At 53.0% G+C, this 57457-nt stretch carries 58 protein-coding genes and 1 riboswitch (2 of these 59 running past the window's edge); of the genes, 37 read left to right on the top strand and 21 right to left on the bottom strand.

The annotated features are described in order from the left end of the window. From lnt to DMB82_RS14500, 5 genes are all read left to right on the top strand, one after another. A protein-coding gene (gene lnt, locus DMB82_RS14480; RefSeq protein ID WP_102116689.1) for an apolipoprotein N-acyltransferase crosses the window boundary here: on the top strand, positions 1-1381 show its 3' portion. It extends 149 nt beyond the left edge of the window; the window shows 1381 of its 1530 coding nt (coding positions 150-1530); the start codon falls outside the window, past its left edge; it ends in the stop codon at positions 1379-1381. A gap of 451 nt (positions 1382-1832) precedes the next feature. Further along, the gene (locus DMB82_RS14485; RefSeq protein WP_102116690.1) at positions 1833-2729 is read left to right on the top strand and encodes an amino acid ABC transporter substrate-binding protein; all 897 of its coding nucleotides are present in this window, start codon (positions 1833-1835) and stop codon (positions 2727-2729) included. A gap of 219 nt (positions 2730-2948) precedes the next feature. Next, positions 2949-3689, top strand: a complete 741-nt coding sequence (locus DMB82_RS14490) for an amino acid ABC transporter permease (protein ID WP_102116691.1) — start codon at positions 2949-2951, stop codon at positions 3687-3689. A 3-nt stretch (positions 3690-3692) separates the two neighbouring features. Beyond that, a complete protein-coding gene (gene gltK, locus DMB82_RS14495; RefSeq protein ID WP_116163021.1) occupies positions 3693-4367 on the top strand; it encodes a glutamate/aspartate ABC transporter permease GltK in 675 nt (224 codons plus the stop codon). Beyond that, a complete protein-coding gene (locus DMB82_RS14500) occupies positions 4367-5092 on the top strand; it encodes an amino acid ABC transporter ATP-binding protein (protein WP_102116692.1) in 726 nt (241 codons plus the stop codon). Before gltK ends, DMB82_RS14500 begins: the two co-directional genes overlap by 1 nt. Before the next feature lie 49 nt (positions 5093-5141). On the opposite strand, the gene DMB82_RS14505 is transcribed toward DMB82_RS14500, so the two are convergent. Next, the gene (locus DMB82_RS14505; RefSeq protein ID WP_010298779.1) at positions 5142-5624 is read right to left on the bottom strand and encodes a zinc ribbon-containing protein; all 483 of its coding nucleotides are present in this window, start codon (positions 5622-5624) and stop codon (positions 5142-5144) included. 312 nt (positions 5625-5936) lie between these two features. On the opposite strand from DMB82_RS14505, the gene leuS reads away from it, so the two are divergent. The 13 genes from leuS to lipA all read left to right on the top strand — a co-directional run bounded on the left by leuS (position 5937) and on the right by lipA (position 19773). Beyond that, complete coding sequence (gene leuS, locus DMB82_RS14510) at positions 5937-8519, top strand: leucine--tRNA ligase (RefSeq protein ID WP_116155873.1); 2583 nt, start codon at positions 5937-5939, stop codon at positions 8517-8519. A 14-nt stretch (positions 8520-8533) separates the two neighbouring features. Further along, on the top strand, positions 8534-9088 hold the full coding sequence (gene lptE, locus DMB82_RS14515; protein WP_102116694.1) for an LPS assembly lipoprotein LptE: 555 nt from the start codon (positions 8534-8536) through the stop codon (positions 9086-9088). Next, entirely contained in the window at positions 9085-10110 is a 1026-nt protein-coding gene (holA, locus tag DMB82_RS14520; protein WP_116155872.1) for a DNA polymerase III subunit delta, read from the top strand. The genes lptE and holA overlap by 4 nt, the downstream gene beginning before the upstream one ends. A 23-nt stretch (positions 10111-10133) precedes the next feature. Next, the gene (gene nadD / locus DMB82_RS14525) at positions 10134-10766 is read left to right on the top strand and encodes a nicotinate-nucleotide adenylyltransferase (RefSeq protein ID WP_208644321.1); all 633 of its coding nucleotides are present in this window, start codon (positions 10134-10136) and stop codon (positions 10764-10766) included. 194 nt (positions 10767-10960) lie between these two features. After that, positions 10961-11278 (top strand): ribosome silencing factor, encoded by a 318-nt coding sequence (gene rsfS / locus DMB82_RS14530; RefSeq protein WP_010284049.1) that lies wholly within the window; start codon positions 10961-10963, stop codon positions 11276-11278. A gap of 1 nt (position 11279) precedes the next feature. Beyond that, entirely contained in the window at positions 11280-11750 is a 471-nt protein-coding gene (gene rlmH, locus DMB82_RS14535; RefSeq protein ID WP_116163025.1) for a 23S rRNA (pseudouridine(1915)-N(3))-methyltransferase RlmH, read from the top strand. 33 nt (positions 11751-11783) lie between these two features. Next, positions 11784-13688: a peptidoglycan DD-transpeptidase MrdA gene (gene mrdA, locus DMB82_RS14540; protein WP_102116697.1), complete on the top strand. Its 1905-nt coding sequence runs from the start codon at positions 11784-11786 to the stop codon at positions 13686-13688. Positions 13689-13697: 9 nt separating this feature from the next. Continuing rightward, entirely contained in the window at positions 13698-14810 is a 1113-nt protein-coding gene (gene mrdB, locus DMB82_RS14545) for a peptidoglycan glycosyltransferase MrdB (RefSeq protein WP_102116698.1), read from the top strand. 13 nt (positions 14811-14823) lie between these two features. After that, complete coding sequence (gene rlpA, locus DMB82_RS14550) at positions 14824-15945, top strand: endolytic peptidoglycan transglycosylase RlpA (RefSeq protein ID WP_116163026.1); 1122 nt, start codon at positions 14824-14826, stop codon at positions 15943-15945. 166 nt (positions 15946-16111) lie between these two features. After that, positions 16112-17323, top strand: coding sequence for a D-alanyl-D-alanine carboxypeptidase DacA (gene dacA, locus DMB82_RS14555; RefSeq protein ID WP_010284040.1), 1212 nt, complete (start codon positions 16112-16114; stop codon positions 17321-17323). Positions 17324-17472: 149 nt separating this feature from the next. Then, complete coding sequence (ybeD, locus tag DMB82_RS14560) at positions 17473-17736, top strand: DUF493 family protein YbeD (protein WP_102116700.1); 264 nt, start codon at positions 17473-17475, stop codon at positions 17734-17736. Between the two features lie 160 nt (positions 17737-17896). Further along, on the top strand, positions 17897-18580 hold the full coding sequence (lipB, locus tag DMB82_RS14565; RefSeq protein WP_189338693.1) for a lipoyl(octanoyl) transferase LipB: 684 nt from the start codon (positions 17897-17899) through the stop codon (positions 18578-18580). A 227-nt stretch (positions 18581-18807) separates the two neighbouring features. Continuing rightward, positions 18808-19773 (top strand): lipoyl synthase, encoded by a 966-nt coding sequence (gene lipA, locus DMB82_RS14570; RefSeq protein ID WP_010298756.1) that lies wholly within the window; start codon positions 18808-18810, stop codon positions 19771-19773. Between the two features lie 82 nt (positions 19774-19855). On the opposite strand, the gene tatA is transcribed toward lipA, so the two are convergent. Further along, positions 19856-20053, bottom strand: a complete 198-nt coding sequence (gene tatA / locus DMB82_RS14575) for a Sec-independent protein translocase subunit TatA (RefSeq protein WP_116155869.1) — start codon at positions 20051-20053, stop codon at positions 19856-19858. Between the two features lie 246 nt (positions 20054-20299). Beyond that, a riboswitch (Fluoride riboswitch) is annotated at positions 20300-20403 on the top strand. 84 nt (positions 20404-20487) lie between these two features. On the opposite strand from tatA, the gene crcB reads away from it, so the two are divergent. Then, entirely contained in the window at positions 20488-20871 is a 384-nt protein-coding gene (crcB, locus tag DMB82_RS14580; protein ID WP_102116702.1) for a fluoride efflux transporter CrcB, read from the top strand. A gap of 81 nt (positions 20872-20952) precedes the next feature. Here crcB and cspE read toward each other — a convergent pair whose 3' ends face one another. Beyond that, on the bottom strand, positions 20953-21162 hold the full coding sequence (cspE, locus tag DMB82_RS14585; RefSeq protein WP_005976270.1) for a transcription antiterminator/RNA stability regulator CspE: 210 nt from the start codon (positions 21160-21162) through the stop codon (positions 20953-20955). Between the two features lie 217 nt (positions 21163-21379). Between cspE and DMB82_RS14590 the strand changes: the two genes are divergently transcribed. Next, a complete protein-coding gene (locus DMB82_RS14590; protein WP_116155868.1) occupies positions 21380-21643 on the top strand; it encodes a hypothetical protein in 264 nt (87 codons plus the stop codon). A 170-nt stretch (positions 21644-21813) separates the two neighbouring features. On the opposite strand, the gene ypfM is transcribed toward DMB82_RS14590, so the two are convergent. Further along, entirely contained in the window at positions 21814-21873 is a 60-nt protein-coding gene (gene ypfM, locus DMB82_RS20805) for a protein YpfM (protein WP_145962348.1), read from the bottom strand. 233 nt (positions 21874-22106) lie between these two features. Here ypfM and DMB82_RS14595 point away from each other — a divergent pair, with 233 nt between their 5' ends. Genes DMB82_RS14595 through DMB82_RS14610 form a run of 4 tightly spaced genes read left to right on the top strand, consistent with a single transcriptional unit; the run spans position 22107 to position 24481 of the window. Further along, positions 22107-22484 (top strand): ArsC family reductase, encoded by a 378-nt coding sequence (locus DMB82_RS14595; RefSeq protein ID WP_116155867.1) that lies wholly within the window; start codon positions 22107-22109, stop codon positions 22482-22484. 1 nt (position 22485) lies between these two features. Next, positions 22486-23613 (top strand): succinyl-diaminopimelate desuccinylase, encoded by a 1128-nt coding sequence (gene dapE, locus DMB82_RS14600; protein WP_116163028.1) that lies wholly within the window; start codon positions 22486-22488, stop codon positions 23611-23613. Beyond that, positions 23610-24284, top strand: coding sequence for a M15 family metallopeptidase (locus DMB82_RS14605; RefSeq protein WP_102116706.1), 675 nt, complete (start codon positions 23610-23612; stop codon positions 24282-24284). The genes dapE and DMB82_RS14605 overlap by 4 nt, the downstream gene beginning before the upstream one ends. Positions 24285-24286: 2 nt before the next feature. Continuing rightward, positions 24287-24481: a YpfN family protein gene (locus DMB82_RS14610; RefSeq protein ID WP_010309028.1), complete on the top strand. Its 195-nt coding sequence runs from the start codon at positions 24287-24289 to the stop codon at positions 24479-24481. 92 nt (positions 24482-24573) lie between these two features. On the opposite strand, the gene DMB82_RS14615 is transcribed toward DMB82_RS14610, so the two are convergent. The 8 genes from DMB82_RS14615 to dapA all read right to left on the bottom strand — a co-directional run bounded on the left by DMB82_RS14615 (position 24574) and on the right by dapA (position 33176). Beyond that, positions 24574-26244, bottom strand: a complete 1671-nt coding sequence (locus DMB82_RS14615; protein ID WP_102116707.1) for a methyl-accepting chemotaxis protein — start codon at positions 26242-26244, stop codon at positions 24574-24576. 349 nt (positions 26245-26593) lie between these two features. Next, complete coding sequence (gene ypfH / locus DMB82_RS14620; protein WP_102116708.1) at positions 26594-27211, bottom strand: esterase; 618 nt, start codon at positions 27209-27211, stop codon at positions 26594-26596. A gap of 164 nt (positions 27212-27375) precedes the next feature. Then, positions 27376-27603, bottom strand: coding sequence for a DUF1272 domain-containing protein (locus DMB82_RS14625; RefSeq protein WP_102116709.1), 228 nt, complete (start codon positions 27601-27603; stop codon positions 27376-27378). Between the two features lie 47 nt (positions 27604-27650). Then, positions 27651-29693, bottom strand: coding sequence for a tRNA(Met) cytidine acetyltransferase TmcA (locus tag DMB82_RS14630; protein WP_116155864.1), 2043 nt, complete (start codon positions 29691-29693; stop codon positions 27651-27653). A 17-nt stretch (positions 29694-29710) separates the two neighbouring features. Then, positions 29711-30163: a DUF441 domain-containing protein gene (locus DMB82_RS14635; protein WP_102116711.1), complete on the bottom strand. Its 453-nt coding sequence runs from the start codon at positions 30161-30163 to the stop codon at positions 29711-29713. 219 nt (positions 30164-30382) lie between these two features. Next, complete coding sequence (gene purC / locus DMB82_RS14640; protein WP_116163030.1) at positions 30383-31096, bottom strand: phosphoribosylaminoimidazolesuccinocarboxamide synthase; 714 nt, start codon at positions 31094-31096, stop codon at positions 30383-30385. Between the two features lie 147 nt (positions 31097-31243). Continuing rightward, complete coding sequence (bamC, locus tag DMB82_RS14645; protein ID WP_116163032.1) at positions 31244-32281, bottom strand: outer membrane protein assembly factor BamC; 1038 nt, start codon at positions 32279-32281, stop codon at positions 31244-31246. 16 nt (positions 32282-32297) lie between these two features. Beyond that, a complete protein-coding gene (gene dapA, locus DMB82_RS14650) occupies positions 32298-33176 on the bottom strand; it encodes a 4-hydroxy-tetrahydrodipicolinate synthase (RefSeq protein ID WP_010286511.1) in 879 nt (292 codons plus the stop codon). A gap of 370 nt (positions 33177-33546) precedes the next feature. Between dapA and DMB82_RS14655 the strand changes: the two genes are divergently transcribed. The 6 genes from DMB82_RS14655 to arsC all read left to right on the top strand — a co-directional run bounded on the left by DMB82_RS14655 (position 33547) and on the right by arsC (position 38599). Then, on the top strand, positions 33547-34098 hold the full coding sequence (locus tag DMB82_RS14655; RefSeq protein WP_010286503.1) for a glycine cleavage system transcriptional repressor: 552 nt from the start codon (positions 33547-33549) through the stop codon (positions 34096-34098). Positions 34099-34176: 78 nt separating this feature from the next. Continuing rightward, on the top strand, positions 34177-34644 hold the full coding sequence (bcp, locus tag DMB82_RS14660; RefSeq protein WP_116155863.1) for a thioredoxin-dependent thiol peroxidase: 468 nt from the start codon (positions 34177-34179) through the stop codon (positions 34642-34644). A 191-nt stretch (positions 34645-34835) separates the two neighbouring features. Next, entirely contained in the window at positions 34836-35933 is a 1098-nt protein-coding gene (locus tag DMB82_RS14665; protein WP_420892630.1) for an AAA family ATPase, read from the top strand. 2 nt (positions 35934-35935) lie between these two features. Next, complete coding sequence (locus DMB82_RS14670) at positions 35936-36598, top strand: DUF4276 family protein (RefSeq protein WP_116163036.1); 663 nt, start codon at positions 35936-35938, stop codon at positions 36596-36598. A 151-nt stretch (positions 36599-36749) separates the two neighbouring features. Next, a complete protein-coding gene (gene bepA / locus DMB82_RS14675; RefSeq protein ID WP_116163038.1) occupies positions 36750-38213 on the top strand; it encodes a beta-barrel assembly-enhancing protease in 1464 nt (487 codons plus the stop codon). A gap of 14 nt (positions 38214-38227) precedes the next feature. Next, positions 38228-38599: an arsenate reductase (glutaredoxin) gene (gene arsC, locus DMB82_RS14680; RefSeq protein ID WP_116163040.1), complete on the top strand. Its 372-nt coding sequence runs from the start codon at positions 38228-38230 to the stop codon at positions 38597-38599. A gap of 43 nt (positions 38600-38642) precedes the next feature. Here the strand turns inward: arsC and hda are convergent, their stop codons facing one another. The 3 genes from hda to upp form a co-directional block, all read right to left on the bottom strand. Further along, positions 38643-39350, bottom strand: a complete 708-nt coding sequence (hda, locus tag DMB82_RS14685) for a DnaA inactivator Hda (protein WP_005976214.1) — start codon at positions 39348-39350, stop codon at positions 38643-38645. A 98-nt stretch (positions 39351-39448) separates the two neighbouring features. Beyond that, positions 39449-40738, bottom strand: coding sequence for a uracil permease (gene uraA / locus DMB82_RS14690; RefSeq protein ID WP_010286494.1), 1290 nt, complete (start codon positions 40736-40738; stop codon positions 39449-39451). A 204-nt stretch (positions 40739-40942) separates the two neighbouring features. Further along, on the bottom strand, positions 40943-41569 hold the full coding sequence (upp, locus tag DMB82_RS14695; RefSeq protein WP_010307474.1) for a uracil phosphoribosyltransferase: 627 nt from the start codon (positions 41567-41569) through the stop codon (positions 40943-40945). 337 nt (positions 41570-41906) lie between these two features. Between upp and purM the strand changes: the two genes are divergently transcribed. Both purM and purN read left to right on the top strand, forming a co-directional pair. Then, positions 41907-42944, top strand: coding sequence for a phosphoribosylformylglycinamidine cyclo-ligase (purM, locus tag DMB82_RS14700; protein ID WP_010286490.1), 1038 nt, complete (start codon positions 41907-41909; stop codon positions 42942-42944). Continuing rightward, positions 42944-43582, top strand: a complete 639-nt coding sequence (gene purN, locus DMB82_RS14705; protein ID WP_010307471.1) for a phosphoribosylglycinamide formyltransferase — start codon at positions 42944-42946, stop codon at positions 43580-43582. Before purM ends, purN begins: the two co-directional genes overlap by 1 nt. A 727-nt stretch (positions 43583-44309) precedes the next feature. Here purN and ybbP read toward each other — a convergent pair. Together ybbP and ybbA are read right to left on the bottom strand one after the other, a co-directional pair. Then, entirely contained in the window at positions 44310-46739 is a 2430-nt protein-coding gene (gene ybbP / locus DMB82_RS14710; protein ID WP_116163042.1) for a putative ABC transporter permease subunit YbbP, read from the bottom strand. Next, positions 46736-47467 carry a putative ABC transporter ATP-binding protein YbbA gene (ybbA, locus tag DMB82_RS14715; RefSeq protein ID WP_010307452.1) on the bottom strand — a complete coding sequence of 244 codons (732 nt, stop codon included), beginning with the start codon at positions 47465-47467 and terminating at the stop codon, positions 46736-46738. The genes ybbP and ybbA overlap by 4 nt, the downstream gene beginning before the upstream one ends. Between ybbA and tesA the strand changes: the two genes are divergently transcribed. The 3 genes from tesA to DMB82_RS14730 all read left to right on the top strand — a co-directional run bounded on the left by tesA (position 47393) and on the right by DMB82_RS14730 (position 49843). After that, on the top strand, positions 47393-48073 hold the full coding sequence (gene tesA, locus DMB82_RS14720) for a multifunctional acyl-CoA thioesterase I/protease I/lysophospholipase L1 (RefSeq protein WP_202618502.1): 681 nt from the start codon (positions 47393-47395) through the stop codon (positions 48071-48073). The two genes, ybbA and tesA, sit on opposite strands and share 75 nt — an antisense overlap. Positions 48074-48101: 28 nt before the next feature. Further along, positions 48102-48872 carry an SDR family oxidoreductase gene (locus DMB82_RS14725; protein ID WP_116163044.1) on the top strand — a complete coding sequence of 257 codons (771 nt, stop codon included), beginning with the start codon at positions 48102-48104 and terminating at the stop codon, positions 48870-48872. Positions 48873-48982: 110 nt separating this feature from the next. Next, positions 48983-49843, top strand: coding sequence for a co-chaperone YbbN (locus tag DMB82_RS14730; RefSeq protein WP_116163046.1), 861 nt, complete (start codon positions 48983-48985; stop codon positions 49841-49843). Between the two features lie 432 nt (positions 49844-50275). On the opposite strand, the gene DMB82_RS14735 is transcribed toward DMB82_RS14730, so the two are convergent. Beyond that, complete coding sequence (locus tag DMB82_RS14735) at positions 50276-51469, bottom strand: nicotinamide mononucleotide deamidase-related protein YfaY (RefSeq protein ID WP_116163047.1); 1194 nt, start codon at positions 51467-51469, stop codon at positions 50276-50278. A 221-nt stretch (positions 51470-51690) separates the two neighbouring features. On the opposite strand from DMB82_RS14735, the gene tyrP reads away from it, so the two are divergent. Both tyrP and DMB82_RS14745 read left to right on the top strand, forming a co-directional pair. Continuing rightward, the gene (gene tyrP / locus DMB82_RS14740; RefSeq protein WP_116155854.1) at positions 51691-52899 is read left to right on the top strand and encodes a tyrosine transporter TyrP; all 1209 of its coding nucleotides are present in this window, start codon (positions 51691-51693) and stop codon (positions 52897-52899) included. A gap of 331 nt (positions 52900-53230) precedes the next feature. Further along, complete coding sequence (locus DMB82_RS14745; protein ID WP_102119603.1) at positions 53231-54199, top strand: IS110 family RNA-guided transposase; 969 nt, start codon at positions 53231-53233, stop codon at positions 54197-54199. Positions 54200-54413: 214 nt separating this feature from the next. Here DMB82_RS14745 and DMB82_RS14750 read toward each other — a convergent pair whose 3' ends face one another. The 3 genes from DMB82_RS14750 to menC form a co-directional block, all read right to left on the bottom strand. Beyond that, entirely contained in the window at positions 54414-54953 is a 540-nt protein-coding gene (locus DMB82_RS14750; RefSeq protein WP_116163780.1) for a YfaZ family outer membrane protein, read from the bottom strand. Positions 54954-55176: 223 nt separating this feature from the next. Then, positions 55177-56616, bottom strand: a complete 1440-nt coding sequence (gene menE, locus DMB82_RS14755) for an o-succinylbenzoate--CoA ligase (RefSeq protein WP_116163782.1) — start codon at positions 56614-56616, stop codon at positions 55177-55179. Further along, positions 56604-57457, bottom strand: partial view of an o-succinylbenzoate synthase gene (gene menC / locus DMB82_RS14760; protein ID WP_116163784.1) — the 3' portion only. 118 nt of this gene lie beyond the right edge of the window; only the last 854 of its 972 coding nucleotides appear in the window; its start codon lies beyond the right edge, outside the window; it ends in the stop codon at positions 56604-56606. The genes menE and menC overlap by 13 nt, the downstream gene beginning before the upstream one ends.

Consider the following 57457-nt stretch of genomic DNA (forward strand, 5'->3'; position numbering starts at 1 on the left):
CCGTACGAGTCGTCAGTCAGCCTCGATAGGGTTTTGCTGGGGATTGGGTCTGTTCGGTAGTGGCGTTAACTGGGTTTACGTCAGCATCGCCCAGTTTGGCGGAATGCCGGGCGCTGTCAATGTTGCGCTGGTCGTTCTGCTTGCAGCCTATTTGTCACTCTACCCTCTGCTGTTTTCTGCCCTGCTCTCACGCCTGTGGCCAAAGACGACACTGTGGCGTCTGGCGCTTGCTGCCCCTGTGCTCTGGCAGCTAACTGAATTTTTGCGCGGCTGGGTGCTCACCGGTTTTCCGTGGCTGCAATTCGGCTACAGCCAAATTGACGGCCCACTGAAAGGTATCGCGCCCATTCTGGGTATCGACACCATTACCTTCCTGTTGATGAGCCTCAGCGGGCTACTCGTTTATGCCATCAGTCAACGAAAAATCGTACCGGCGGCCATTGCTATCGGCGTTTTCGTTTTATCATGGCCGCTGCGCAACGTGCAGTGGTACACCCTGCAAACTGAACGCGCCGTCAATGTCGCGCTGGTACAGGGCAACATCCCGCAGGCTATGAAGTGGGAACAAGACGAGCTGCTGAACACGCTGAAGATTTATCTGGATAACAGCCTGCCCTATATGGACAAAGCGCCCATCGTTATCTGGCCGGAAACCGCGATTCCCGATATTGAAAGCCGTCAGGCTGCCTATTTGAAGCAGATTGATGATATTCTGCGTAGCCGTAATAGCAGCCTGATTACGGGTATCGTCGATATCCGCCGTGAGGGTAATAAAACCGATTTTTATAACTCAGTGATCGTTTTGGGCGACAAAGATCCGTATCACTACCCCACAACGAACCGTTACAACAAAAACCATCTGGTACCTTTTGGCGAGTTTGTCCCGCTGGAAACGTTGTTACGTCCGCTAGCGCCGTTCTTCGATCTCCCCATGTCATCGTTCAGCCGCGGAGACTACGTTCAGCCTCAACTTTCTGTGCACGGCTTCAAGCTCAATGCCGCTATTTGTTATGAAATCATCTTAGGCCAGCAGTTGCGTGATAACTTCCGGCCAGACACCGATATGCTGCTGACCATCTCGAACGATGCCTGGTTTGGTCATTCAATCGGCCCGTGGCAACACTTCCAGATGGCTCGCATGCGCGCACTGGAATTAGGCCGTCCTCTGGTGCGTAGCACCAATAACGGCGTCACAGCGGTGATTACGCCTGATGGCAATGTCAGCGCTAGCCTGCCGCAGTTTACGCGCGCGGTGCTGAGCACGCAGGTCGTGCCAGCAACGGGGATAACGCCTTATGCGCGCTTCGGTTCCTGTCCGCTCTGGAGCATTACGCTACTGGGCGGTGCCGCTGCCGCTTTCTTCGGTTTGCGTCGCCGATAATCGTCCCCTCCTCACATCCCTAAAGGCATGCTTTTGCATGTCTTTTTTATTTATGGCACGGTATTTGCCTATTATTACCCTGTAAAGGGTTGTTTCTGTATTTTTTTGGATACTACGTCGGCGTAAAGCGCTCTATTGGGGCAAGTAACGCACCAAATCGGTGCCACCCTGTGACATTGCTACCATTTGGTGCGGCGGATATCGCAAAAAACAAACATTCCTATTTCAATCTATTTACAATCAGCTACTTTTTAACTGTATAGACAGTAACTTCGCGCTTTAACGGTGCAGCGTTATCACTGAGAAGTAGCAAAGTATTATGAGTGATGCAGCGATCCGCTGTTTACCTTGAAGACAATGTTAACTTGAAGATAACGGGCACATTAACCATACGGTTATTAATGACAGCGCTATCACTATTGCACTGTAACGACAGCAAAGGAGTTAGAACATGCAAATGCGTAAACTGGCATTATCACTGCTTCTGCTTGGCACCGCCGCCAGCGTAGCTCAGGCTGAAGATCTAGCCGGTACATTGAAAAAGGTCAAAGATAATGGCGTGATCGTCATTGGACACCGCGAATCGTCCGTGCCTTTCTCTTACTATGACAACACGCAAAAAGTGGTCGGCTACTCTCAAGCCTACTCTGACAAAATTGTCGAAGCGGTTAAGAAAAAACTGGATGCGCCTAACCTGCAGGTCAAGCTACTCCCTATCACCTCTCAGAATCGTATCCCGCTGTTGCAGAACGGTACCTTTGATTTTGAATGTGGTTCAACGACTAACAACCTGGAACGTCAGAAACAAGCCGCGTTCTCTAACACCATTTTCGTGGTCGGTACACGTCTGTTAACCAAAAAAGATTCCGGCGTAAAAGACTTCCCAGATCTAGCGGGTAAAACCGTCGTCGTGACTTCCGGTACGACCTCTGAAGTTCTGCTGAACAAGCTGAATGAAGAAAAACAGCTGAAGATGCGCATCATCAGTGCGAAAGACCACGGCGACTCCTTCCGTACGCTGGAAAGCGGTCGTGCGGTTGCCTTTATGATGGATGATGCGTTGCTGGCGGGTGAACGTGCGAAAGCGAAAAGCGCCGATCAGTGGGATATCGTCGGCAAAGCGCAGTCTGAAGAAGCCTACGGCTGTATGCTGCGTAAAGATGACCCACAATTCAAGAAACTGGTTGATGACACCATCGCTGAAGTTCAGACCTCCGGTGAAGCTGAAAAGTGGTTCGATCGCTGGTTCAAACAACCGATCCCACCAAAAGATCTTAACCTGAACTTTGCACTGTCAGACGAAATGAAAGCGCTGTTCAAAGCGCCAAATGACAAAGCACTAAACTAATTAATAATGAGAATAAGGGCAGAGCTATCTGCCCTCTGATTGCTGATTCGTGGCAGGACAGACAGGCATGTGATGGTCGTTCCCCATCACATGTTGCCCCGAGAAATTTCGATAAACAGGAAAATAAACAATACACCTGTAGTTTGAAACAGAACGGGAATATGGCCGCTCATCAATCTTCAGGGTAGCTTCGCTACCCTTTTTTTACCGGAGTTCGTTATGTCAATAGATTGGAACTGGGGCATATTTTTACAAGACGCCCCCTTCGGCAACACAACCTACCTCGGGTGGATTTTGTCCGGCCTGCAAGTCACCGTTACATTATCTATCTGTGCCTGGATTATCGCCTTTCTTATTGGTTCTTTATTTGGAATCCTGCGTACCGTCCCAAATCGTTTTCTTGCGGGTATTGGCACCTGCTACGTCGAACTATTTCGCAACGTTCCACTGATTGTCCAGTTTTTTACCTGGTATCTGGTGGTTCCCGAGTTGCTTCCCGTCAACATCGGAATGTGGTTCAAAGCCGAGTTAGACCCGAATATTCAATTCTTCCTGTCATCGATGATTTGTCTAGGGCTCTTCACCGCAGCGCGCGTTTGTGAGCAGGTGCGTGCGGGGATTCAGTCTTTACCACGCGGACAAAAAGCAGCAGGGCTGGCGATGGGCCTGACACTGCCGCAAACCTATCGCTATGTATTACTGCCGAATGCGTACCGCGTGATCGTTCCGCCGTTGACGTCAGAGATGCTGAATCTGGTAAAAAACTCAGCTATCGCTTCCACGATTGGTCTGGTGGATATGGCGGCACAAGCAGGGAAACTGCTGGACTACTCCGCCCACGCGTATGAATCCTTTACCGCTATCACGCTGGCGTACGTTGGCATCAATGCCATCATTATGTTGATTATGCAGGTCGTTGAGCGAAAAACCCGTTTGCCGGGCAATATGGGGAGCAAATAAATCATGCATGAATTTGACTGGAGCTCAATTGGGCCAAGCATGCCGTACCTGATTCAGGGGATGGTCGTCACACTCAAAATTACGCTGACAGCTGTGGTATTCGGGATTGTCTGGGGCACGATTCTGGCGGTGATGCGCCTGTCGCCGATAAAGGCCGTTAGTTGGTTTGCCAAACTGTATGTGAACCTGTTCCGCTCCGTTCCACTTGTCATGGTGCTGCTGTGGTTCTATCTGGTGGTTCCTAGCTTATTACAAAATGTGCTTGGGCTATCGCCGAAAACCGATATTCGACTGATTTCAGCTATGGTAGCCTTCTCGCTGTTCGAGGCAGCCTATTATTCGGAAATCATTCGTGCGGGTATTCTCAGCGTGTCACGCGGTCAATCCTCCGCAGCGTTAGCATTAGGCATGACGCACTGGCAATCCATGAAGCTGGTTATTCTGCCGCAGGCATTCCGCGCCATGGTGCCGCTGCTGCTGACGCAGGGGATTGTTCTGTTCCAGGACACCTCACTGGTTTACGTGCTCAGCCTCGCTGATTTCTTCCGTACCGCCTCAACCATCGGCGAGCGTGACGGAACACAAGTTGAAATGATCCTGTTTGCTGGGTTCATTTATTTTCTCTTCAGCATTACTGCCTCAATGCTGGTCAGTTACCTGAAAAAAAGGACGGTTTGATGATTTCCCTGAAAAATGTTTCTAAATGGTACGGCCAATTTCAGGTGCTAGCCGACTGCTCCACAGAAGTAAAAAAAGGTGAAGTTGTGGTCGTCTGCGGGCCTTCAGGCTCTGGCAAATCAACCCTGATCAAAACCGTAAACGGTCTGGAACCGATTCAAAAAGGTGAAATTACCGTCAATGGCATTGCCGTTAACGATAAAAAAACCAATCTGGCTCAGTTGCGTTCCAAAGTCGGGATGGTGTTCCAGCACTTCGAACTGTTCCCACACCTGTCGATTATCGAGAACCTGACGTTGGCGCAGGTGAAAGTGCTGAAACGTAAGCGTGAAGACGCCAAAGCCAAAGCACAGAAGCTTCTGGAGCGCGTTGGGCTATCAGCACACGCCAACAAATTCCCAGGGCAACTTTCCGGCGGTCAGCAACAGCGTGTCGCTATCGCCCGCGCGCTGTGTATGGATCCTATCGCGATGTTATTTGACGAACCGACATCCGCGCTTGATCCAGAGATGATCAACGAAGTGTTGGACGTTATGGTTGAATTGGCGCAGGAAGGCATGACCATGATGGTCGTCACCCATGAAATGGGCTTTGCCCGTAAAGTGGCGCACCGCGTGATATTTATGGATGAGGGCAAAATCGTTGAAGACACCCGCAAGGATGATTTCTTCAATAACCCACAGTCCGAACGCGCTAAAGACTTCCTGGCGAAAATCCTGCATTAATACTCAGATAAAGCGTGCCGCAAGGCACGCTTATTTTACCCCCAACAGCCTACGGCTGAAACGGCTGACGGTGGAACAGGTCATGCGAGCATTTCGGACAGAGTGGCAAAACCTCCGGCGTGTAGAACGCAATATGATGATGGCAGTTCTCACACACCAGATTACCGAGCCCCACAACTTCACCGCTGTGGTACACCCCGTGATGATTCACATCTTTGAAGATCTCACGCCATTCCAGCTGCGTTTTATCCGTAATATCCGCCAACTCCTGCCACAGGCTTTCCTTGATGACTCGCATAAACACGCTGTCGGTAAACTCATCCTGACTTTCGTTATAGCTGCGAGCAAATTCTTCCAGATCGCGCTGAACGGCTTGAATCACCTGCTCTATTTCTTTTTGCGTCAGCTCCGAGCTTTCCTGCAAGGTTTTGCGGGCGCTCAGCACCAGACTGTCGAGATCGCGTTCACCATTGTTCAGCCGAGCCGTCACTGAAGCCATTAACTCGCGATAATAGCGGGCTAGTTTATTCATGCTTCCTCCTGAATGAAGCGGGTTGAAGGGTGATAAAGAACGCCTATTCGCTGTCTGGCACATCTGGCCAAAACCGATACGTTACCTATCTCTCTCTATTTTAGATTATTTTTTCGGTACGCCTGATAAATTGTCGCCAATTTGCGCAACGCCTCGCAGTCTATCGCTCACAGATCAGAAATATTCCTCAGTCGGGCGCTGGGTGTTGTTGCCCGCGCCGCTTACAGCTATGCTATGCGGATCTTTTGTTATGAATCAGAAGAGGCTACTCACGACGTAGCTATTCTTCACTAAACAGGACCCCTGGCAGCCATGCAAGAGCAATACCGCCCAGAAGAGATAGAAGCGGACGTCCAGCTTCACTGGCAAGAGAAGCAGACCTTTAAAGTCACCGAACAGCCCGGCAAGGAAAAATACTATTGCCTTTCCATGCTGCCTTACCCTTCTGGCCGACTACATATGGGCCACGTCCGTAACTACACCATCGGCGACGTGATCTCCCGCTATCAGCGCATGCTGGGAAAAAACGTTCTGCAACCGATCGGTTGGGATGCTTTTGGTCTGCCGGCAGAAGGTGCTGCGGTTAAAAACAACACCGCACCAGCCCCTTGGACCTACGCCAACATCGACTACATGAAAAACCAGCTCAAACTGCTGGGCTTTGGCTATGATTGGGATCGCGAAGTCGCGACCTGTAAACCAGACTACTACCGCTGGGAACAGTGGTTCTTCACCAAGCTGTACGAGAAAGGTCTGGTTTATAAAAAAACCTCCGCCGTTAACTGGTGTCCAAACGACCAGACCGTACTGGCGAACGAACAGGTTATCGATGGCTGCTGCTGGCGTTGCGATACCAAAGTAGAACGCAAAGAAATTCCACAGTGGTTTATCAAAATCACCGCTTACGCAGATCAACTGCTGAACGATCTGGATACGCTGGAAAGCTGGCCTGAGCAGGTCAAAACCATGCAGCGTAACTGGATCGGCCGTTCTGAAGGTGTGGAAATTACCTTTGATGTGGCGGACAGCGCAGATAAACTGACCGTTTACACCACGCGCCCAGACACGTTCATGGGCGTGACCTACGTTGCTGTTGCCGCCGGTCACCCTCTTGCAGCACAAGCTGCTGCAACCAACCCAGCGCTGGCCGATTTCATTGCAGAATGCCGTAATACCAAAGTTGCCGAAGCCGATATGGCAACGATGGAGAAAAAAGGCATGGCCACTGGCCTGTATGCGATTCACCCGCTGAACGGTGAGAAAGTCGCTATCTGGATCGCCAACTTCGTCCTGATGGAATACGGTACAGGCGCAGTCATGGCCGTTCCGGGCCACGACCAGCGCGACTGGGAATTTGCCACCAAATACGATCTGTCCATCAAGCCGGTTATTCTGAATGCCGACGGCAGCGAGCCCGATCTGTCCGCTCAGGCGATGACGGAAAAAGGCAACCTGTTCAACTCTGGTGAGTTTGACGGTCTCGATTTCGAAGCCGGGTTCAACGCCATTGCCGATAAGCTGGTAGAAAAAGGCATCGGCGAGCGTAAAGTCAACTATCGCCTGCGCGACTGGGGTGTCTCCCGTCAGCGCTACTGGGGCGCACCAATCCCAATGGTGACGCTGGAAGACGGCACTGTTATCCCGACACCAGAAGATCAGTTGCCGGTGATCCTGCCGGAAGATGTCGTGATGGATGGCATCACCAGCCCGCTGAAATCTAACCCGGAATGGGCGAAGACGACCGTTAACGGCCAGCCAGCGCTGCGTGAAACCGACACGTTCGACACCTTTATGGAATCGTCTTGGTACTACGCGCGCTACACCTGCCCGCAGTACGATCAGGGAATGCTGGATCCGGCTGCCGCCAACTACTGGCTGCCCGTTGACCAATACGTTGGCGGTATCGAACACGCCATCATGCACCTGATGTATTTCCGCTTCTTCCACAAACTGATGCGCGACGCCGGTCTGGTGACCTCCGATGAACCCGCCAAACGTCTGCTGTGTCAGGGCATGGTGCTAGCCGATGCCTTCTATTATCTCGGTAATAACGGCGAGCGCATCTGGGTGTCTCCGACCGACGTGGCCGTTGAGCGTGATGAGAAAGGACGCATCGTCAAAGCCGTCGATAACGAAGGCCGTGACGTGGTTTACGCGGGCATGAGCAAAATGTCGAAGTCTAAAAACAACGGCATCGACCCGCAGGTCATGGTAGAGAAATACGGTGCAGATACCGTTCGTCTGTTCATGATGTTTGCTTCTCCTGCAGAAATGACGCTGGAATGGCAGGAATCCGGCGTAGAAGGCGCAAACCGCTTCCTGAAACGCGTCTGGAGACAAGCCTTCGAGCATACCGAGAAAGGTGCGGTAACGGCTCTGGATATCGCTACACTGACTGAAGATCAGAAATCACTGCGCCGCGACCTGCACAAAACGATCGCGAAAGTGACCGATGATATCGGCCGCCGTCAGACCTTCAACACCGCGATCGCCGCCATCATGGAACTGATGAACAAACTGGCGAAAGCGCCGCAGGACAGCGATCAGGATCGCGCACTGACGCAGGAAACGCTGCTGGCCGTCGTTCGTATGCTGTATCCGTTCACGCCGCACGTCTGCTTCACGCTGTGGCAGGCGCTGCAAGGTGAAGGCGACGTCGATACTGCACCGTGGCCAGTTGCAGATGAAAACGCAATGGTTGAAGATTCCAAGCTGGTCGTTGTTCAGGTTAACGGTAAAGTACGTGGTAAAATCACCGTTGCCGCTGACGCGAGCGAAGAACAGGTTCGCGAACGCGCTGCTCAGGAACCGCTGGTCGCGAAATATCTGGACGGCGTCACGGTTCGTAAAGTGATTTATGTCCCTGGCAAACTGCTTAACCTGGTTGTGGGTTAAGGCAAGGAGGAACTGTGCGACATCGTCTATTCACGTTGTTGCTGGGGCTGGCGGTGTTAATCACCGCTGGCTGCGGTTTTCATCTGCGCGGCACGACACAAGTGCCTGCGCAGTTACAAACACTGGTGCTCGACAGCAGCGATCCTTATGGTCCGCTAACGCGTGCGGTACGTGAGCAGCTCCGTCTTAGCGATGTAAAAATCGTTGACGATGCGATGCGTCAGGATATCCCGTCTCTGCGGGTACTGGGCTCAAGCGAAACGCGCGATACCGTCTCTATTTTTCAGGACGGTAAAACAGCGGAGTACCAGATGGTGCTGACGTTGCAGGCGCAGGTGCTGATGCCGGGTGAAGATATTTATCCGCTCAGCGTGACGGTGTTCCGCACGTTCTTTGATAACCCGCTGGCTGCACTGGCGAAAGATGCCGAACAGGACATCGTCCGTCAGGAAATGCGCGAGCAGGCTGCCCAGCAGTTGGTGCGTAAATTGCTGACCATCAACGGTAGTCAGGAAGTCAAAAATCGGTTGCAGTCCACCGGTTCACCTACTGCCGCTACGCGTTCATGATTCGGCTTTACCCCGAACAACTCACCGCGCAGCTCCATGAGGGGCTGCGCGGTTGTTATTTGGTCTTTGGTTCAGACCCGCTCCTGCTGCAGGAAAGTCTCGACAGCATCAAACGGGTTGCTCAACAGCACGAATTCAGCGAGCATTTCAGCTTCATTCTGGATCTTCATACCGATTGGGATGCGATTTTCAGCACCTGTCAAGCGCTCAGCCTGTTCGCCTCGCGCCAATCGCTCTTACTGGTTTTGCCGGAAAACGGCCCAAACGCCGCGATGGGTGAAAATCTGGTTAAGCTCTCTGGATTATTGCACCCCGACATTTTGCTGATTCTGCGCGGTCATAAGCTGACCAAAGCGCAGGAAAACAGCGCCTGGTTCAAAGCGCTAGCGCAAGACAGCATCTATATCAATTGTCTGACGCCGGAACAGGCACAGCTTCCCCGCTGGGTCGCCCAGCGTGCCAAATCTATGAAGTTGACGCTGGATGAACAAGCCACGCAGCTCATTTGCTATTGCTATGAAGGCAACTTACTCGCGCTGTCTCAGGCGTTAGAGCGGTTGGCACTGCTTTATCCCGATGGCAAGCTGACCCTGCCGCGTGTGGAAAGTGCTGTCAATGATGCCGCCCACTTCACGCCGTTCCATTGGCTTGATGCACTGCTGGCAGGCAAAGGTAAACGCGCCTGGCACATTTTGCAGCAGTTAAAACAGGAAGATTGCGAACCTGTCATTTTACTACGCACGCTACAGCGTGAACTGCTACAGTTGCTGACGCTGAAACGGCGCATGTCAGGCACGCCGCTGCGTACGCTATTCGATCAGCAAAAAGTGTGGCAAAACCGGCGTGACCTGCTCACTCAGGCGCTACATCGGCTCTCTCTTCAACAGCTACAGCAGGCCGTACGATTGCTAACGCAGGTGGAAATAACCTTAAAGCAAGACTATGGCCAGTCTGTTTGGTCTGAACTGGAATCGCTTGCCATGCTGCTGTGCGGAAAAGCTTTGCCGGAGGCATTCATCTGAATACGTCACCCGCTGCGCTATCGATGACCGCATTTTTTGGCGGCACGTTCGACCCCATTCATTACGGTCACCTTCAGCCAGTGACCGCACTGGCAAAGCTCGTGGGGCTGACTCAGGTCGTCCTGATGCCCAACAACGTTCCGCCGCACCGGCAACAGCCCGAAGCCAGTTCCCGGCAGCGTTTTCATATGGCTGAGCTGGCCGTGGAAGGCAACCCGCTGTTTACCGTAGACGATCGTGAACTGCAACGGCAAACGCCCTCTTATACCATCGATACGCTGGAAGCACTGCGGGCTGAAAAAGGCCGAGATGCGCCGCTGGGCTTTATCATCGGGCAAGATTCGTTGCTGACGCTGCACCATTGGCACCGCTGGCAAGATCTGCTTAACGTTTGTCATTTGCTGGTATGCGCTCGACCCGGCTATCGCTCGACGCTGGAAACACCCGAATTACAACAGTGGCTGGAGGACCATCTGACGCACACGCCAAACGATCTTCATCAGCAACCGCATGGGCGGATTTTTTTGGCAGACACGCCGCTGGTCACCATTTCCGCAACGGACATTCGCCAACGTCGCCAGCAAGGTCTGGAGTGTCATGATTTATTACCTCCCGCCGTGCTCAGCTACATCAGCAAAAGCGGCCTGTACCAATAACACCGCTTTTCCTGCCCATCAGCCACGGGCTTTATACCACTCGGTAAAAGTGCGTGATATACTCCGCGGCTGGTTTCAATCACCGAGAAAAGCGGAAATTCTCGGCAATTACTCGGTGATTCACCTTTTTCTTAAACAATTCAGCGCCACACGCGTTCGTCAGTTGCTGACAAAACGCCATTGAGGGGGAACCTTTGCAAGGCCAAGCACTCCAAGACTTCGTTATTGATAAGGTCGATGACTTAAAAGCCCAGGATATTGTTGCACTTAACGTGCAGGGTAAGTCCAGCATCACCGATTACATGGTTATCTGTACGGGTACCTCTACGCGTCATGTCGCGTCTATCGCCGATCACGTCGTGCAGTCTTCACGCGCCGCGGGTCTGATTCCACTCGGTGTCGAGGGCGAAAGCGCAGCTGACTGGGTTGTTGTCGATTTAGGTGACGTGATGGTTCATGTCATGCAAGAAGAAAGCCGCCAGTTGTACGAATTAGAAAAGCTGTGGGGCTAGTATGAAACTGCAACTGGTCGCTGTTGGCACAAAAATGCCCGACTGGGTGCAGACTGGTTTCACCGATTATCTACGCCGTTTCCCAAAGGACATGCCTTTCGAATTACTCGAAATTCCGGCGGGGAAACGGGGTAAAAATGCGGACATCAAACGCATTCTGGAGCGCGAAGGCGAACAGATGCTAGCCGCGGTGGGCAAAAGCAACCGCATTGTTACGCTGGACATTCCAGGGACTCGCTGGGAGACGCCACAGTTGGCGCAACAGTTGGAGCGCTGGAAACAGGACGGGCGCGACGTCAGCCTGCTGATTGGTGGGCCTGAAGGACTTTCGCCAGAATGCAAAGCCGCAGCGGAACAAAGCTGGTCACTTTCACCATTAACGCTACCGCACCCGCTCGTTCGTGTACTCGTGGCGGAGAGCCTGTACCGTGCTTGGAGCATTACGACTAATCACCCTTACCATCGGGAGTAAGGCGATACGATGAAACCTGTGAAATAGCACTGGATGAAAGTAGAACGTAAACCCTTTCGTGATTATACGGCTGAGTCCGCCCTATTTGTGCGCCGTGCTTTGGTGGCATTCTTGGGCATTTTGCTGCTTTCCGGTGTATTAGTCGCTAATCTTTATCATCTGCAAATTGTGCGTGTTGATGACTATCGCACGCGTTCTAACGAGAACCGCATTAAGCTGGTCCCTATCGCGCCAAGTCGTGGCATCATCTATGACCGTAACGGTACGCCACTGGCGTTGAATCGCACTATCTATCAGTTAGAACTGGTGCCAGACAAAGTCGACAACCTTAAAGATACGCTAGAAGCCCTGCGCCCCGTCGTCGATCTGACCGATGACGATCTGGAAAATTTTGAAAAAGAGCGTAAGCGTTCACGCCGTTTTACTTCTATCCCCGTAAAAACTGGGCTCGATGAGATTCAGGTCGCCCGCTTTGCCGTCAACCAATACCGTTTCCCCGGTGTTGAAGTTAAAGGCTACCAGCGCCGCTATTATCCTTACGGTTCTGCGCTGACGCACGTCACAGGATATGTCTCGAAAATTAACGATAAAGACGTAGAGCGACTAACCAAAGAAGAAAAAATTGCCGATTATGCCGCCACGCGTGACATCGGTAAGCTAGGTATTGAACGCCATTACGAAGACCTTCTCCACGGTAAGCCGGGCTATGAGGAAGTTGAAGTTAACAACCGCGGGCGCGTGATCCGTCAGCTCCACGAACAGCCACCGCAGGCTGGGCGTGATATTTATCTGACGCTGGATCTGAGCCTGCAAATCTACATCGAGAAGCTGCTGGAAGGCAGCCGTGCCGCCGTGATTGTCACCGATCCACGCGACGGTGGTATTCTGGCGATGGTTTCCACCCCCAGTTACGATCCCAACCTCTTTGTCGACGGGATTTCCACCAAAAATTACGCAAAACTGCAAAGTGACCCCGATCGTCCGCTGATCAATCGCGCAACACAGGGGATTTATCCCCCCGCCTCCACTGTTAAACCTTATATCGCGGTTTCTGCCCTGACGGCAGGCGTGATCACCACGAATACTAGCCTGTTCGATCCCGGCTGGTGGCAATTACCCGGTTCCGAAAAACGCTTCCGCGACTGGAAAAAATGGGGACATGGCCGTCTTAACCTCACCAAATCACTGGAAGAGTCTGCGGATACCTTCTTCTATCAGGTCGCTTATGACATGGGGATCGATCGCCTATCAGAATGGATGAATAAATTTGGTTATGGCGAGAAAACCGGCATTGATATTTCGGAAGAAAGTGCCGGCAACATGCCAACCCGCGAATGGAAACTCAGGCGATTTAAGAAACCCTGGTATCAGGGAGATACCATTCCTGTCGGGATCGGCCAAGGCTACTGGACGGCAACCCCTCTCCAGATGAATAAGGCGCTGGTGACACTGATCAACGACGGCCAGGTCAAAACGCCACACCTGCTTTATAGTTCGCGGGAAAATGGCGTTATCGTGCCTTTCCGACAAACTGAGAATCTACAGATTGGCAATGTCCATTCAGGCTATTGGGAAGTAGCGAAGGACGGAATGTATGGCGTGGCTAACCGCGCTAACGGCACCGCACACAAGAGTTTCGATGATGCGCCTTATAAAATTGCGGCAAAATCCGGTACAGCACAGGTTTTCGGGCTGAAAGAAAACGAAACCTATAATGCACACAAGATCGCAGAGCATCTGCGTGACCATAAATTAATGGTCGCATTTGCCCCGTATAAAGACCCAAAAGTTGCGATGTCGATTATTCTGGAAAACGGTGGCGCAGGCCCGACCGTTGGCACCATCACCCGCCAGATCCTTGACCATATTCTGCTGGGCGATAACAATACCGATTTACCCAGTGCGCCTCCTGCGCCACCAGGTAGCGAGAGTGAGTAACAGACAGTCATGACCGATAGCCAACAAAAGGGGTCGTTCTGGGCGAAAATCCACATCGATCTTCCGTTTCTTCTCTGCATCCTGGCACTGCTGGGCTATAGCCTATTTGTCTTATGGAGCGCCAGCGGGCAGGACGTCGGCATGATGGAGCGAAAAGTCATTCAAATCGTGCTGGGGTTTACGGTAATGATCGTGATGGCGCAAATTCCCCCGCGCGTTTACGAAGGCTGGGCTCCCTACCTCTACATCGTCTGCGTAATTCTGCTGCTCATCGTGGATATTTTTGGGCAAATCAGTAAAGGCGCACAGCGCTGGCTCGATCTGGGTTTTATCCGCTTTCAGCCGTCAGAAATTGCCAAAATCGCCGTACCGCTGATGGTCGCGCGTTTTATCAACCGTGATATGTGCCCACCCTCGCTAAAAAATACGGCAATCGCGCTGGTGCTGATTTTTGTCCCTACACTGCTGGTTGCCGCACAGCCCGACTTAGGCACCTCAATTCTGATCGCGCTATCAGGGCTATTTGTGCTTTTTCTCGCGGGTATGAGCTGGAGCTTAATTGGCATCGCCGTCCTACTACTCGCCGCTTTTATTCCTATACTCTGGTTTTTCCTGATGCATGATTATCAGCGCGCTAGGGTCATGATGCTGCTCGATCCGGAAACCGATCCGCTCGGGGCAGGGTACCATATTATTCAGTCGAAAATTGCGATAGGCTCAGGTGGCCTGTCTGGGAAAGGCTGGCTGCATGGCACACAGTCTCAGTTAGAGTTTCTGCCAGAGCGCCACACCGACTTTATCTTTGCCGTGCTGTCAGAAGAGCTCGGCTTAATCGGCGTATTGATTCTGCTCACCATGTACCTGTTCATGATCATGCGCGGTCTGGTCATTGCCGCGAATGCGCAAACGTCGTTCGGCCGGGTGATGGTCGGCGGGCTGATGTTGATTCTGTTTTTCTATGTGTTCGTCAATATCGGGATGGTCAGCGGTATACTTCCCGTCGTTGGCGTGCCGCTGCCGTTAGTCAGCTACGGTGGGTCGGCGCTGGTCGTCTTAATGGCGGGGTTCGGTATCGTCATGTCGATACATACTCACCGCAAACTGCTATCTAAGAATTTATAACACGAGGTGAGCAATGCGTAAGGATTGGCTTTGGGTCGGCGTAGCAACTCTGGCGCTTGCGGCCTGTACCACAACGGAACAGCGGCAGCCTGCGCCGCCCGTGACTCAGGTTTACAGCGGACCGACAGAAGAAATAGGTGGCGCAGAACCACGTTATGAACCCTACAACCCAGGCACGCTGCAAGACTACAACATCAAAGGCAAGACCTATAAGATTGTCCAAAATCCGCAAAATTTTAGCGAGACAGGCTTAGCGGCATCGTATGGCGAAGAAGCTAACGGCAACCGCACGTCAACTGGCGAAACGTTTGACCCTAATGCGATAACCGCCGCCCACCCAACGCTGCCGCTACCAAGCTATGTCCGCGTGACCAACCTGAGTAATGGTCGCCGTCTGGTGGTGCGTGTGAACGATCGCGGGCCGTATACGCCGGGCAGAATTATCGATCTGTCGAAAGCCGCGGGCGATCGGCTGAATATCTCGAACAATACCAAAGTAAAAGTGGACTTCATCAACGTCGCACCAAACGGTACGCTCTCCGGCCCCGGAACCGTGGGCACCACCGTCGCCAAGCAGAGCTTCGCCCTGCCGGAACGCCCAAGCTTCGGTGCCAGCGGGCTGGGCACACCGATGATGGAAACGACATCGCCAACGCCCAACAGCGCCGTGCGCCCGATCAGCAATAGCAGCCTGAGTGCACCAGCAGAAAGCACACAGCCGCAGAGCAGCGCGCCGTCACACAGCGGCGGTTTTTTGGGTGCGCCTTCCGCTCTGCGTGCTGGCGTGGTTGAATCCAGCGTGACGCCAGCGGTAGCACCATCATCATCCGCTGCGCCAATGAATGTCGCGCCAGCAGCGGCTGCGGTTACTGCTCCCGCGACTGCAACGCCATCTGCCACGGGTCGCTATGTGGTTCAGGTCGGTGCACTGAGCGATCAACAGCGCGCGCAAACCTGGCAGCGCAGCCTGAGCGAACGCTTCCGCGTGGCCGGAAAAGTCACCGCGAGCGGAGGCCTGTATCGTATCCAACTGGGGCCATTCCAGAATCGCCAGCAAGCCGTTGAACTTCAACAACGTTTGTCAGTCGAAGCTCAGCAGCAATCGTTTATTACCGCGGCGCCCAGCCCCCTCTAGTAACGGATAATCGGCAGACTCACGCAGCGAAAACGGCGGCTATGGCATTGAACATACCGCCCTTTTGCAAAATCACGTAACGTAATGTCTGATGCCTGCCTATTTCCCATCTGCTATAGTGTGGCTCGTTTTTTAACTCATACCCACGGATGTTGTTGTTCCAATCATGAATACTGTAAACACGTCTCGTTTTACTAAACGTACCGCGCTTGGCGCACTGCTCGCCATTAGTGCCTCTTCCTTTGCCTATGCCGAAGATATCAATCTTAAAACGATGATCCCCGGCGTCCCGCAAATCGATGCTGAATCCTACATCCTGATTGATTACAACTCTGGGAAAGTGTTGGCGGAAATGAATGCCGACACGCGCCGCGATCCGGCCAGCTTAACGAAAATGATGACCAGCTACGTGATTGGTCAGGCCATTAAATCAGGAAAAATCAGCCCGAACGACATCGTTACCGTCGGTAAAGATGCCTGGGCAACCGGCAACCCGACTTTCCAGGGTTCTTCCCTGATGTTCCTGAAGCCGGGCGACCGCGTTCCTGTCTCCCAGTTAAACCGCGGCATTATCCTGCAATCCGGTAACGATGCCTGCGTCGCCATGGCCGACTACGTTGCTGGCAGTCAGGATGCCTTCGTTAACCTGATGAACGGTTACGTGAAAGCACTGGGGCTGAAAAATACCAATTTTGAAACCGTGCACGGTCTTGATGCACCGGGCCAGTTCAGTTCGGCACGCGATATGGCCCTGATCGGTCAGGCGTTAATCCGTGATGTGCCAGAAGAGTACGCGACCTACAAAGAGAAAGAGTTCACGTTCAACAATATTCGCCAGCCTAACCGTAACGGTTTGCTGTGGGATTCCAGCCTGAATGTTGACGGTATCAAAACGGGCCATACGTCATCAGCCGGCTTTAATCTGGTTGCCTCGGCAACAGAAGGCCAGATGCGCCTGATTTCGGCGGTACTGGGCGGGCGTAACGCCAAAGGACGCGAATCAGAAAGTAAGAAACTGCTGACCTGGGGCTTCCGCTTCTTTGAAACCGTCGCGCCATTGAAAGCAGGCAAAGAATTCGCTTCCGAGCCCGTCTGGTTTGGCGACAGTGACCGCGTTGCGCTGGGCGTTGAGAAAGATGCTTACCTGACTATTCCACGCGGCCGTATGAAAGACCTGAAAGCCAGCTATGTTCTGGACAACACGGAACTACATGCGCCATTAGCCAAAAATCAGGTTGTGGGTTCCATCAACTTCCAACTGGATGGCAAAACCATCGATCAGCGTCCGCTGGTAGTCATGAACGAAGTGAAAGAAGGCGGAATCTTTGGCCGCATGATCGACTACATCAAACTGATGTTCCATCACTGGTTCGGCTAAGTCCCCTTGTGGGAGGCCAAAACGCCCCCATATAGATACCATCCATAACTCCCGCACAACGCGGGAGTTATATTTTTTAGTATAATGTCGTTATATCGTGGCTAATACAGTTGGCATTACGCCGATGTATTCCCTTTTCTGGAGCGCAAATGAAAACCAAATTAAACGAACTGCTTGAATTCCCGTGTATTTTTACCTACAAGGTCATGGGTGAGGCAAAACCAGAGTTGGTCGATCTGGTCGTTGAAGTGGTACAGCGTCATGCGCCAGGCGACTACACGCCGCAGATCAAGCCCAGCAGCAAAGGGAATTATCACTCGGTTTCCATCACCATCACAGCGACTCACATTGAGCAGGTGGAAACGCTGTACGAAGAGCTGGGCAACATCGACATCGTGCGCATGGTTCTGTAAAGCATAGGGTTCTGTAAGACATAGGGTTCTGTAAAAGTCATACTGTAATCAAAATGTGCGGGAAAACTGGCGAGTGCGGCAGGGTGTTGTGATTTTGCAAAGTGCTGTTCGCTGACGCTTCCCGCCGTTATAATCTCCTCCACCTTTCCTTAACCTGAAGATGACACACTTGCTACAGGATAAGATCATCGTACGCCAATTTGACGTACAGCCGTATGAACCCGTCTCTCTGGCGATGCATAATTTCACCGACCGACGTGATGATAAAACCCCAGATGAAATCTGGCTGGTTCAGCATCCTCGCGTATTTACGCAGGGTCAGGCAGGCAAAGCCGAACATGTCCTCATGCCCGGTGATATTCCCGTGATTCAGAGCGACAGAGGCGGTCAGGTAACCTACCACGGCCCCGGTCAGCAGGTCATGTACGTGTTGATTGACCTGAAGCGTCGCAAGCTCGGCGTTCGTCAGCTCGTCACCGCGATTGAAAATACCGTGATTGGCACACTGGCACATTTTCACATTGAAGCCCATGCGCGCCCTGATGCGCCCGGCGTCTATGTCGGCGAGCGTAAAATCTGTTCGCTAGGACTGCGTATTCGCAAAGGCTGCTCTTTCCACGGGCTGGCGCTCAATATTGCCATGGATCTCTCCCCTTTCCTGCGTATCAACCCGTGTGGTTACGCTGGCATGGCGATGACGCAACTCAGCGATCTGGTGCCGGGCGTCACGCTGGATGACACCGCCCCCGTGCTGGTGAACACCTTTTTGCAGTTAGTCGGCTACTCCGCACCCGAATTTGTTTCGTGGAATCTGGACGTTCAGGGTGAGCCGCTTCCTAGTTAACGCATTTCATCCTGTTAATAAAAATCAGTCAGGTAGACGATCGTTTTTTGATAAATTACATTTTATTCACATAATTTCTTCATTTTGATCGCGCAAAGGCTGATTGTGGTTAGGCAAGATGATATAATTTTTATAGTTTTTTAAAAAAAAGTTTAACTAAAAACATAATCCTTTGAATTTGAATTACAAATTTAAAGAAACGATTCAGAACTGGAACTTACGCAAACATGAGTAAACCGATTCAGATCGAACGCGGCGTTAAATACCGCGATGCCGATAAGATGGCGCTAATCCCGGTACGTACCGTCGTCACCGAACGCCAAGAGCTTCTGCGCAAACCTGAATGGATGAAGATTAAACTTCCGGCGGATTCCAGCCGTATTCAGGGAATCAAAGCGGCCATGCGCAAAAACGGGTTGCACTCAGTTTGCGAAGAAGCGTCCTGTCCGAATCTGGCGGAGTGTTTCAACCACGGTACCGCCACCTTCATGATTCTGGGTGCCATTTGTACCCGTCGTTGCCCGTTCTGTGACGTTGCCCACGGCCGCCCGCTTACGCCGGATGCCAATGAGCCTGAGAAACTGGCACAGACCATTCATGACATGGGTTTACGCTATGTCGTGATTACCTCCGTTGACCGTGATGATCTGCGCGACGGCGGAGCCCAGCACTTTGCAGACTGTATCAGCGCCATTCGCCGCAAAAACCCGAACATCCGCATCGAAACGCTGGTGCCAGACTTCCGTGGCCGTATGGATCGCGCATTAGAGATCCTGACCGCCACGCCGCCAGATGTGTTCAACCACAATCTGGAAAACGTACCACGCGTTTACCGTCAGGTTCGTCCTGGTGCAAACTATGAGTGGTCACTGAAGCTGCTGGAAAACTTCAAAAAAGCGCATCCAGATATCCCAACCAAGTCTGGCCTGATGGTTGGCTTGGGGGAAACTAATGCGGAAATCGTGGAAGTGATGCGTGACCTGCGCCGCCACGGTGTGACGATGCTGACGCTCGGACAATATTTACAGCCGAGCCGCCATCACCTGCCAGTACAGCGCTACGTCAGCCCAGATGAGTTCGATGAGATGAAAGCCGAAGCGATGGCGATGGGCTTTACCCATGCTGCCTGCGGCCCATTTGTTCGCTCCTCCTACCATGCCGACCTACAGGCAAAGGGCATCGAAGTAAAATAAGCGTTCATACATATTTACACATTTTTTGTGTGGAATAAAAAACGGACGGCAATAGCCGTCCGTTTTGCTGTGTGAAATGCGATCAGGATTCTTTACGAGATGAATCATGCAGCGCTGTCGTTTCATCCGTCTTTGCCGGCTGATCGTCATTCATCGCCTTCTTGAAGCCTTTAATCGCCGCGCCCAAGTCACCGCCGAGGCTACGAAGTTTATTCGTACCGAACAGCAGAATGATTAACGCGCCAATCACCAACAGCTTGGCAATACTGATACCTTCCATACAAGCCTACCTGATTTAGATGCTGGAGACGCCAGCGAACGAGAACGATTTCTATTGAAAATAATTCTTTTACTCTATGTCCTCTATCTAAGACCTTATGCAGCGCGGCACAATTAGCATATGTAACAAATTGCATCTATAAAAACGTAAGACTCGGCAAAAGCGCTTTCTCGCGCATTCAAATTGCTTTACAACTTTCACCTCGGCACCACTACAAAAATGCCTTCTGACGGCGTAAACTTTCTTGACTAAAGCGGAGATGACATTCCTCCCTACCCTCGCGCAGCCAAAACGCTGACAGCCTTAAAACAGGGTACAACCGCCACTCGGCTAATGATGTCTACGTCCACTCGCAGAGAGGGCGTGGCGTCTTACCCAACACTCTCTGAGATCGCAAAAACAATTCAGGTAATACAACACAAAGAAAGGTTTCTATGTTTAGTACATTACTCGCGGTATTTATTGGTGGCGGAGTCGGTAGCGTGGCGCGCTGGCAGCTTGGTGTGAAGTTTAACAATCTGTATCCAACGCTGCCGCTGGGCACGCTGCTTGCCAATCTGATTGGTGCTTTCGTTATTGGCGGCGCGTTAGCCTTCTTCCTACGCCATCCTCATCTCGATCAGGACTGGAAAATATTGATTACTACTGGGCTGTGCGGCGGTTTAACGACGTTTTCGACCTTTTCCGCAGAAGTCATCATGTTTCTGCAAAGTGGGCAGCTTGCGGTGGCGGGGTTACACCTACTATTAAATCTGGCGGGTTCGTTGCTCATGACCGCGCTGGCGTTTGCGCTGGTCACGTGGGTGACAACACACTGAGGTCACGCGGAAATTGATAGCATGTGGAAAATGAAGCAAAAAAAACCCGCCATAGGCGGGTTTTTCACGAAATCGGTATAATTAAATAGCGTTAACGTTAGCAGCTGAAGGACCTTTGGCACCGTCAGTGATTTCGAACTCTACACGCTGACCTTCAGCCAGAGTTTTGAAACCATTGCTCTGAATGGCAGAGAAGTGTACGAACACGTCTTTGCTACCATCTTCAGGAGTGATGAAACCGAAGCCTTTAGACTCATTGAACCACTTAACACTACCTTTAATCTTAGACATCAAACTTACCTTTACATGAATGAAAGACACAAAATCTGTGTCAGGTACAGTACAACAATAGATTGACCTTTTGTCCAGTTGAAGTTGGATAAAAAGTGATAAAAGTCGCTAAAAATGCATACCACGCAACTCCGCTGGCCTATTTTAACCCAATGCAGAATACAGAGAGTTCAGTTCTGACCGATTCATCACTTTTTACGATATGAAGGAAGGCACCATGGTAAAAAAAACGCTGGATCTGATCGGGGGCATGAGTTGGGAATCCAGCATCCCGTATTACCGCATTATTAACGAGTATGTGAAAAGCCAACTTGGCGGCCTGCACTCCGCTAACAAAGGGAAAGAAGTCGTTAATCGCATCATTCTGGGGTGTACAGAGATTCCGTTGTTAATCAGCGCCCAAGATGCGGAAGTTCCTCTTTTTGATACCAGCAGGCTCCACGCGATTGCCGCTGCGAAATTTGCGCTTAACCAGTCATGACTATGAATTAATTCGATAAAATAAAATTCATACGCAAACTAATAATAGCCTCTTTTATTCACTCAGGTTTCCCCTTTTCACAAAGAAAAAAAGCAGTATTGAGAGACCCAATACTGCTTTTTCACATGATTTTATTCCTGGTATGGAATGACTAACAGTACTTCTCGTTATTATTTACGTAGCATTGTTTCAATAAAATCTTTCCAAGTACTCACTTCTACTTCTACCATACGAACCTCTTGGTGATTAACAGCGACGTATTATATGCACATTTTTTAATCAAGTAAAAGTACCATGACAGTATAAAAAGCGTACTAATATTTATTTCTGCTACACAGTTCACAGTAGATCTCCCCGCCTTTTTTCGGCATGCTGGGCTATCGCACGATTAGGCTCAGTCAGGCAGTACTGTCCTGCACAGCAATCGTCATGCAACCGAATAAGTAGAAAGGATTTTATCCCTATGGCGCTGACCATGTATGGCATCAAAAACTGTGACACTATAAAGAAAGCGCGCCGTTGGCTGGACGATCAACAGGTGGTGTATCGCTTCCATGATTACCGTGCCGACGGTCTGGATGAACAGTTGCTACAGCGTTTTATCGACCAACTGGGGTTTCAGGCCTTACTCAACACACGCGGAACGACCTGGCGTAAACTCAGTGAAGACCTGCGTGAACAGATCAACAACGATACCCGCGACAGCGCAGAGGCCGCCAAAAACCTGATGTTGGAACAGCCAGCGGTGATTAAACGGCCGTTGCTGATAACCGATGACGGCCACGCGCTGCTTGGCTTCAGTATCGACAGCTACCAGAAATTTATTGCGGAGAACAAATAACGTGTCTTGCCCAGTCATAGAACTCGCTCAACTGTTAATTAAACGCCCTTCCCTCAGCCCGAATGACGAGGGTTGCCAGGCGCTCATGATTGAACGCCTGACGGCGATTGGCTTTACCGTCGAAGCGATGGATTTTGGCGATACCCAGAATTTCTGGGCATGGCGCGGCACGGGGAAAACGCTGGCCTTCGCCGGACACACCGATGTGGTTCCCAGCGGTGATGAAAGCCACTGGCAGCATCCACCGTTTGAACCCATCATTCGTGACGGCATGCTGTATGGTCGTGGCGCGGCGGACATGAAAGGTTCACTGGCTGCAATGGTAATTGCCGCCGAGCGTTTTGTCGCCACCCATCCTAATCATCAAGGGCGTCTGGCGTTCCTAATTACCTCGGACGAAGAAGCCAGCGCCGTTAACGGCACCGTAAAAGTGGTTGAGGCGCTGATGGCACGCAACGAGCGGCTGGACTACTGTCTGGTCGGCGAGCCGTCCAGTACGCATGTTGTAGGCGATGTGGTAAAAAACGGCCGTCGTGGTTCTATCACCGCGAATCTGCGTGTACACGGCGTGCAAGGGCACGTTGCCTACCCTCATCTGGCGGACAACCCCTTTCACCGTGCAGTACCGGCGCTTAACGAACTGATCGCCACCGAGTGGGATCAGGGCAACGACTTCTTCCCACCGACCACGATGCAAATCGCCAATATCCAGGCAGGTACCGGCAGCAATAACGTCATCCCCGGCGAGTTATTTGTGCAGTTCAATTTCCGCTTCAGCACCGAATTGACGGATGTCTTAATCCAGCAGCGCGTGGCGGAATTACTGGATCGCCACCAGCTTAATTACACCATCGACTGGACGCTCTCCGGCCAGCCATTCCTGACCGCACGCGGCGAACTGGTCGATGCCGTAGTGAATGCCGTCAAACATTACAACGAGGTTACGCCAGAGTTGCTGACCACCGGCGGCACTTCAGATGGCCGTTTCATTGCCCGCATGGGCGCACAGGTCGTTGAACTGGGCCCCGTCAATGCCACGATCCACAAAGTCGATGAATGCGTCAGCGCAGCAGACCTACAGCTACTGAGCCGCATGTATCAGCGCATTATGGAGCAGCTCATCGCATGATGACGCCAGCTACGTTAACCGGTAAAAGCGACCAGCATCTGGTCGCTTTACACGGTCATCATCGTCTTCAGCCGGAGGCGGTAACCGCGTTTCTGGCGTTACAGCAGGCGGCAAAAACGGCGGGATTTAACCTACAGCCCGCCAGCACGTTTCGTGATTTTGAGCGCCAGCGGCAGATCTGGAATAGCAAATTTCGCGGCGAGCGTCCCGTTATGGATGCCAACAGCCAGCCGCTGGACGTATTATCTCTGGGCGAAGGCGAGCGCTGTGAAGCGATTCTGCGCTGGTCCGCGATGCCCGGATCTAGCCGCCACCATTGGGGCAGCGATCTCGATATCTACGATCCCGATTTATTACCCGCAGGCCATTCGCTCCAGTTGGAGCCGTGGGAATATGAAGAAGGCGGTTACTTTGCTGCACTGAACGCGTGGCTGAGTGCGCACATGCATGAATACGGTTTTTATCGGCCTTATGCGCACGATCTCGGTGGTGTCGCAGCCGAACTCTGGCATATCAGCTATTATCCACTAGCACAGTATGCGGAAGAACAGCTTACACCCGACCTCATTCTTGCCGCCTGGCAAAATGAAGACATTGCCGGCTACCACTGGCTTTGCCAGAACTTGCCGCAACTGTTTACCCGTTATATTCATAATGTTGATGAGGCGTAACCATGGCATGGCTGGCTGATTATTGGTGGATAATTCTGATTGTCCTGATAGGCATGCTGATTAACGGCATCAAAGAATTGCGCAACGTTGACCATACGCGTTTTCTGCTCAACAAACCGAAATTGCCCCCGCACCGTGACAACAACGACAAGTGGGACAAGGAAGAAGACGAAGACTGGCCGAAGAAAAAACCCTGACACCTATCATCGTCAAACCGCCTGCACGCGAGCTAAGCCCCGCGCGGCGGGCGGTTTGGATGCTTACACTTTCATTAAAACGCTCTCATCAGCTAAAACGTTTCCCAATTCGCATTCGATGACCCAGCATGAGCGGGTTTAGGTAACAGTGATTTTGGTAATGCAGCAAGCGAAGGTACGCTCTCGGCACGATGTTCCTGCGCTGCGGCTTGATCAAGCTTGAACACCGCCACCGCATTCTGTAAATATCTGGCTTGCTCTTCCAATGCCGCCGCAGCAGACGCGGATTCTTCTACCAGCGAGGCGTTTTGCTGAGTGACACGATCCATTTCATTGACCGCCTGACCAACCTGCTCGATCCCGCGGCTTTGCTCATCGGATGCCGACGCGATTTCCCCCATAATATCCGTCACCCGACTCACAGCCCCAACGATTTCTTTCATCGTGTCACCCGCGTCTTTCACCTGCAAAGAGCCGATATTGGTGCGGCTAACCGAATCATCAATCAGCGATTTGATCTCTTTGGCAGCCTGAGCACTGCGCTGCGCCAGCGTTCGTACTTCACCCGCCACCACGGCAAAGCCTCGCCCTTGCTCCCCGGCACGCGCCGCCTCTACTGCTGCATTCAGCGCCAGAATATTGGTTTGGAAGGCGATGCTATCAATCACGCTGGTGATGTGGGCGATTTTTTGTGAACTGTCGGCTATCTCATTCATCGTTTTCACAACATTATCGACGACGGTACCGCCTTTATTAGCCGTTTCCGACGCATTTCTTGCCAACAGCGTGGCATGACGCGCGTTGTCTGAGTTCTGCTTCACCGTTGAGGTCAGTTGCTCCATGCTAGCCGCCGTTTCCTGTAGCGATGCGGCCTGCTGCTCCGTGCGCGAAGACAGATCGTTACTGCCCACCGAAATTTCGCTGGCCCCAGCGTGGATGGAGTGGGAACTATCACGCACCAGACTCACGGTACGGATTAATGACTGCTGCATATGATGTAGCCCCGCCGCAAGCTGGCTCATCTCATTGCGCCCAGTAGCATCAATAGGATGTGTCAGATTGCCCTCGGCAATCGCACTGATATGCCGCATGAGCGTACGCAGCGGGTGCAAAAGAATACGCTGCAACCCGATCCAACTGAGGATAATTACCAGCACCACGACCACAGAGAGTGCACCAAGAAGCCACAGCATCGTTTCAAATGCCGCGTGGTTTTCCTGTAGCCCGTCATCCGACAACTGGTTTTGCGCCGCTCGCCACGTAATATAGGCGTCCTGCATGGCCACGTTAAGCGGCGTCGCACCGCTACTCAATTTCATCGCCGCCCCCGCTAAGCCACCGGAAAGCGAATCAACGATATCATTCAGTAGCTTGTCGTAAGCGGTATAGCTCGCCTCAAGTTTTTTGGATAATGCTTCATCCAACCCAGGTGTATTAGGCAGAGACAAATAGTGTTTATAACTACTCTCTGAGGCGGCCAAGTGAGATTTGGCTTGCTGTAAAAGAGCCTGCATAGCCTCTTTATCCGCATTCCCCATCATCATGTTTTGTATAATAGAACCGATAGCGATGCGCGTCTGATTCATCATAATCCATGCATCGGTAAATGCAGCTACATTCTGGTTAGAGCGTTGGGAGACAAGGAATCCTTCTCTGTCGTTAATCAGTGCCCGAACGGATAGCGCACCGGTTAAAAATTGAGATATCCCCAAGACAAACAGTAAAATAACAAGGATGGTAATGACTCGAATACGTTTAAACATGGCACACCCTCTTTTTCCATAAGGATGCGATATTTATATCCGAAAAAAGAAGGGAAATATTGAACACTCAACACAAATAAAAACATTGCCTATATTATTTAACACCCCGATATGGACTATATTATTTTTCATATGGATAAATTCTCATTCCTAAAAATATAAGATCAACCTTGAATAGAGAAGTAAAGAATCGAGCAATAAGATAATCTGATGAAATAAAAGATAATTCGAGCCGCATGATAAAACGTGAACAGATGTTGGTCCTTTAAATGTCCTGTAATGACCCTGCATTTAAGGGAAACCAATGCACATGCAGCTTGAAGTATGACGGGGATAGCGGGATAGATTTTTATTTGAGGTAGGCTAACGCCTGTTTCAACATCCTTTCATCAATGCCGTGCCCAACAGCGGGGGCAACATCCAGCGTAAACGACGTCCCCAGTTCCTGAAAACGCTGAGCGGCAGCGTGAGCATGTCCAACCACAATCACACCGTCCGCTTCACCGTGAATCAGGTGCACCGCGACATCGGCAAATGCCTTTTCTGGCAACACAGCAAAGCGACCGCTGAACGCGATAATGTGCCCAGCCAGCAAGGATTCAGACTTCAACGCCTCCAGTGACATAATGCTGCCCTGTGAGAAGCCCACCAGCACGGTGTGTTCCGCACTCATGCCGCTTTGCCCCTGCCAGTGACGTACCGTCTCGATAAAACGCGGCAGATTCGCCTCAATACGGGAGAAACGATTCTCTTCCGTGATTCCCTGAACAGAGAACCACTGCCGCCCGTCACCATAGCCGCTGCTGAACGGTCCAGCAATGCTGATCACCATCGCCTGCGGCAATGCGGCGGCAAAATAGCGCCCAATCTGTGCCATGCCTGCGGCGGTATCGCCCACGCCATGAAACAGCAAGATTAACCGATTTGCTTCCGAAGGCTGCTGAACAACAACATAATCTTGATTCACGTTTCTCTCCTGAAGGCATGCGCCGAAGGCGTCACCTGCCAATATTCGTCATAAGGTACGGTTAATCCTCACTATACGCCGTGCACCAACAGGAGAAATCGGGAATTACTGAACGAGATGTTCCATTTTTTGCAACGACAGACAGAGATGCTCGCCCCTCCCTGTCAATGCGGTTTGATAATACGGATCGTTGAGGCCGGATCGTTCACCAGACAGCGTGTTGGACGCACAGGCCGTTTAACCAGTTCGCCGCCGCAGTTCGGGCAGGCGTGGTGAAAGACAGAATCGGCACAGTCAGGACAGAACGTACACTCATAGGAACAGATATATGTTTCAGCATCCGGCGGCAAATCACAATCGCAGTGCTCACAGTTGGGGCGTAATTCCAGCATTGGCTTATCCTGAAAGGCACAGAGTGAATCTTACAACTTATCAGATTTCACAAAATTTGGGAAACCCATCTACGGCACCGTTGCGCATCGAGATCGAGCAGCGCAGCGGCGGCCTCTTCTCGCCAACGCCTCAGGAGCATTTTTTTACCAGTCAGCCCCAGCGTCGTGGCTATCTGCTCGCTTTCACTCGGCTTTTCCGCCAGCAGGCGTAACGAAGGCAGTGGCAATGCAGTGTGACTCAACAGGCGGCAAAGCGCAGCGAAGCTGGCCTCCATCGGCCGATGCGCAAACGCAAACCCCGCCAGCTCACGCCAGTCGTCTTCATCCAACTCGGTATTTTCTGTCTGCGGCAGCGCAAGGTTCAGCGGAATCAGGCGCTGTAACCAAAACCAGTCACGCGCCAATTGCTGGCTTCCCTGCTGCGCCAGACGCTGTCCCGCTTCACTCAACGGCAGTATCGCCATCGCGCTGTAACAGCCGCTGCTGGCTTCAAGATGGCTACCGATACGCACCAGTTGAAACCCACACGACTGCCAGAATGCCCACAGGTCTGGCTGATAGCCAAAGCTAACCGACAGGTAATCCAGCGCCTGTCGCTGTGCCTCACGTATCTGTTCAGCAATTAACGCGCGACCAATCCCCTGTCGGCGATATGCCGATGCCACCGCAATCCGGCTCACGCGGCGAGCACGTAGCGTTGGTGCATACCATAGCCCGGCGTGTGCCGCCAGCGACTGCGCCACCAGATTACCGCGCGGTCGCCGCCGTCCGGCCCACACCTCATGCGCCAGTGAGGCAGACAGTCCGCCTTCCTCCACTAACCACAGCACGCCACACATCTCGCCCGCCATCTGTGCGCTGGCAATATGCATGCCCGGCGCATCCATCAGACGGCGCAGATCCAGCGGCGAGGTACGGTAATGCGCACTGCACAAGAGCGCGTAGCACCACGTCAGGCGGTCAGGATGTGCCAGCCAGTCGTCAGCGCGTTCGATTCGACTTTCCAACGCAGAAGAGGGAATAGGTCGATCGGGCGGCTGCGGGGAATGAAACGCTTCGGGTTCGTTAAATAACAATGCCTGATCCAACACCCGCTCCAGTGGATCATTCGCGGCCCAGCGCAAAGGATCGTCCAGCGTAAATGCCCGCCACTGCGGCAACGTCGCACAAAATTTCAGCAGAAATCCCCGTCCAGTACCTTCATACCCCTGCACCGTCGTGGTCATCAGAATGCGGGGAAAATACCGTAACAGCGCGGAAAGCACGGAAGACGGAATCGTCGCCGCTTCATCAATTAACAGCCAGTCGACATTGGGATCGCCATGAAGGCGGCAGTGTGTCAGCAGCGCATCAGGTGCCCAGAACTGCGTCTCGGTACGTGCGTGCTGTTGCAGAATCTCCGCCGCGGCACGGGAAGGTGCGGTAATCCAGCAGGCTCCCCGACTCCGCTGAGTCAGCATTCCCGCCAGCGCTGATTTCCCCCGCCCGCGCGGTGCGGTAATAACAAACACACCAGATTCTGCGGCATTCAGCTCATGCAGAATCTGCTGCTGTTGCGCTGTCGGTTCGCCGTTCGCAGGCTGCCAGTCCGATCGCGCGGCCAGTGGCCGAATCACGAATGCCCAGCCCTGCTGCCAGAGCACCACGTCCTCATCGGCCAGTAGCTGGCGCTGAAAATGCTGAATAAAGTGCGGGGTAGCAATCGGCTTTTCTTGTTCGCTCCAGCGCAGGCTGTCTTCATCCGGCTGCGTCGGCCATGCCTGCCACGACGGCACCAGCATAATCAGCCAGCTACCGGCCTGTAGCGTACCTGACAGCATCGCCAACGCGTCGACATCCACGCCGCTGCGTGCATCAAACACCGCGTGAAGAAACTCCCTCCCCAGCAGCGTCCGCACTCGACTGGCTGGCAGTGCGGTGACGGAATCAGGTGCGGATTCGCTAACCCACAGCCAGTCGCCGGACAATTGGCCACTGAGCGCCAACGCCTGCTCTTCACACCAGTTCGCTTCACCGCTCAGCACCAGCAATCGCCGGACGCCATAGCGCTGCTGCTGGCGCTGGCTGTGGAGAAAATCATGCAACATCATCACACGCGCCGAATCAATCAGGTCTTGCCGATCAGCAGAGAAAGCAGCCCTGCGGCGATCAGCGGACCAACCGGAACGCCGCGAAACAGCGCCACGCCCATGACCGTCCCCACCAGCAGCCCGGCCACCACAGAGGGCTGGTTACTCATCAGCGACACGCCGCGTCCGCCAAGCCAGGACACGACAACACCAATGAGGATCGCCAGCAGGGATTTCCAGTGCAGGAAGGAATGCATGACTTCACTGGCGGTAATTTTTCCGCTGGCAATCGGTGCCATCACACCAATCGTCAGAATGACGATACCGATGCTCAGGCCGTATTTTTCTACCCACGGGAAATAGTTATTCAAAGGCGTGATGCGTATCGCCAGCAAAACCAGAATCGCCAGTGTGACGGTCATGTTGTGGCTGATGATACCCAGCCCCGCTAGGACGAGCAGAATTAACAATGTCGGATCGAAATAAGCCATGGATGTGAGTCTGTCGAAAGTCGTCGGGTTGCGCGTTAAGCAAACCGCGATGATAGCATTAATCGGGGTCAGGGGCAGGAGTCGAAATAAGGGGTAAGTCAGCAAATCATTCAGCCAGAAACGAGAAGAGAAAGGCTGCTTTTCGAGAGAAAAATAGATAAAACATTCAGGCCGTCAGCCTATCGCAGACTGGCGACCTGAACGTAAACGATTGCGCAGTTAGTCTAATTTTACGCCGATACGGTGCGCAACTTCTTCATACGCTTCAATCAAACCACCGAGGCTCTGACGGAAACGGTCTTTATCCATTTTGTTCAGCGTTTCTTTGTCCCACAGGCGGCTACCGTCTGGTGAGAACTCATCGCCCAGCACGATTTCACCTTTGAACAGACCGAACTCCAGCTTGAAATCGACCAGAATCAGCCCGGCGTCGCCAAACAGTTTGCTCAGCACGTCGTTCGCCTTGTAGCTCAGCTCTTTCATGCGAGCCAGATTCTCTTCATTCACCCAGCCGAACGTCTTGCAGTAAGATTCGTTCACCATCGGGTCATGCATCTCATCGTTTTTCAGGAACAGATCGAACAACGGCGGGTTCAGCTCGATGCCTTCTTCGATACCCAGACGTTTTACCAGCGATCCCGCCGCGCGGTTGCGCACGACACACTCGACCGGCACCATGTCCAGCTTTTTCACCAGCACTTCATTGTCAGACAGCAGGCTCACCATTTGCGTTGGGATTCCAGCTTCTTCCAGTTTGCTCATGATGAAATGGTTGAATTTGTTATTCACCATTCCTTTACGGTCAAACTGCTCAATGCGTGCACCGTCTCCTGCTGATGTATCATTGCGGAACTCCAGCACCAGTAGATCGGGATCTTCGGTGGTGTAGACGGTTTTCGCCTTTCCACGATACAGCTCAGCTAGCTTTTGCATCTTTAATTACTCCACACAGTGAGGGTCAACAAGTACGACCCGATATTTAACGCTTCCCCGAACGGTTGCCGATAGCGCCCGTCAATTCGGGTAGAGATTGTTGAATGAAGAAGGGCCGGATAATCCGACCCTTGGTTTATTTATGCGTTATTTACTGAACGCCGCCTGGAATACGGCCACCAGTGCATCGTTCTGAGACTGGGTTAGCGTATGCCCTTTGGAGTCGATAAATTGCAGACTGCTGCGGTTATCTAAATCGCCGACCTGCAATTTGTAATCGCCGTTAGGCAGTTCAGGATTTTTCGCACCCAGGTCATCCCAGGTTCCGCCGCTCGGCGCACGATACGTCACGGAGACAGAACCCTGCGGACGGCTGCGATCGTTAACCTTCATGCCGATTTTGTCCAACGCGACAGGCAGACGATCCCACACCACGGTATACGGGCCGCGCACAATCAACAGTGGCAGACCAGTGTCATCCGCCCCGCTCTGCACATCCAGCGAACCAATGGTGCGGTTTGCCAGTGCGTTTTCGCGTGCGGTTGCCTGAGAATCCAGACCATTGCTAAGCGCATTCAGCATCAAGCCGGTGTATCGCTGGGCCTGATCGCCCGCTGTCACCGGCTGACCGTTCAGCTGTAATCCCAGCAGTTTCACGACCAGTGCGACCTGATAACCCTGCTGCTGCACGGAAATCTGATAACGTCCTTGATACGGAACGTCTTCATCTTCACGCGGCCATGAGATCCAATCAGTCGTCAGCGTTTGGCTGGCATCCTGACGGCTGGCAATGGTGAACGCTTTGTCTTGCAACACGCGGATAACCTGAGACCAGAGCTGGCTGTTTTGCGCGCTGTTTTCTAACAGCAGCGTTGCCGTATCTCCTGAAATCTGGGTACGGGAACCATTCAACAAAGCCAATGGCTGCACGGGAGGACGGATATCCAGCTCCTTGCCGACCGCACCATTCAGGGTAACTGGCGGTATATCATAATCCCCGTTCTGCACCGGTAAAATCATCCCGGCAGGCGTATTCAGCGCGTGCAGCGCCGGTGCTTTCAGATAGGATTCATCGCCACTGACCTGACGCTTATAGCGCTGATCGCTGGAACAAGCCGCCAGCAACATCACGAGTGATATGCCAACAACTTTCGCCACCATCGACTTTTGTAATGAATAACTCATTAAATCTCCCTAACGATTACAGCAAACCCGCTTGCTTAAGTGCTTGCCCCATCACCGTACGACCGGAATCGGTCAGCGGTGTCATTGGCAGGCGCAGCGTATCGGTCGCCATGAGTCCCAATTCCTTACAGGCCCACTTCACCGGAATAGGATTGGGTTCAACAAATAATTTCTGATGCAGTGGCATCAGGCGCTGATTTAAACGGCGCGCTTCGACAAAATTACCCTGCGCCGCCAGCTTGCAAAGTTCCGCCATTTCACGCGCAGCAATGTTCGCCGTTACGGAAATCACACCGTTACCACCGAGTTGCATAAAGTCCAGACCGCTGGCGTCATCGCCGCTCAGCAAAATGAAGTCTTCACTAACCAGCTCTTGGATCTGGCTCACCCGACTTAAGTTCCCCGTCGCTTCTTTAATTGCGACAATATTTTTCACTTCGGACAAACGGGCAACAGTTTCCGGCAGCATGTCGCAGCCGGTGCGGGAAGGTACGTTATACAGGATTTGCGGCAGATCGGTATGCTCGGCAATCGCTTTGAAGTGCTGGTACAGGCCTTCCTGCGTCGGTTTATTGTAGTACGGTGTGACCGTCAGGCAGCCAACAACGCCGGTGCCATGAAAGCGTTTAGTCAGTGAAACGCCTTCAGCGGTAGCATTCGCACCGGTTCCAGCGATGACAGGAATACGTCCGTCGCTCAGTTCCAGAGTCAGCAGCACGACATCGCCATGCTCGTCGTGACTCAGCGTGGCGGATTCCCCCGTCGTGCCGACAGAGACAATCGCCGATGTACCGCTAGCGACATGATAATCAATCAGTTTTTTCAAGCTCGCCCGATCGACGGCGCCTTTGGCGTCCATCGGCGTAACTAGCGCAACAATACTTCCCGTAAACATTGGCCATCCCCTCCACAAACAAGTGCTTCATGGTACTTTTGACTTCTATGCAAAAGCAAGCGGACAAGGGCGTTGTAGGTGCCTGACGCAGGTTTTTTTATGACGCAGTAAACGAAATTAAAAATGCTTCTGACGTTTTGGGGAAATCGGCTAGCAAGGATAGCCAACATAGCTCCCGTTTTTTACGGTGGGCTATCCCTGCCCGCCACCCTTCGGGCCGCCGCAAGCGGCGTTAAAAATTGCTCCAGTTTTTTACGGTGGGCTATCCCTGCCCACCGCCCTTTGGGCCGCCGCAAGCGGCGTTAAAAATTGCTCCAGGCAATTTTTTATGTTTACCATGTGATTAATGGGAAAAAAGACAGGAAGCATGATGTTGCCAAGCTCACAAGAACACTATCTGGTTATTACCGCGCTGGGAGTCGATCGCCCCGGTATTGTCAATGCGATTACGCGCCACGTCAGTAGCTGTGGCTGCAACATCGAAGATAGCCGTCTTGCTATGCTGGGCAAAGAGTTCACCTTCATTATGCTGCTGTCCGGTAGCTGGAACGCGATAACGCTGATTGAATCAACTCTGCCGCTGAAAGGCGCGGAGATGGATTTGCTAATCGTGATGAAGCGGACGGAGTCACAGGCTAGCCAACCAACCCCTTCTACCGTCTGGGTGAAGGTTGACGTTGCCGACTCCCCTCACATCATCGAGCGTTTTACCGATTTGTTCGATTCTCACCAGCTAAACATTGCTGAGCTGGTTTCAAAAACCCAGCCTGCCGAGGGTGACAAGCCGCCGCAGCTGTATATTCAGATTGCCGCACACAGTTCTGCCACGCTGGATAGCTCAATTATTGAGCCAGCCTTTCATCAGCTATGTACAGAATTGCACGCACAAGGCAGTATTAGCGTCGTTAACTATGCCCAGTAGCATTTGTGCCCAAGAGTATTGGGCCGCAAGATTATGGGTATATCCACAGCATGAAGAGAAACAAGACGGAGAGTCGTGATGAACACACTGAAAGCCGGTGATATTGCACCGAAATTTAGCTTGCCCGACCAAGATGGCGAACAAGTAAATTTAACCGACTTCCAGGGACAGAAAGTGTTGGTGTATTTCTACCCTAAAGCGATGACGCCAGGATGCACCGTTCAGGCCTGCGGCCTGCGTGATAATATGGACGATTTGAAAAAACATGGCGTTGAAGTTCTCGGTATTAGCACGGACAAATCAGAAAAGCTGTCCCGCTTTGTCGAGAAAGAAGTCTTAAATTTCACGCTGCTTTCTGATGAGGATCATCAGGTTTCAGAAGGGTTTGGCGTTTGGGGAGAAAAAACCTTCATGGGGAAAACCTATGACGGTATTCATCGCATCAGCTTCCTGATCGATGAAAATGGCAAGGTGGAAAAGGTGTTTGACGACTTCAAAACCAGCAACCACCACGACATCGTTCTCGATTATCTGAAAAGCGTCTGATTCACCGCTTTCAGATTTTCCACCGGCACCGTCATACGTGCCGGTTTTTCCTGTTATTCTCCCTCTTCATCACGTTTTTCCATTTGGTCGTTTTCATTCCACCCTCATCTCTGCAATTTTGCTCACCGTAAGCCATATTATTGATGCACAATAGCCATGCTCATATCGCTAAGAGGTGAACCGCGCAGATGATAAAAAAAGCAGCTCGCAATACACAAATCAGCCGTATTGTGATTCAAGGATATAAATCTATCGCCGCCTGTGATGTGGAAATGCGCACGTTGAACATTCTGATCGGGGCTAATGGTGCCGGAAAGTCCAACTTCATGGGATTTTTTCGTCTGGTAACGAACCTACTTGCTCAGCGCTTACAACTTTTTGTTGGCAAAAGTGGTGGGCCTGATGCGCTACTTCACTTTGGGCGTAAAAATAGCCCTTATTTGGAAGGAAATGTCTTCTTTACAGACACAAACTACCATTTCTCTTTGGTGCCGACGAACGATAACCGGATGATGTTTCAATCTGAAGATATATTCCAACAACATGGGCCCGTGATGACCAGTGGTCATTTTGAATCACAGCATAAGACATACCGTTCTTACAATGGCTCAAACAAACTTGATGATATACTTCCTCTGTTAGAAACAGTGGAGGTTTATCATTTAAATGACACGAGTGAAAGCGCCAGGGTTAAACAAATCCACCGTATTAACGATAATGACTATTTACGAGAAGACGGTGCCAATTTAGCCGCATTTCTATTTCGTTTGCAAAAGAATCACACGGCACATTATCAGCGTATTGTGAAAACGATTCAGATGGTCGCTCCTTTCTTTGGCGATTTTTATCTCCGTCCTACGCCGGATAACTCCGACAGTATTCAACTCGAATGGATCGAAAAAGATCAGGATATTCCCTTTAAAGCTCATGAACTGTCCGATGGCACACTGCGTTTCATTCTGCTGGCGACAGTACTGCTCCAACCTGAAACCTACATGCCCAGCGCTATCATCATCGATGAACCTGAATTAGGCCTGCACCCTTATGCCATCAACGTGCTCGCGGCACTCATCAGAAGCGCAAGCGAACAGCACCAACTTATTGTTTCAACACAATCTGTTGAGTTGGTTAATGAATTCGAAGCCGAAGATCTGATCGTCGTGGATAAACATCTTGGCGCCTCCACGTTTAAACGTTTGGATCAAGATTCACTGCAAGAGTGGCTGGAAGATTACAGTTTAGGAGAGCTGTGGAAGAAAAACATACTTGGCGGGAGGCCACAACGATAATCATGACGAGGATTAATGTTTTTGTTGAAGGACAAACGGAAGAAACATTTGTTCGCGATACGTTGGCCCCTTACTTTGTGCGGCAAGGTATTTACCTTAATGCGATTCTGGCACAAACCAGCCGAGGGCATAAAGGTGGAATTGTCAGCTATGGAAAAGTGAAACATCAAATAACCAGGCTGTGCCAGCAAGATAAGAAAGCCTGGGTAACCACGCTGATTGATTATTATGGCCTCCCGACTGATTTCCCAATGGTTGGGCAAGGCAAATCTGTTAATGAAGATATATATTCGTGGATCGAAGATTTGGAAAACACCTTTGATGCCGATATTGCTCAGCCTAATTTTATCGCCAATTTTTTATTACATGAATTTGAAGCGTTGCTATTTTGCGACCCAGAAAAATTCGCAGACTGGCTTGAAGAAAAAAAGCCGATAATTGAACTTAACAATATTAAGCTTGCGTTCGATTCTCCTGAATCCATTAATAATAGCCCACAGACCGCCCCCTCAAAACGTATTCTTTCTGCCATACCAGAATATCAAAAAACGTTACATGGGCCACTGATTGCCGCAGATATTGGGTTGGATACGATTCGTCAGCAATGTCCTCATTTTGAAGACTGGCTACAGCGTCTGGAAGCATTGAAACCGCCTCAGTCCTGATAAAGTTATCTCTGTGAGATGAGATTTCTTCCATGCGGACTTCCACTTTCACCACGTTTTTCCCGCTCGGGCATTTCTTTGTCTGCCATCGCTGGCTAAGATAGTCAGCAGAATGTTTTCATGTTAGCTGTTGATAAGGTTATCTTCCGTTATGTCTATTCGGTTAAGAAAAACGGTCATGTCCGTCCTGTTTGGGACATTACTGGCTGGCAACCTGTTTCCTGCTCAGGCCGACACGCAGGATCGGCTGCCGGATATCGGCACCACCGCAGGCGGTACGCTCAGTATCAATCAGGAACTGGCGATGGGCGATTTTTACGTCCGCCAGTTGCGCGCAGGTGCGCCGCTTATCAACGATCCGCTGCTGTCCAATTATATTAACCAGCTCGGCAACAGATTAGTTAAACAGGCCGATTCGGTGCGTACGCCGTTCCATTTTTACCTGATCCGCAATGATGACATCAACGCCTTCGCCTTCTTCGGCGGCAACGTGGTGCTGCATTCTGCGCTGTTCCGCTATGCCGATAGCGAAAGCGAGCTGGCCTCGGTGCTGGCGCATGAAATCTCCCACGTTACCCAGCGTCATCTGGCACGTAGCATGGAATCACAGCAGCGTAGCGCCCCGCTTACCTGGGTCGGCGCGCTCGGTTCTATTCTGCTGGCGATGGCCAACCCACAGTTGGGGATGGCGGCGCTCAGCGGCACGCTGGCGGGTGCGCAGCAGGGCATGATTACGTTCACGCAGTCGAATGAACAAGAAGCGGATCGCATCGGTATTCAGGTGTTGCAGCGCGCGGGCTTTGATCCACAGGCCATGCCGAATTTCCTGCAAAAGCTGGCGGATCAATCTCGCTATGCCTCCAGACCGCCGGAAATGTTGTTGACTCACCCCTTGCCGGAAAGCCGCCTGTCCGATGCCCGCAACCGCGCCAACCAGATGCGCTCAACGCCAGTGCAATCTTCTCAGGATTTCCTGTTCGCCAAAATACGCACCTTTGGCATGTATGGATCACCGGAACGACCGCTGAGCAACGATCTGCTGGAGCAATGGGAAAAAGGCAACGTGCGGGAGCAGCTAGCTGCGAAGTATGGCCGCGCGATACAGCTTTATCAGGCGAAGAAGTACGATGAAGCACGTAATGTGCTGCAACCGCTGCTAAGCAGCGCGCCTGAAAATCCGTGGTTTCTGGATATGATGACGGACATCGATCTGGGACAAAGCCGCGCGACACAGGCTGTCGCCCGTTTACAAAACGTGCCTGGAATGCAAGCGAACCCGGTACTTCAGCTTAATCTGGCGAATGCTTATGTAGAAGGGAAACAACCTGCTGCCGCCAGCAAAATACTGTATCGCTACACCTACGCACACCCTGACGATTCGAACGGCTGGGATCTGCTGGCACAAGCCGCAGCAGCACAAGGACAGCGGGCAGAAGAACTGGCCGCACGAGCGGAGAGTCTGGCCCTCAGCGGTCAGCTCGATCAATCTATTCGATTACTGAGCAACGCGAGTTCACTAGTCAAATTGGGGAGTCTGGAACAGGCGCGTTACGACGCCCGCATCGACCAGCTCCGCCAGTTACAGCAGCGCTTTCGCCAGTACCAAAAATCCTGATAAGGAGCATGACGATGACACCGTCTCCAACCAAAACATCCGTGACGATTTACCACAACCCGCGCTGCTCTAAGAGCCGTGAAACGCTGGCGCTGTTGCAAGAACACAATATTACGCCTGACGTCGTGCTCTATCTCGACACGCCGCCCGATGCCGCGACGCTGGCACAGTTGATCAAGCAGTTGGGCTTTACTAGCGCACGTGAATTGATGAGAACCAAAGAAGAAATTTATCAGCAGTTAGGGCTGTCCGACACAGCACTAACGGAAGCGCAGCTGATTCAGGCGATGACCGATAATCCGAAGCTCATCGAGCGCCCCATCGTCGTGGCGCAAGGTCAGGCTCGAATCGGCCGTCCGCCAGAGCAGGTGCTGGAAATACTGTAGCCGGAAGCAATCCTCAACGACGATTGTTAATAACGATCGTCAATTACAGTCCGAGGATCTCTTTCACAAAAGGAATGGTCAGCTTGCGCTGGGCGGTGATGGAAGCGTGGTCAAGCTGATCGAGCGTCATAAATAACGTGCGCATTTCGCGATCCAGGCGCTTAAGCAGAAAACGGCTGACGTCTTCCGGCAATTCGAACCCGCGCAGTCTGGCACGCAGCTGTAGCGCTTCCCCTTTTTCGTCATCCGACAACGGTTGCAACTTGTAGATTTGTCCCCAATCAAGGCGAGAAGCCAGATCGGGCAGGCGTAAATTCAGCTGACGCGGCGGACGATCGCCGGTAATCAACAGCCGTGCACGCCCTGTTTCCTGAATGCGGTTATACAGATTAAACACCGCCATTTCCCACTCTTCATCGCCCGCGATAGATTCGATGTTATCGATGCACACCAGCGCCAATTGCTCCATCCCTTCCAGCACATCGGGTACAAAGTAGGCGCGTTTATCCAGCGGCACATAGCCCACCGCACGTTCCTGACGCGACAGCTCGGCGCAGGCAGCATGCAGCAGATGGCTGCGCCCGCCCCCTTCGCGTGACCAGAAATAGATGTAGCTACCATGCTCCTGATACAAAGCATTATTGACGGCGGCAAGAAGAGACGCGTTTTCACCCGGATAGAAACTGGCAAATGTTTCGTCATCGGGTAAGTAGAGTGGCAATGAAAGCTGTGCCGGCGTGTTCAGAATCACCTCAAGCAAAACGGGCAGGAAACGGATCTAGTTTATCACAGAAACCGAGCCCTGTTGAGGACGCAATACGCACGGCCTCAACAGGGGGAATGATGCGGCTATGAACGCGCGTCGTTCTCTTCCGGCGCATCGAGGATCTCTTCCTCTTTGCGGAACAGGCTGATGACCTTAAACACCAGACTCATGCCGATACCGACAACCGTCGCCAGCGCCATGCCTTTCAGTTCGGTCGAGCCCAGATGCACTTTCGCGCCACTGACGCCGATGATCAGAATCACGGAGGTCAGGATCAGGTTTTGTGCTTTGTTGTAATCCACTTTGGATTCAATCAGCACACGAATACCGGACGCACCAATTACGCCGTACAGCAGCAGCGACACGCCGCCCATGACCGGAACCGGTACAGCCTGAATCGCCGCTGCCAGTTTGCCCACGCAAGAGAGCAGGATCGCGAGGATCGCCGCACCGCCGATCACCCAGGTGCTGTACACTTTGGTAATCGCCAGCACGCCGATATTTTCGCCGTAGGTCGTGTTCGGCGTGGAGCCAAAGAAGCCGGACAGCACGGTAGAAATCCCATTGGCGAACATGGAGCGGTGCAGCCCCGGTTCACGCATCAGGTCTTTCTTCACGATATTCGCCGTTACCACCAGATGGCCGACGTGTTCCGCAATCACCACCAGCGCCGCGGGCAGAATCGCCAGAATGGCAAACCACTCAAAGCGTGGCGTATAGAATGTTGGCATCGCGAACCAGTGCGCTTCACGAATCGGGGTTAAATCGACCACGCCCAGCGCGAACGACAGCGCATAGCCAGCGAGCACCCCGATCAGAATCGGGATAATCGCCAGGAAGCCGCGAAACAGCACCGAACCCAGAATGGTGATCGCCAGCGTCGCCAGTGAAATCGTCACCGCGGTGGAATCAACAGACGTGCCATCGGCAGGCAGCAACCCAGCCATTCCTGCCGCGACACCCGCCAGTTCAAGACCGATAACGGCGACAATCGCCCCCATCGCCGCAGGCGGGAACAGCACATTCAGCCAGCCGGTGCCCGCTTTCTTAACAATCAGCGCCACCAGACAGAACAACACGCCGCACATAATAAAACCACCCAGTGCGACTTCATACCCCAGCGGTAACAGCAGTAAAACTGGGGAAATAAACGCGAAGCTCGATCCTAAATACGCTGGGATTTTGCCCTTACATATGAATAAATAAAGCAGCGTCCCCACACCGTTGAATAACAGTACGGTGGCTGGATTGATCTTGAACAGAATGGGTACCAGAACGGTAGCGCCAAACATCGCAAACAGATGCTGGAAACTCAACGGGATGGTTTGTAACAAGGGTGGTCGTTCACTTACCCCGATGGCGCGACGAGTCATCTTCAATATCCTCTGTAGTGTTGTTATTTATGTGTCTTCTTATGGCAGCCAGACTTATCCCGCCCCACCGCGGTGATGAAGCAAGAAAAGGTTGACTGCTGATGTAATAAAGCACCGCATGTGACGAAACACAGGCTCTGGCGCACCATAGGAAATACTTAGGTTTACGCCAAAAAAAAGCCGACTATCAAGTCGGCTTACCTGTTATTTCGTACCAAATATTTTATCGCCCGCATCACCGAGGCCCGGCATGATGTAACCCTGCTCGTTGAGGCCTTTATCGATGGATGCCGTGTAAAGCTCGACATCGGGGTGGGCTTTTTCCAGTGCGGCAATCCCTTCTGGCGCCGCGACCAATACCAGTACCTTAATACTGTGACAACCCGCTTTTTTCAGCAGGTCGATCGTCGCGATCATTGAGCCACCGGTTGCCAGCATGGGGTCAACCACCAGCGCCATGCGCTCTTCGATATTAGAAACCAGCTTCTGGAAATAAGGAACAGGCTCTAGCGTCTCTTCATCACGGTAGATGCCGACAACGCTGATACGCGCGCTAGGCACATTTTCCAGCACGCCGTCCATCATCCCCAATCCTGCACGCAGAATCGGTACGACGGTAATTTTCTTGCCTTTGATCTGATCGACTTCAACCGGACCGCACCAGCCATCAATGGTGACTTTTTCGGTTGCCAGATCAGCCGTCGCTTCGTAAGTCAGCAAACTTCCCACTTCGGAAGCCAGCTCACGAAAACGCTTCGTGCTAATATCGTTCTCACGCATCAAACCTAGTTTGTGTTTGACGAGTGGGTGTTTCACCTCGACGATCTTCATCATTATCTCCCCATCGGCTAGTAGACGGACAAAAACGCCAAGCGCGTTTTTAAACACCGCTTGCGGCGGCCCGCAGGGCGGCGGGCATGAGAGCCCGTCGTAAAAAAAATCGCGGGATTATACCGCCTTTTTTACTTAGCGCCATATGATTAAGCCTGATCCAGATCAACCGAGGAAAGAAATTGTCGCCATTAACGAAAAATAGCCAGCCGATGACTCATCACTCGCAAACGATTGCCTACACTGTTAGAATTAGCGCGCATTATTTTTACCACAGTATGTTTTCTAAATACCGTGTTTTCTGAATACGACCCGTAACCTTCGTGGGGACTCAGCAGTGACCGACAAAACCTCTCTCAGCTATAAAGACGCAGGCGTGGATATCGATGCGGGTAATGCATTGGTAGACCGTATCAAAGGTGTAGTGAAACAGACCCGTCGCCCGGAAGTTATGGGTGGATTGGGTGGTTTCGGTGCCTTGTGCGCCTTACCGCAAAAATACCGCGAACCGATTCTGGTTTCCGGCACTGACGGAGTCGGCACCAAACTGCGCCTGGCGATGGACCTGAAACGCCACGATACCATTGGTATCGATCTGGTTGCGATGTGCGTGAACGATCTGGTCGTTCAGGGCGCTGAGCCGCTGTTCTTCCTCGACTACTACGCCACGGGCAAGCTGGATGTCGACACCGCTGCCAGCGTCATTACCGGTATCGCGGAAGGCTGTAAGCAATCAGGCTGTGCGCTGGTCGGTGGCGAAACCGCCGAAATGCCGGGCATGTATCACGGCGAAGACTACGACGTTGCTGGCTTCTGCGTCGGTGTGGTAGAAAAATCAGAAATTATTGACGGCAGCAAAGTGCAGAACGGCGATGTTCTGGTTGCCCTCGCTTCTAGCGGCCCGCACTCAAACGGCTATTCGCTGGTGCGCAAAGTGCTTGAAGTCAGCAAGACCGATCCAGAGCAGTTCGAGCTGGAAGGCAAATCGCTGGCCGACCACCTACTGGCCCCGACCAAAATCTACGTGAAGTCCATACTTTCCCTGATTGAGAAAGTCGATGTCCATGCGATTTCTCACCTGACCGGCGGCGGCTTCTGGGAAAATATCCCACGCGTGCTGCCAGAAGGCATGCAGGCGACAATCGACGAATCCAGCTGGCAATGGCCTGCTGTTTTCAACTGGCTGCAACAAGCCGGTAATGTCAGCCGCCACGAAATGTATCGTACTTTCAACTGCGGTGTTGGTATGATCATCGCACTGCCAGCCGAACAGGCAGACGAGGCCGTTGCATTACTCAACAGCAGCGGCGAAAACGCATGGAAAATCGGCGTCATTACTCAAACCGATGCCGGAGACGCAGTGGTTATTAACTGATGAAAAACATCGTTGTGCTGATTTCAGGTCATGGAAGCAACTTGCAGGCGTTAATTGACGCCTGTAAAAACGGACGCCTTAAAGGAAAGATCGCCGCCGTATTCAGTAATAATGCGGAGGCTTACGGGCTAGAACGCGCACAGGATGCGGATATTCCTACGTGCGTCCTGAACCCTGAAGACTTTGCCGACCGTGCTGCATTTGATGCCGCACTGGCAAACGAAATTGAGCAATATGAACCGGCGCTGGTGATCTTAGCAGGCTACATGCGGATTCTTAGCCCGGAATTTGTTGCCCAGTTTGCTGGCAAAATGCTGAACATTCACCCTTCTCTGCTGCCCAAATATCCTGGCCTGCACACGCACCGCAAGGCGCTGGAAAATGGCGATCGGGAACATGGGACTTCCGTCCATTTTGTCACCGATGAACTGGATGGCGGCCCACTGATTCTGCAAGCGAAGGTGCCTGTATTTAGTGACGACACGGAAGAAAGCCTGAGCGAGCGTGTGAAAACGCACGAGCACACGATTTATCCGATGGTCATCAACTGGTTCCTGAACGGCAGACTGGTGATGCGGGATAATGAAGCCTGGCTGGACAGTGTTCGCATTCCGCCACAGGGCTATGCTGCCGAGTAGTATTGTCAGTTTATCGCTTCATCATAGAGTCAGGTTCCCCTGCGGGGCCTGACTCTTTATTACTTGTTCACTTATTTATTTCTTTCGACACCAACTCGCTAGTCATCATCATTTCTTCTCCCCCTCTTTATGTTTTAAGTATTTACGAGTTCTCATTGAACGTTCTACACAGAACGCGCCGCCGCTATACTCGCGTTGGTATACTCATGCCAGCGTGATCTCGGTAACCACAGTTCACGTCCCTTTATATTAATTAAGGATTCACTATGTCCGGTAAGAGCAATTCCGTTCGGCTACGACCGCTGGAACGAGACGAGCTCACTTTACTATCTGGCGAAGCACAAAACCGTGACGGGAACCGGCGGCGAAGCACCGAGAAGTTCCATCAGTCAGTAAGGTAAGAAAGTCGGTTTTTTCTGTTATCCGGCATCAAAAATTATGCAGCGGTGAGCTTGACCGCCGAGTGAGCGACAGGACGTCGCGAAAGCCAGTGCCGCGTCGGGAACGCGTCACTGGCGGCTCGATCAGCGGCCATGCACACCGATGGCACCGCGCAGCGGCATAATTTATGCCAAAAGCCAGGGTTCGCAGGGCTGCGGCGCTTAAGCGCCCTGCGTCGGGCGCGTATAAATTTTTGCATAAGCGTGGCGGCAGTGCTGCGCACGAAACTGCCTCTGTGCTTGCATAGAAATGCACCTAAGAGAAACGGCGAATTTCATCCGCAATTTTACCCCGCAAACTGCCGGAATAGCGCTTTACCGCGCAAGAGTCGTAGCCCCAGCCAGCCGCCGCAGAGCGACAGGAGGAACGCCGCGATTAACGGCAGTGCTATCCACATCCCGATATTCGGTTCCCAGGCAAAGTTAAAGACCTTACGCTGCAACAGCCACAGGGCCGATTCTGCGCCAATCGCCGCAGCCGTTCCCGCCACCAAGCCCAGCACCGCGAATTCACACCACAGCGTGGTGCGCAACAGGCGCAACCCGGCTCCCAGCGTGCGGTATACCATCAGTTCCTGACGTCGCTGACGCATCCCGACCTGAATCTGAGCCAGCAACAGCAGCACGCCACAGAACAGCACCAGGATGACCATAATCTCCAGCGCGCGACTCACCTGCTGCAAGACCTGCCCAACCTGACGCAGAATACTGCCGATATCCAGCACGCTCACCGTCGGAAACTGGCGGTTCAGTTGCGTAATCAGCTTCTCATCGCCATCGTAGCGGAAGCTCGTGAGCCAAGACTGTGGCTGATTATCCAGCGCACCCACGGGGAAAATAAAGAAGAAATTCGGACGCAGGCTTTCCCAATCCACCTGACGGAAGCTGGTCACCGTCGCGCTAAACGGCTGTGTGTCGCCGGTGAAGGTCAGCGTATCGCCAATCTTGATCCCCATCTCTTTGGCTTCTTTCGCTTCCATCGAGACTTCGCCCGTCTTCGGCGCTTCGCCTTCCACCAATACGTTGTGCTGTGGAATCCCGTTCATCCAGGTCAGATTCAGCTCACGGTTCACCGTGTTGCCGCCCGGATCGTCCTCGTGGATCACTTCAGTAGCAACCTGCTGATTAATCTCCGTCAGGCGCGCACGAATAATCGGGAAGAACTGCTCTGGCGTCACGTCATGCTGAGAAAGGAACTCCCTCATCTGCGGCACCTGTTCCGCCGTGATATTCAGCAGGAAATAGTTCGGGCTGCCCAGCGGCAACTGCTGTTGCCAGCGTTCCAGCAAATCACCGCGCATCACCAGCAGCAGCGCTAATAGCATGAAGGACAACGAAAACGCCGCCAGTTGGCTGAGCGTCGACCACGGCTGACGCAGCAGGCGATTAATCGCCAGACGCAATGCCAGTCGTTTAACCGTCAGACGCCGTAACAGCAGCAGACCGCCCCAGCCAATAACACCCAGCAGTAGCGACAACACCGCCACGCCGCCGAGCAGCGACCACAGCAGCACGCCGCCACCGGACAACACCGCCAGCAGCCCGACGACAATAATCAGGACAATCGGCAGGTAATAGCGCAGCGGCCACACGTTCGCCACCACATCCTGTCGTAACACGCGCAGCGGCTGTGTCGCCAGCAGCAGTCGATACGGACGCAGCCCAACCAGCAGCGAGATCAGCACCAGCGATCCCAGCGCCCATACCCACGGCCACAGCCCGGATGCAGGCAATACGGCAGGCAGCACTGGAGCCAGAATTTTCATCAGCAGTGCCTCAAACCCAAGGCCAAGCACGCTACCGCAAACCGCCGCCAGACCCAGCACGGAAAGCCACTGCCCGATAATTAATTTCCTCAGCGCTTGTTTGCCGGCTCCCAGCGTTTTCAGAATAGCGACCAAATCATAGCGACTGCGGCAGTAGTGCCCCATCGCCACCGCGACCGCAGCAATAGACAACAGCAGCGTCAGCAGCGCCGACAGCAACAAGAACTGCTGCGACCGCTTTAACGACTGGCTCAGCGCACCTTCGGAATCTTCCATGCCATACCAGCGCTGATCGGGCTTGAGCTGGGGCTTGATGAAGTTGCTAAATTCGCTAATTTGCTTCTCATTGCCAGAAAACATGTAGCGCCAGGTAATACGGCCCCCCGGCTGAATCGCCCCCGTTTTCTCGACATCATCCAGATTCATCAGAATACGCGGCGCGGTCTCAAACGGATTAAAGCCGGAATCCGGTTCCTGAATCAGTTCGCCGCTGATACGCAGTGAGGTATCGCCGACATCCAGCATGTCACCGACTTTCAGCCCAAGCAACGCCAGCAGGCGCGGGGCCACCAGCACCGTTCCCGCTTCCGCATGCAGCCCTTCAGGGCGCGTCTGCAAATTGCCGTACAGCGGATAACGCTGGTCGGTCGCTTTAACCTGCGCCAGTTGCGGCGTATCGCCCGCGAACGTCATGGTCATGAAAGAAATCTGACGACTAAGCGTCAGCCCGCGCTGCTGCGCGTCTAAAAGCCAGTTTTCCGCGACGGGTCGCGACGCACGCAGCACGCGGTCGCCCGCCAGAAAATCACGGCTCTGCTGGCTGAGCCCTTTTTCCATGCGGTCGCTGATCGTCCCCAGCGCCAGCACGCAGGCTACGGCCAGCGTTAGCGCCAGCCAGACAATCAATAAGGAAGGAGAACGCCATTCGCGCCAGAACCACCGCCAGATCATGCGTCCTCCCGCAGCTTGCCGTCGACTAACCGCAGGCGTCGCTCGCAGCGGGCCGCCAGTTGCTCATCGTGCGTCACCAGAATCAGCGTGGTGGCATAATCGCGATTGAGGGAAAACAGCAGATCAACAATGCGCTCACCGGTTTTACGATCCAGATTCCCGGTAGGTTCATCGGCAAACAAGACGTTAGGACGACCGCTGAACGCACGAGCCAGCGCCACGCGCTGCTGTTCACCGCCGGAAAGCTGAGCGGGAAGATGATGTAAGCGTTCACCCAACCCGAGCTGCTGTAAAAGCTGCTCGGCCTGTCCACGACTGTGGCTGTCGCTTTCGCCACGCAGCAACGCGGGTAATTGCACGTTCTCCAGCGCATTCAGCGTCGGCACCAGCATGAAAGACTGGAAGACAAACCCCACATGCTGGGCACGCAGCGCCGCACGGCCTTCTTCATCCAGTGCGCTCAGCGATTTGCCCATCAGGCTAACGTCACCTTCTGTGCCATCATCCAGGCCAGCCAAAATCCCCAGTAACGTCGATTTCCCCGAACCGGATTCACCAATCAGGGCAATTGTCTGCGCAGGTTTGACAATGAGCTCAACTCCGGTAAGGATGGAAAGCCGATTTTCTCCTTGACCAACGTGCTTACTAAGATGATGAACTTCAAGAATGTTTTCTACGTGCGCAGTTTTGCTTGGCGTAGCACTCGCTGGGCTGGTCTTCGCAAACATGTTTTCGTCCTTTTGCTTCTGGGATTATGCAGCGTACGCGCTTTCGCCGCTGACACATTATTAATTCTGGGCGATAGCCTCAGTGCGGGCTATCAGATGCCGATCGCTAACGCGTGGCCAACGCTATTGAACACGCAGTGGCAGACGCAGAAAAAAGGCGTCGCGGTGGTTAACGCCAGCATTAGTGGCGATACCACCGCACAAGCGCTAGCGCGTCTTCCTGCCCTGCTGAAACAGCATCAGCCGCGTTGGGTGTTGATTGAACTGGGCGGCAATGACGGGCTTCGGGGATTTCCCGCACAAAATATTGAGCAGGATCTGGCGAAAATCATCACGCTGGTCAAACAGGCTAATGCCCAACCGTTGCTGATGCAGGTTCGTTTGCCGACCAACTATGGCCGCCGCTACACCGAGTCATTCAGCAATATCTACCCCAAACTCGCAGAGCAGTTTGCGCTTCCTCTGCTGCCTTTCTTTATGGAGCAGGTGTATCTTAAACCGGAGTGGATGATGGAAGATGGCATCCATCCAACCCGGGATGCCCAACCGTTTATCGCAGACTGGATGGCGAAGCAGCTGGAACCCTTAGTTAACCATGAGTCTTAATAAATAGGCTTTTGAATTAGGTAAAGTTATGCAAAAAACGGTCTTCATTACGGGTTGCTCCAGCGGTATTGGCCTGATTGCCGCTCAGGATCTGCAAAAACGCGGCTATCGCGTGATTGCATCCTGCCGCCGAGCAGAGGATGTGGCGCGTCTGACCACGCTGGGTCTGGAAGCGATTACGCTCGATCTGGATGACAACGCCAGCGTGGAACAGGCCGTGGCGGAGGTGATCAGACTGACCGATAATCGCCTGTACGGTTTGTTTAACAACGCCGGATACGGTCTATATGGTCCGTTGAATACCATTTCGCGCCAGCAGCTTGAACAGCAGTTTTCCAGCAACCTGTTCGGCACGCATCAGCTCACAAAGCTATTATTACCCGCGATGCTGCCGCATGGTGAAGGCCGTATCATCCAGACCAGTTCCGTGCTGGGGCTGGTGTCTACACCGGGTCGCGGTGCGTATGCCGCCAGCAAATATGCGCTGGAAGCCTGGTCAGATGCGTTGCGTATGGAGCTCCACGGCAGCGGCTTGCACGTCAGCCTGATCGAGCCAGGCCCGATCAGTACGCGCTTTACCACTAACGTGGCACAGACGCAGACGGACAAACCGGTCACCAACCCCGGCATCGCCAAGCGCTTCACGCTGCCGCCAGAAGCGATCTTGCCGAAGCTCCACCATGCGCTGGAAAGTTCACGGCCAAAATTACGCTATCCCGTGACGCTAGTGGCTCACGCCTTAACCTGGCTGCGTCGTTTGCTACCGGGGTGTCTTCTGGATAAGGTATTACGAGGATAAGGTCGCAGAGGGCGATGTATTGCGCACTCTCCTCTGCACAAGGCTTGTAAGTCACACCGACAGGCCCCATCTAAGAGTCAAATGAATTCAAGAAGTAAGAGAGACTACTCATGTTAGAACAACAAGCGACTATCGTTGACGTCAATGAATCCAACCTGCATCAGGTGTTGGAACACTCCATGACACTGCCAGTCCTGTTTTACTTCTGGTCGGGTCGTAGCCAGCACTGCCTGGAGCTGGAACCGGTGCTGGACAAGCTGGCGCAGGAATACGCCGGACAGTTTGTTCTGGCGAAGGTTGACTGTGATGCCGAACAGCGCGTCGCCGCCCAGTTTGGCCTGCGCTCAATCCCAACCGTGTATCTGTTTAAAGACGGGCAGCCGCTGGACGGTTTTCAGGGCCCACAGCCGGAAGAGGCGATTCGTGAATTGCTGAAACGCGCGCTGCCGAAAGAAGAAGAGCTGAAAGTCGCACAGGCGCAGCAGCTGATTCAGGAAGACAAACTGCCGGAAGCAATGCAACTGCTGAAAGACGCCTGGCAACTCAGCCAGCAGCGCAGTGACATCGGCCTGATGCTGGCGGAAGTGCAGATTCAAATTAAACGCAGTGAAGATGCTGAGGCCGTGCTGGCCACCATTCCTTTGCAAGATCGAGACACGCGTTACCATAGCCTCGTGGCTCAGATTGAATTGCTGAAACAGGCGGCAGATACGCCGGAAATTCAGCATCTACAGCAGCAGTTGGACGCCGATCCGCAAAATGCGGATCTCGCGGTACAGCTGGCTCTGCAGCTGCATCAGGTCGGCCGTAACGAAGAAGCGCTTGAACTGCTGATGGGGTTCCTGAAGAAAGATCTGGCCGTTGCTAACGGCAGCGCACGTAAAACGCTGATGGACATCATGGCCGCCCTCGGCACCAGCGACGCCCTCGCCGCCCGCTACCGCCGCCAGCTCTATTCGTTATTATATTGATTTATCTTGTGAAAAAGGCCAGAACGTTGATTCTGGCCTTTTTATTTGCAGGCGAGTATTAGCCATCGGCTTATAGACTTATCGTCTTATGCTAGATTGATGTGATGGTTTCGGGCGTGCTAACCCGGCGTAAAAATTGCGCTGAGGTGAGCGTTACCGCCGAGTGAGCGGCATGGACGCCGCGAAAGCCAGTGCCGCGTCGGGAACGCGTCACTGGCGGCTCGACAAGCGGGAACGATCGCCGAAGGCACCGCGTAGCGGCGTAATTCACGCCAAAAAGCCTAGGGGTCACGGGGCGAGCGGCGCTTGAGACGCCCCGTGTCGGGCGCGTGCTATGAAATAGCATGAAAATGACGGTATCATCGCGCACGAAACAGCCTCGACAGTGACATAAAAATACGACTCAGAGGCAGTCTTAGATCCCCCCGCTAACTACAACGTCTCCAACACCGTGATCCAACCATGTCCGCCGTAGACGGACCAGCCATTTAGCCAGCGGCGCAGCATGTTCATCGCCAGCATCGCAACGACTTCCTGATGCGTTTTCAGGCTGTAGCGCTGTACGTTGAACTGTATCGTTTGGGCAAAAGATCCTTCCGGCGTATGCAGCGCTAATGACAGCTCTGCATCATTCCGGTTACCCACAACCAGCGCTAACGATGCCCCCTGACGCTCCGCCAGATGGCGAGCATAGTCCACTAACCCAGACAGGCTGGTATCCTCAACGTTTGCCAACAGTTCCCCGCCCGCCAGCGGAACATCCGCCGACTGGAGCTGCCAGTTGAGCAATCCTGCCGTGAAGTGTTCACTCACTGCCAGCGTCATATCACGCTCGTCCAAACGCCGTGCCAACTGTGCCGGTAACCCTTCGGTTCCTTCAAAGAGGGTATTTTCCCCTGCCACGGTGCGCACTGTTTCCCACAGTTGCTCCATATTTTCCTGCTGGGCAGCAGGGCCAGTCAGCTTCAACTCGATAATCGGCATAGAAGAGCGGTAGCCCAACACCACGCCCGGCGGTAACGCCATACCATCCAACTGGCTTGCCAGATCGCTCTCGGAGCGGCCAAAGGTGGTCAGGCGTAGGCACAGTGGAGCATCGGCGACAGCAAAGCGCTCGCGCAGGCGCGGCATAATTTGCTGATCGACCATGACCTTAAACTCAGACGGCACGCCCGGTGTAAAAAACATCAGGCACTTGTTCAATTGCAGCGCAAAACCACAGGCGGTGCCCACCGGGTTATCCACCATTTCCGCACTGGCAGGGATTTGCGCCTGTTTACGGTTGCTCGGTGCCATCACTCTGCCACGCTCAGCAAAAAAAGCCTCCATACGCGCCAGCCATTCTGCGTGCTCAACCAGCCCTTCTCCTGCGGCGGTGGCCGCCGCCAATGCGCTGAGATCGTCGCTGGTCGGCCCCAGGCCGCCGTTCACAATCAGGATATCGGCAATCTGGCTACGCTGCGTTATCGCAGTCACCAGCGCATCGAGATCGTCCCCCACCGTCATCCGGCTGGTCATCGGTAATCCCTGCTGAAACAGATAATCCGCCAGCCAGGCCGCATTGGTATCAATAATCTGACCATGCAGCACTTCATCGCCGGTACATAACATCTCGACCCTAAGCATTTTTTTATTCCTCGTGACGATCCTGAAACCACTTTAAAAAGTCGCATGAACAAACACAATGTTTCTTTCTGCCTGCCCGATAACGTATCGCCTCCGACGTCCCTCACTCCAGTGTAAATATAAAATTACACCCTTCGTAACGGCGTTTTGACAGAAATCACTGAATACTCTACCCTGCTGCCAAAAATATCTGGATAGCCGCGCTATTTATAGAGGAATAGGTGAAAAATCGTACTCTTGGCAGCATTTTTATCGTTGCTGGCACCACCATTGGAGCAGGAATGTTGGCGATGCCGCTGGCAACTGCGGGTGTTGGGTTTGGTACTACATTGATGATATTGATCGGTCTGTGGGCACTGATGTGTTACAGCGCCCTGTTGCTGGTTGAAGTGTATCAGCATCAGCCGTCGCACACCGGGCTGGGCACGCTGGCAAAAATCTACCTCGGTCGCTGGGGACAGTGGATTACCGGCTTTAGTATGTTATTTCTGATGTATGCGCTCACCGCGGCCTATATCAGCGGCGCAGGCGAACTACTCGCCAGCAGTATCAGCCAGTGGAGTGGCTACTCACTTCCGCTGTCCGCAGGCATTCTGCTCTTCACGCTGGTTGCTGGCGGCGTCGTCTGTATCGGAACATCCTCAGTCGATTTGTTTAACCGCATCCTGTTTAGCGGCAAAGTGCTGATGTTCGTCATCATGCTGGCCGTCATGGTGCCGCATATTCAGCGCGTCAACCTCCTAACGCTGCCGCTGCAACAGGGTCTGACGCTCTCGGCATTACCGGTCATTCTGACGTCGTTCGGCTTTCACGGCAGTATCCCCAGTATCGTGCACTACATGGGTGGCGACAGCCGTAAGCTGCGCCGAATATTCCTTATCGGTAGCGTGATACCGCTGATTGCCTATATCTTCTGGCAGCTCGTGATGTTGGGTAGCCTCAGTTCTTCAACATTCAACGCTATTTTGGCCGATCAGGCGGGGTTGAATGGGTTGATGCAGGCTATTCGCACGCTGGTTGCCTCACCGCACGTTGAACTGGCCGTCCACCTGTTTGCCGATCTGGCGCTGGCGACCTCTTTCCTCGGCGTGGCGCTTGGATTATTCGATTATTTAGCCGATCTGTTTAAACGTAAAAATAGCATCATCGGGCGCGCGCAAACGGGCTTGCTGACCTTTATTCCCCCGCTGGTGTTTGCCCTCTTTTATCCGCAAGGGTTCGTGATGGCACTTGGCTATGCGGCAATTGCGCTGGCCGTGCTGGCATTGCTTATTCCGGTCTTGCTGAGCTGGCAGGTGCGCAAACAACGTCCTGAAATACGCGCGACGCGCGGTGGCGCAGCGCTCTTGGCACTGGTCTTCGCCAGCGGCATCGCCATCATCTTGATCCAACTGGCGATGGTGGCAGGCTGGCTACCGTCAATCAGTTAACCTTCTCATCGGTTAATCCAAGACATAAAAAAACGCTGGGAGCGTTTTTCAACGTCGCTTGCGACGGCCCGAAGGGGGACGGACAAGGATGTCCGTCATAAAAAAAGAGCGTGAACTCAACATTCACGCTCTTTTTTCTTTCGAACCACTATACCCTTGTATCTTGAAGTTTAGGTATTATTGACAATGTAGGTTTGGCACGGTTCATGTAGCCTGGTTTACCCTGGGGTTTCTAAGCCCGTTATTTAGCTCATTGCGCATGAACCGCGTCACTCATCTGAAACCCGTACAGTTGTTTGACCTCATTTCGTATTTGCAAGGAGGGGTAAAAATGAGTCTGCCAAATTTACTTCACATCGGCATTGATGTTTCCAAAGCCTCCCTCGATGTCGCTATCGGTTCCGCATTGCCGCCCTTTTCCGCCAGGAATGACCTCGATGGCTTTGACGCTATTCTGGCTGAACTGGCAAAACATCCTGTTTCCCTTATCCTCATGGAGGCTACTGGTGGCCTCGAAGCCCCACTCGCTTGTTCGTTACAAGCCGCTGGGTTTGAGGTCGTGGTTATCAACCCACGTCAGGCCAGAGACTTCGCGCGGGCCATGGGATACCTCGCCAAAACCGACACGATTGATGCCAAAGCCTTGGCTATGATGGCCGAGGTCATCGACCGTCATCCTGAGCGCGAACGTTTTATTCAACCGCTGCCAGACCCTCAACGTCAGGCTCTGGCGGCTCTCGTCACTCGCCGACGCCAACTCGTGACCATGCTTGTCGCTGAACGTAACCGCCTTACTCAGGCTCATCCTCAGGCTCGTAAGAGCATAAAAACGATTATTGATGCGCTGAAACACGAGCTGGCTCGCATAGACCACGACATGAACAGGCATGTTCAGATTCACTTCAGCGCCTTGTCCGGTTTACTCAATAGCGTCAAAGGCGTCGGAACCACGACCACCGCTACGTTGCTGGCAGAGATACCCGAACTGGGAAAACTCTCGCGCCGCGAGATTAGTGCGCTGGCAGGCGTCGCGCCCCTCAATCGGGACTCTGGCAAAATGCGGGGCAAGCGGACAATATTTGGTGGTAGGGCCCACGTCCGTAGCGTGTTGTATATGGCAACGTTGGTCGCGACTCGGTTTAATCCGGTGATTCACGCGTTTTATACGCGTCTCGTGACGGCGGGCAAACCGAAAAAAGTCGCGCTGGTTGCCTGCATGCGCAAACTTCTGACTATTCTGAACGCTATGCTCAAAACGGGTAAGGAATGGGATGCGTCTTTTCACCTGATTACCTCATGAAAAATAGTGTTCAAGACAGTTGCTAAATAATTCGAGTTGCAGGTAGGCGGCGACACAGCGAACCCCAGGAGCTTACATCAGTAAGTGACTGGGGTTCGCGAGGACAAATTGGCTTAGCCAATTTGAACGCCGCTGGCGGCAGCCCCTCAGGGCGAGGCTCAGAGATGGGCCGAGTATTGCCAACACACCTGCGGCTTGAAGTATGACGGGTATATCAGAAGTTCAGACCAACGCCAATATAGGCAGAATCCGCTAGTCTGTTATCCGGGCCGTTCTCACGCGCCATATTGATGTAGCGGTAGCCGACATCGACGTTCAGCGGTCCAAATACCTGCCAGCGAACGCCCGCTTTCCCTTCAACATAGTGGTCGACATGGCTGGAGAAGGAATCTGGTGAATAGTAACCTTCACCATACAGCGAGAACTGACGGCTCAGCGGCCACTGCACGCCACCGCCCAGTGCGACGCCATAACCATCATTGCCGTGATCCTGATTCAGGTACAGCGCTTTGCCACCCAGAGTCAGCTTGAGTGGGCCAACAGGAATGGTATATCCCAGGCCAAAACCGTATACATCATTGCTGTTGTCGCCGTGGGCATAGCTCACATTCCCCGCAAGCCCAGGAATGCCCAGACCGAAGCCTGCATTGGCACCCGCGTAATCGCGACCTGCTTCCCCGGAAAGGCTAATGGCATGTACAGAAGCACTTGCAAGTAACAGGCTTCCCGCACAGGCAATCACAAACTTTTTCATTTTCAATATCCTTAAAAACCGTCGTTAAACGCGCGTGTAAAGATGCTATCGTTGCCGATTCTACCCGAAACGTCCTCTCACTCCAGCATGAAATTGCCCTGAACAGCGATTTATTCTTTTAGTCATCGTGAACATTTTTATCAAGAAAAGTTAGCACGATTTGAACACGAAACCAGTACGAGCATGGAGAATGCATTGCGTATGGTTGGGGAGTTCTACCTTTTTACCGGTGATAAATTGTATTGACCCAGTTTTCCACCTGCTGGCGAGATAGCTTAATCCCGCCATTTTTCAGTTCAGCAGGCAGCGCATAATACGCGACCGGACGCTGAAATCCGGCAAGCTGTGGCTGTAGCCAATCGCGTATTGCATCAAGCGTCGTGGATTGCGCTACCTCCAATACCGCAACAGGACGGTGGCCAAACTCCGCATCATCAACGGGCACAATGCAGGCTTGTTGAACATCGGGGTGTGTCAACAGCACGGCTTCGATATTCTCGGGCTGAATCCCTTCCCCACCGCTGAAGAATTGATTATCCAGACGCCCCAGAATGTGCCATTCGCCCTCGGTAAATCGCCCGCGATCCCGCGTGTGGAACCAGCCATCATCATCGACGAGTGGAATCAGTTTTCCGTCACGCCAATAACCGGCGGCCAGCGTGCTGCCACGCAGCAGAATTTCATCCTCAGCCAGCCGGATCTTTCGCTCATGAAGCGGCAGGCCGACGCCCGAACGTCCGTCAGCACGTTTCGCGCAAACCGTGGACGCCAGTTCCGTCAGACCATAGCCACACCAGCAACTGACGCCTCGCGCTTCAGCCTGTTGCGTCAGCGCCTGCGGAATCATCGCGCCACCTAGCAATACGGCCTTTAATGCCGTGGGGAATGTCCCCTCTGACAGCAGTCGCCACAGTTGCGTCGGCACCAAAGAAGCATGGGTGCAATCGCGCAATGCGCTATCCAGAGGCTGATGTGCGCGGACAACGATCGTTGCCCCAGTCGCAAGCCAGCGCCAGACGATGCCCTGCCCAGAAACGTGAAAGAGCGGAAGTGACAACAGCCAGCTGTCGCTGGAGGAAAATGCCATCATCTGCACCACACCTTCCGCACTGGAGAGATGGGCAGCAAATGAATGTACCGCCGCCTTCGGCATCCCGCTGGAGCCGGATGTCAGCGTCAGCGTCGCCAGCCGATCGGCCTGCCAGCGTAATCTATCAGTACGGCGGCTTTCCTCGGCATCACACAGGGGTAAAGAATCAGACGGCAAAGAAAGCGTGCGTACAGCCTCCGGCCACGATTTATCATTCAGGCACAGGCCATACGTTACATTCAGCGCAGGCAGTAGCGCCTCGGTTAATGCATCAGGTAACTGTGGATTCAGCGGCAGTACGCGCACGCCGCACTGTAACAGCGCCAGATAGCTGAACAGCATCTGGACGCTATTTTTCCCGCGTAGCGCGACCGTACAGTCGGGCATAACGCCCTGCTGGGTAAAACGCTCTGCCAGCTGATCTACCCGCTGGGCAAGCGACTGCCAGCTCCAGCGGGTTTCATCTTCAATCAATGCGACAGACTCATTCACCGAAACAAACTCATTCAACGAAACAGACTGGGGCGTCTGGCTAGCCCAGTGTCGCCACGGCCAGTCAGTCAGGATTGCCATACCACGTCCAACTGCTCAGCAGCCAACAGCGGCAACGCGCTATCCGGCCAGCGTTGAACCACCTGCGCCTGCATCAGATCCAACGTGTCCAGCCCTGGAACCGTATCCGGCGTCAGCCAGTGCGCCAGACGTGCCAGCTGCGTTAAGCCCAGACTGGATTCGATGCTGGAGCTGATCACCGCCGTTAATCCAGCCTGATGCGTTTCCTGCACCAGTTGCTGGCAACGTGCGAGACTACCGACCAGCGTAGGCTTGATCACAATCGCGCTCACGCCCGGCTCGGCTTCTACCCGAAAATCCGCCTCGCGCACGCTTTCGTCCCAGGCAATGTTGATGCCCGTTTCCCGCGCAAACTCGCGAGATTCTTCACGGGTTTTGCAAGGCTCTTCAAGAAAGGCAATGCGCGAACGCAATGACGGCGCGACATAACGAGCGAAGCCGTCGGCTTTGGCTCGCGTCCAACTGCGGTTGGCATCCAGACGGAGTTTCAGATCCGGCAAGGCTTCCAGCAGCACGTTAACGATCATGCCGTCACGCACCGCTTCGTACAGGCCGACTTTGATCTTTGCCACTTTCTCGCCCGGCATCGCCTGTAGCATCTCAAACAGCTCGTCAGGATCGCCGCTGCACAATGGCGCTTTGCGATAATCCGCCGCCTGTGGCAGATGTTGATCCAGTTCGGCCTGCGCACAGCTCAAGCCAAAGGCAACCGACGGCAGAAGATCGTCAGAAAATGCCTGTCCTGCTGCCCACGATTGCAGCTGTTCAAGCGCGGCTGATTCCGCCTCTGCCAACGTTTCCACGCTGAATTCTGGCAACGGCGCAATCTCACCCCAGCCCA

The organism is Pectobacterium aquaticum (assembly GCF_003382565.3).
GTDB classification, from domain to species: Bacteria; Pseudomonadota; Gammaproteobacteria; order Enterobacterales; family Enterobacteriaceae; genus Pectobacterium; species Pectobacterium aquaticum.

What these genes read in the sequence shown, in the direction of transcription:
- uraA (WP_010286494.1), bottom strand. Translation starts at nt 40,738, where the DNA reads ATGACTCGTCGCGCCATCGGGGTAAGTGAACGACCACCCTTGTTACAA.
- DMB82_RS14750 (WP_116163780.1), bottom strand. Translation starts at nt 54,953, where the DNA reads ATGAAAAAGTTTGTGATTGCCTGTGCGGGAAGCCTGTTACTTGCAAGT.
- menE (WP_116163782.1), bottom strand. Translation starts at nt 56,616, where the DNA reads ATGGCAATCCTGACTGACTGGCCGTGGCGACACTGGGCTAGCCAGACG.
- DMB82_RS14635 (WP_102116711.1), bottom strand. Translation starts at nt 30,163, where the DNA reads ATGGCTTATTTCGATCCGACATTGTTAATTCTGCTCGTCCTAGCGGGG.
- DMB82_RS14605 (WP_102116706.1), top strand. Translation starts at nt 23,610, where the DNA reads ATGATGACGCCAGCTACGTTAACCGGTAAAAGCGACCAGCATCTGGTC.
- tesA (WP_202618502.1), top strand. Translation starts at nt 47,393, where the DNA reads ATGAACTTCAAGAATGTTTTCTACGTGCGCAGTTTTGCTTGGCGTAGC.
- gltK (WP_116163021.1), top strand. Translation starts at nt 3,693, where the DNA reads ATGCATGAATTTGACTGGAGCTCAATTGGGCCAAGCATGCCGTACCTG.
- DMB82_RS14655 (WP_010286503.1), top strand. Translation starts at nt 33,547, where the DNA reads ATGTTGCCAAGCTCACAAGAACACTATCTGGTTATTACCGCGCTGGGA.
- DMB82_RS14735 (WP_116163047.1), bottom strand. Translation starts at nt 51,469, where the DNA reads ATGCTTAGGGTCGAGATGTTATGTACCGGCGATGAAGTGCTGCATGGT.
- DMB82_RS14590 (WP_116155868.1), top strand. Translation starts at nt 21,380, where the DNA reads ATGGTAAAAAAAACGCTGGATCTGATCGGGGGCATGAGTTGGGAATCC.
- DMB82_RS14745 (WP_102119603.1), top strand. Translation starts at nt 53,231, where the DNA reads ATGAGTCTGCCAAATTTACTTCACATCGGCATTGATGTTTCCAAAGCC.
- DMB82_RS14670 (WP_116163036.1), top strand. Translation starts at nt 35,936, where the DNA reads ATGACGAGGATTAATGTTTTTGTTGAAGGACAAACGGAAGAAACATTT.
- DMB82_RS14490 (WP_102116691.1), top strand. Translation starts at nt 2,949, where the DNA reads ATGTCAATAGATTGGAACTGGGGCATATTTTTACAAGACGCCCCCTTC.
- DMB82_RS14500 (WP_102116692.1), top strand. Translation starts at nt 4,367, where the DNA reads ATGATTTCCCTGAAAAATGTTTCTAAATGGTACGGCCAATTTCAGGTG.
- lipB (WP_189338693.1), top strand. Translation starts at nt 17,897, where the DNA reads ATGACACACTTGCTACAGGATAAGATCATCGTACGCCAATTTGACGTA.
- nadD (WP_208644321.1), top strand. Translation starts at nt 10,134, where the DNA reads ATGACCGCATTTTTTGGCGGCACGTTCGACCCCATTCATTACGGTCAC.
- dacA (WP_010284040.1), top strand. Translation starts at nt 16,112, where the DNA reads ATGAATACTGTAAACACGTCTCGTTTTACTAAACGTACCGCGCTTGGC.
- purC (WP_116163030.1), bottom strand. Translation starts at nt 31,096, where the DNA reads ATGCAAAAGCTAGCTGAGCTGTATCGTGGAAAGGCGAAAACCGTCTAC.
- ybeD (WP_102116700.1), top strand. Translation starts at nt 17,473, where the DNA reads ATGAAAACCAAATTAAACGAACTGCTTGAATTCCCGTGTATTTTTACC.
- tatA (WP_116155869.1), bottom strand. Translation starts at nt 20,053, where the DNA reads ATGGAAGGTATCAGTATTGCCAAGCTGTTGGTGATTGGCGCGTTAATC.
- DMB82_RS14485 (WP_102116690.1), top strand. Translation starts at nt 1,833, where the DNA reads ATGCAAATGCGTAAACTGGCATTATCACTGCTTCTGCTTGGCACCGCC.
- DMB82_RS14630 (WP_116155864.1), bottom strand. Translation starts at nt 29,693, where the DNA reads ATGATGTTGCATGATTTTCTCCACAGCCAGCGCCAGCAGCAGCGCTAT.
- cspE (WP_005976270.1), bottom strand. Translation starts at nt 21,162, where the DNA reads ATGTCTAAGATTAAAGGTAGTGTTAAGTGGTTCAATGAGTCTAAAGGC.
- DMB82_RS14595 (WP_116155867.1), top strand. Translation starts at nt 22,107, where the DNA reads ATGGCGCTGACCATGTATGGCATCAAAAACTGTGACACTATAAAGAAA.
- holA (WP_116155872.1), top strand. Translation starts at nt 9,085, where the DNA reads ATGATTCGGCTTTACCCCGAACAACTCACCGCGCAGCTCCATGAGGGG.
- upp (WP_010307474.1), bottom strand. Translation starts at nt 41,569, where the DNA reads ATGAAGATCGTCGAGGTGAAACACCCACTCGTCAAACACAAACTAGGT.
- bepA (WP_116163038.1), top strand. Translation starts at nt 36,750, where the DNA reads ATGTCTATTCGGTTAAGAAAAACGGTCATGTCCGTCCTGTTTGGGACA.
- ybbP (WP_116163042.1), bottom strand. Translation starts at nt 46,739, where the DNA reads ATGATCTGGCGGTGGTTCTGGCGCGAATGGCGTTCTCCTTCCTTATTG.
- mrdB (WP_102116698.1), top strand. Translation starts at nt 13,698, where the DNA reads ATGACCGATAGCCAACAAAAGGGGTCGTTCTGGGCGAAAATCCACATC.
- arsC (WP_116163040.1), top strand. Translation starts at nt 38,228, where the DNA reads ATGACACCGTCTCCAACCAAAACATCCGTGACGATTTACCACAACCCG.
- DMB82_RS14610 (WP_010309028.1), top strand. Translation starts at nt 24,287, where the DNA reads ATGGCATGGCTGGCTGATTATTGGTGGATAATTCTGATTGTCCTGATA.
- leuS (WP_116155873.1), top strand. Translation starts at nt 5,937, where the DNA reads ATGCAAGAGCAATACCGCCCAGAAGAGATAGAAGCGGACGTCCAGCTT.
- ybbA (WP_010307452.1), bottom strand. Translation starts at nt 47,467, where the DNA reads ATGTTTGCGAAGACCAGCCCAGCGAGTGCTACGCCAAGCAAAACTGCG.
- DMB82_RS14725 (WP_116163044.1), top strand. Translation starts at nt 48,102, where the DNA reads ATGCAAAAAACGGTCTTCATTACGGGTTGCTCCAGCGGTATTGGCCTG.
- mrdA (WP_102116697.1), top strand. Translation starts at nt 11,784, where the DNA reads ATGAAAGTAGAACGTAAACCCTTTCGTGATTATACGGCTGAGTCCGCC.
- crcB (WP_102116702.1), top strand. Translation starts at nt 20,488, where the DNA reads ATGTTTAGTACATTACTCGCGGTATTTATTGGTGGCGGAGTCGGTAGC.
- dapA (WP_010286511.1), bottom strand. Translation starts at nt 33,176, where the DNA reads ATGTTTACGGGAAGTATTGTTGCGCTAGTTACGCCGATGGACGCCAAA.
- rlmH (WP_116163025.1), top strand. Translation starts at nt 11,280, where the DNA reads ATGAAACTGCAACTGGTCGCTGTTGGCACAAAAATGCCCGACTGGGTG.
- purN (WP_010307471.1), top strand. Translation starts at nt 42,944, where the DNA reads ATGAAAAACATCGTTGTGCTGATTTCAGGTCATGGAAGCAACTTGCAG.
- lipA (WP_010298756.1), top strand. Translation starts at nt 18,808, where the DNA reads ATGAGTAAACCGATTCAGATCGAACGCGGCGTTAAATACCGCGATGCC.
- bcp (WP_116155863.1), top strand. Translation starts at nt 34,177, where the DNA reads ATGAACACACTGAAAGCCGGTGATATTGCACCGAAATTTAGCTTGCCC.
- DMB82_RS14505 (WP_010298779.1), bottom strand. Translation starts at nt 5,624, where the DNA reads ATGAATAAACTAGCCCGCTATTATCGCGAGTTAATGGCTTCAGTGACG.
- bamC (WP_116163032.1), bottom strand. Translation starts at nt 32,281, where the DNA reads ATGAGTTATTCATTACAAAAGTCGATGGTGGCGAAAGTTGTTGGCATA.
- DMB82_RS14730 (WP_116163046.1), top strand. Translation starts at nt 48,983, where the DNA reads ATGTTAGAACAACAAGCGACTATCGTTGACGTCAATGAATCCAACCTG.
- DMB82_RS14625 (WP_102116709.1), bottom strand. Translation starts at nt 27,603, where the DNA reads ATGCTGGAATTACGCCCCAACTGTGAGCACTGCGATTGTGATTTGCCG.
- DMB82_RS14615 (WP_102116707.1), bottom strand. Translation starts at nt 26,244, where the DNA reads ATGTTTAAACGTATTCGAGTCATTACCATCCTTGTTATTTTACTGTTT.
- rlpA (WP_116163026.1), top strand. Translation starts at nt 14,824, where the DNA reads ATGCGTAAGGATTGGCTTTGGGTCGGCGTAGCAACTCTGGCGCTTGCG.